Origin of the sequence: Acidovorax sp. sif0632 (genome assembly GCF_019218805.1) — a bacterium.
In the GTDB taxonomy this organism is placed as follows: domain Bacteria; phylum Pseudomonadota; class Gammaproteobacteria; order Burkholderiales; family Burkholderiaceae_C; genus Acidovorax; species Acidovorax facilis.
Map to the genome: position 1 here is coordinate 113,668 of NZ_JAHUWW010000009.1, position 56,488 is coordinate 170,155.

The window sequence follows — 56,488 nt, forward strand, 5'->3', positions numbered from 1 at the left end:
CGCCGGGTATTTGCTGGCGTCGCGCAGCCAGGTGGTGGCTTCGCCGCTCAGCCCCGCATGCAGCGTGCTCACGATGGCCTGCTGGGGGATGCCCAACAGCGCGGCCTTGCGCCGGTCCACGATGAGCAGCTTGCGGGGTGCATCGGCAATGCTGCTGTCGTCGGCGTCCACAATGCCGTTGGTGGCGGCCAGCGCGGCGCGTACAGCGCGTGCCACTTCGCGGCGGCCCTCCGCATCGGGGCCATACACCTCGGCCACGATGGGCGACAGCACAGGCGGGCCGGGCGGCACTTCCACCACCTTCACATTGGCGCCATGGCGCTTGCCGATCTCTTGCAAGGCGGGGCGCACCCGCATGGCAATGGCGTGGCTTTGGTCCTTGCGGTGTTGCTTGTCCACCAGATTGACCTGGATGTCACCGACTTCGCCCCCGGTGCGCAGGTAGTACTGCCGCACCAGTCCATTGAAGTTGATGGGGCCGGAGAGGCCTGCGTAGGCCTGGTAGTCGGTCACCTCGGGCACGGTGGCCAGGTGTGCGCCCAGCTCGTGCAGCACGGCGGCGGTGTGCTCAACTGGCGTACCCGCAGGCATGTCCACCACCACCTGGAACTCGGACTTGTTGTCGAACGGCAGCATCTTGAGCTGCACCCATCCGAGCACCGGCAAAGCGACCGACAAGGCAATGAGTGCCGCCACGCCCAGCCCCAGCCAGCGGCGATTGCGCCGGCCTTGGGTGTCATCCAGCAAGGGGCTGAACACCCGCTCGAAGGTGGGCGCGATGCGAGCGCTGAGCCCACTGTGCACCGGGCTGGAATGCCCTGGTGGATGGCCAGTGTGCTCCTTCATCCACAGTCGGGCCAGCCAGGGGGTGATCACGAACGCCACGGCCAGCGACAGCAGCATGCCCATGCTGGCGTTGATGGGGATGGGGCTCATGTACGGGCCCATGAGGCCGCTCACAAACGCCATGGGCAGCAGGGCGGCAATCACGGTGAATGTGGCCAGAATGGTGGGGCCACCCACCTCGTCCACCGCGTGGGGGATGATGTCCTTGAGGCTGCGTCCGGGGTGCAGCAGCTGGTGGCGGTGGATGTTCTCCACCACCACAATGGCGTCGTCCACCAAGATGCCGATCGAGAAAATCAGCGCAAACAGCGATACCCGGTTGAGGGTGAAGCCCCACGCCCAGGACGCAAACAACGTCACCGTGAGCGTCAGCACCACGGCCACGCCCACGATGGCGGCCTCGCGGCGGCCCAGGGCCAGGAAGACGAGTGCCACCACCGACGCTGTGGCGAACAGCAGCTTCTGGATGAGCTTTTGGGCCTTGTCGTTGGCGGTGGCGCCGTAGTTGCGGGTTTCCGTCACCTCCACGCCGTCGGGAATCACGGTGTTGTGCAGTTGTTCGACCCGCTGCATCACCGCATTGGCGACGTCGATGGCGTTCTCTCCCGCCTTCTTGGTCACCGTGAGGGTCACGGCCGGGTATTCGTCCACGGCGCTCTGCGGGGCTTCGCCGCTGGTACTGGCGGTGCTGGCGGTGCGCCTTGGAACCCCATGCCAGACGTAGCGGCTGGCGGGCAAGGCACCGTCCTGAACATCGGCCACATCTTTCAGGAACACCGGCTTGCCCGAGCGCACGCCCACCATGAGGTCGGCCACCTCATCGGCGCGTGCCAGAACGGGGCCGCTGTCCAGCTGAATGGTTCGGTCGCCGCCCAGCAGCTCGCCCACGGGTAGCCCCATGTTGGCCGACTGCAAGGCGCGGCGCAGGTCGTCCACTGTGGTGCCGGTGGCTGCCATGCGGTTGGTGTCCATGCGCACCAGCACGGCGCGGCCCGGGCCGCCCAGAGTCTGCACTTCGCGGGTGCCGGGCACGCGCTTGATCTCGGCCTCCAGGCTGTGGGCCACTCGCTCCAGCGCAAAGGCACCGGAGGTTTCGTCGCGGCTGTGCAGGGTGAGCGTCACCACGGGCACGTCGTCGATGCCCTTGGGCTTGATGATCGGGTCCATGGCCCCCAGCCCTTTGGGCAGCCAGTCGGCATTGCTGCGCAAGGTGTCGTGCAGGCGCACCAGCGCCTCGGTGCGTGGCACGCCCACCTTGAACTGCACCGTCATCACCGCCACGCCGGGCCGGGACACCGAGGTCACGTGCTCTGTGCCTTGCATCTGCGACAGCACCTGTTCGGCGGGCGTCGCAATCATTTGCTCCACATCTGCCACGGAGGCACCGGGGAACGGCACGATGACATTGGCCATGGTGACGTCGATTTGGGGCTCTTCCTCGCGGGGGGTGACCAGCACGGCAAACACGCCGAGCAAAAACGCCACCACAGCCAGCAAGGGTGTGATTTGCGCGCCCTGAAACAAGGCGGCGATGCGCCCGGAGATTCCGAGCGGAGAAGGATTTTTGGGGGTGCTCATGTCAGCGCACCTTGGCAGCAGCTTGGGGCTGGAGTGCAATGCGGTCGCCTGCGCGCACGCCGCTCAACACCTCCACCATGTCGCCAGCGGGCCGCCCCAGGCGCACCTGCCGCAGCAGCGGCCGGCCCTGGCCGTCCAGCACGTAGACGCCCGTCATTTCCGCGCGCCGCACCACCACACTGGCGGGTACCAGCAGCGGGCCCACGGCAGCGGCTGTCGGTGGGGTAGTGCCCTTGCCAGCGTCCAGCCACAAGCGGGCGAACATGCCGGGTGCCACGCCCACCACGCTGGTTGGCAGCTCTACGCGCACCTGCACCGTGTGGCTTTGTGCATCCACGGTGGGCAGCACCTGCACTTTGGATGCCGGGACCGCGATGCGCGAAGCGGAGACCCCCGGAATTTCGACCTGCAGCTCGCCAGTGCCTCCATCGCGCAGCGTGGCGGCCTGTTGCTGCCCCACATAGGCGGTAACGCGCATCAGCGAAGGGTCGTACACGGTCATCAGGGGTTTGCCCGGCATGGCCATGTCGCCCAGGGTGGCGGGCACATGGCCCACCACGCCCGCAAAAGGCGCCTTGATGACGTAGAAGCCCGATTGCGTGGTGGCCGCACCTGCCTGCGCCAGCAGGGCCTGCACCTGCGACTGGCTGGCGCGCCACTGGGCCTCTGCCCGGTCCAGCGCGGCCTGGCTGATGTACTGCTTCTGGAACAGCTGCTTTTGGCGCTCGTATTCCTTGGTCGCGACGTTTTGGGCGGCGCGCGCGGCGTCCACCTGGGCCGCGCTGGCAGCGGCGTTCTGTTGCGCTGCGCGCGCATCAATGCGTGCCAGCTCCTGGCCCGCCGTAACGCGGTCGCCCGCCTTGGCAGAGAGGCTGATCACCGCACCCTGTACCTGGGCGGAGAGGGTGGCGTCCCGCACGGCCTCGACCTGGGCGTCCACACTGCTCGCCAGCTGGGCGGCAGCGGGCTTGACGGTAAAGGTGGCGACCGGCTGCGCAGCGGTGTCGCCAGCCGCCCAGGCGCCGGACACGGCCAGGGAAAGCGCTGCGGTCAACAGGGTCAGGGACTTCATGGCGGCTCCAGGGAATCTTTGTGAGATTGATTATTTAACTAATCAGCTAATTAGTCAATAATGTATCATGTGTTCCCAATGCACGGAGATCCCGCGATGAAAGAAATGCCCCCCGAAGCCCTTGAGCAGGTCGCTGCCTACTTCCAGGTTCTTGCCGAACCCACGCGGCTGCGCATCCTCAATTTGCTGCGGGACGGAGAGAAAAACGTGGGAGACCTGGCGCAGCAATGTGGCTACACGGCGGCCAATGTCTCCAGGCATCTGTCGTTGATGACCAAACACGGCCTTGTGGCCCGGGAGGGGCGCGGGACCAGCGTGTACTACCGGCTGACCGATGAGTCGGTCGATGCCTTGTGTGATCTGGTCTGCGGCAATATTGCACGCCAGCTGGAGCGGGACTCGGCGGCGCGTGCTGCGTTTCAGGTGGTGCGCTGAGCCGTTTCAGTGGACTAACCCACCAGATTTCTGGGCGCAGTGGCCCGCCCTAAAAAACGCCCAGCGCCAAACCCTGCGCCATCGCTTCGCCCAAGGATCGGCAGCGTTCCAGTTCATCGCTGCAGATGCTCTTCCTGGCCAGAATCGCTTCTGGCGTCTGCGCGTGGGTGCAGACAATGAGGGGCTCTGCGATGGCCCGCAGGCGCCAGCCGGTCGCAATGCGTTCCATCTGCCGGGCCGCGTTGTGCCCATCGCTGCCCGCGCAGACCAGGCATGCATAGGGGCGGCCATTGACGTGGTCGAGCACGGCGTAGTAGCTGCGGTCAAAAAAATCCTTGAGTTGTCCGCTGATGGCTGCAAGGTTTTCCGGGGTGGCAAAAATGAACCCATCCGCGCCCAGCACGTCTGCGGCACCAGCCTGTGCGGCATGCAGCAGTCGCACTTGAACGGCCCCATCCTTGTCGGAGCAAGCGCCTGCCCGTGCTGCATCTGCCATCTGGCGCGTGCCATCCGTCATCGAGTGGTAAACGATCAACAAGGTCTTGCGGGGGCTCATGGGTAAAGCATAGCCCCTCGCCCTGTGACCCCTGAAGACCCGCTTGCCGCCATGCAGGGGCGGCCCCATTGACCCGCATTCGAGAAGCGCGTTCAATCCGCCAAGATGCCCGGTTGGTTGCAAATTGTCGCAATTGGTACGAAGCCCAGGGGGCAGTGCTAGAGCGCCGCCGCAACGCAGATTTCTTCCTTGCAGAGGTGACACCATGAGCATTGCCAGACGTCTTCATGCCATTTCCTTCCTGCTGATTGCAGGACTGGCCGGGATCGCCGTACTGGCCTGGATCTATCTGGGTGAGGTCAATCACCAGACCGAACTGGTGGCTCGGGAAGAGGTGCCGCGCCAGCTTCAGGCCAGTGCCATGGAGTTGAACGTCACCCGGGTTTCCTTGCAGGTTCGCCATGCCATCCTGGTCCGCACACCCGAAGACCTGGCCGCCACGCTCGCAGATATCGGCGAGAAAAGGCGCCTGATTGACAAAGACCTTGCGGGCTTCCAGCAAGCAGTAAATTCGGCATCGGAAAAGGCACTGAGTGCCGAATTGACCCAAGGACTGGAAGCTTTCTGGCGGGTTGCCGAACAGAACCTGCAGTTGATCAAGGAAGGAAAGAAGGAGCCAGCGTTTGACTTCCTGGTCGCGTCCACGATACCTACGCGCAATGTGGTGCTGGCAGTTCTTGCCAAGGAGAAGGAACACCAGTCCAAGCTGCTCGATGCCAGCCTTGCCGAGATTGGGCGGGACGTCAAGCTGACCTTGCGTGCGTTGGTAAGCTCCGTTGTGGTGGTGGCTATCGGGCTGCTGCTGTTTTCGTGGCACATCGGCGCTACCCTCCTGCGCCGGGTTGCCGAGTCACAAGCCGTGGCCGATCGCGTGCGCAATGGCGACCTCACCACGGCGGTGGTGGATGCGTCGCAGGATGAATTCAGCCCCCTGCTGGCAGCGCTGGCCGTGATGCAGGACTCGCTGACCCGCATCGTCAGCCAGGTGCGCAGTGGTTCGGAAACCGTGGCGGCGGCCAGCGCGCAGATATCCATCGGCAACAGCGACCTTTCCACCCGGACGGAGAACCAGGCCAGTGCGCTGGAGCAGACCGCTGCCGCCATGGAGGAACTCAATTCCACGGTGCAAAACAATGCGCAGAATGCACGCCAGGCCAATGCCCTCGCCCAGAGTGCATCCACGGTGGCCAAGCAGGGGGGCGATGTGGTGTCGAAAGTGGTGGACACCATGAGCGGCATCAACGAAAGCTCCAAGAAGATTTCCGAAATCATCGGTGTCATTGACGGGATCGCGTTCCAGACCAACATCCTGGCCCTGAATGCGGCCGTGGAGGCTGCCAGGGCGGGTGAGCAGGGACGGGGTTTTGCCGTGGTGGCCTCGGAGGTGCGCAGCCTCGCGGCACGCTCTGCCGAGGCCGCCAAGGAGATCAAAACGCTCATTGCCACGAGTGTCGAGCGGGTTGAGGCTGGCACCGTGCTGGTCGGCACCGCCGGGCAGACCATGAAAGAGGTGGTCTCGTCCATTGAGCGGGTGACGGAGACGGTGGCGCAAATCAGCGCGGCCGGAACCGAGCAAAGCGAAGGGGTGAACCAGGTTAATGTGGCGGTGAACCAGATGGACCAGGCCACCCAGCAAAACGCAGCACTGGTGGAGGAGATGGCCGCAGCCGCCTCCAGCCTGAGCACCCAGTCGAGGAAGTTGGTGGAAACGGTCGCAACGTTCAAGCTCTCCGGCGTTGCCCAGCCACTGGAATCGGGGCGGCATGCGGGCCAGCGCCTGATGCTGGCCTGAACGTCAGCGCTCTGACAACAAGCCCCGGGCGGAGTGCTGCACATCAGGGGCGGCGAGCCGCTCCTTGCGCAGGGCCAGCTTGCGGTACAGCGTCTGGCGGCTGATGCCCAGGGTGCGCGCTGCGTGGCTCATGTTGCCCCGGCAGCTCTCCAGCGCCTGCTGGATGGCCGATTGGGACAGCTCATCCAGGTTTTGCGGAGGGCGCTCCGTAGTGGAGGGCGTGGAAAAACGATCCGCGCTTCGCAGTTCTTCCAGAAAGTCATCCGACAGGTGGTGCCATTCCACCACCTCCTCGTGCGCGTCCAGCATGGCGCAGGCGGTGCGCAGCACGCTGGCGCACTGGCGCAGATTGCCCGGCCAACGGTATTTTTCCAGCGCTGCCATCAACGAAGGGTCCAGGCGCAGGTGTCGGGCAGGTTCAATGTCCTGGAGCATGCGCTGGCTCAGCGCTTCGAAGTCGGTGCGCTCGCGCAGGGGGGGCAGCTCAACCGCCAGACCGTTGATCCGGTAGTACAGGTCGGTGCGAAACCGCCCCTGCTCCGCCTCTTCGCGTAGCTTGCGGTTGGAGGCGCAGATGAGTGCAAAGTCCACGGCAACCGGCTGCGCGCTGCCCAGTGGAACCACCTGCCGCTCCTGCAGCACGCGCAGCAGCCGCGTCTGGAGGGTCAGCGGCATGTCGCCAATCTCATCCAGAAACAGCGTGCCGCCATGGGCTTCGCGCAGCAGGCCCAGGCGCCCCTCCCGACGGCCGCCGGTGAATGCGCCGGGGCTGTAGCCAAACAGCTCGGACTCGATGAGCGACTCGGGCATTGCGGCGCAGTTGATGGCGATAAAGGGGCCGTCGCGGCGCGGGCCACTTTGGTGTGCACTGCGCGCAAACCACTCCTTGCCAACCCCGGATTCGCCCTGGATGAGCAGGGCGATGGGCTTGCCCAGAATGCGCCGCGTTTTGGCGGCAGCCGTGCGCCAGCGGGCATCGCCGGTGTCCAGCTGGGCCAGCGCATCCTCTGGGGGGCGGGTAGGCGCAGATGGGGGCAGGGTCCGCACCGTGCGCTTGTCGGGCACTGGCAGCCCAAAAAGCGGGGCGCCATCGTGCCGCCGCAAGGACAACGGTGCGTCGGGCCGGCGGTGGTGGCGCGCCAGAAGCTCTTGCAGGTCCACGTTCAGGATCTGGTCCAGCGAGATGCTGCCCAGCTGCGCCACCGAAATGCGCAGCAGCGCCAGCGCACTGCGGTTGCCGCCCACCAGCCAGCCGTCTTCCGACACCAGCGCGATGCCTTCGGCCACGGTGCCAATGCCCTCGGGGTGCGTGTGCAGGTGCAGGCGGACATGGCGCTGGCTGCTCGACACCAGCAGCCGGTTTTCGATCATGTGGGCGGCGGTGCTGACCAGCCCCAGCGTGTGGGGGTTGCCCCGGCTGTGTTCGCTGGAGATGTCCAGAATGCCCAGTATCTGCCCGGTGGCAGACAGGATGGGTGCGGCGGCGCAGGTCAGAAAGCCGTTGCGCTCCAGAAAATGTTCTGCGCCGTGCACTTCCACGGGCGCCATTTCGGCCAGCGCGGTGCCGATGGCGTTGGTGCCGCGCTGCTTTTCGTGCCACGAGGCGCCGCTGGTCAGGGCCACCCGTTCGGCCTTGCCCAGAAAGTAGGCGTCACCACAGGTGTCCACCAGCGTGCCGCAGGGGCTGGCCAGCACCACCACGCTCTGGCTGTCGCGCACCTGCTCAAACAGGTACTCCATCACGGGGCGCGAATGCGCCAGCAACTCCTGGTGGTGGCCGCGCAACTGCCGCAAGGCCTGGTGTTCCAGGTTGTCGGGGTTGCCCAGTCGCCCGGTGGGCAGCAGGCCGCTGTCCAGGCTGCGCTGCCACGACCGTGCCAGGCGCTCGTCCACGAGGCCGATGGGGCATTGGCCTGATTCCAGCAGGTGCTGGCGGGCTTGCCGCAGTGCCACAGATGTGGAAGTGGATCGCATGGTGTTTGTCTCCTGCCCGGGCGTCATGAACGCGCCCTGTTTGAAAGCCAGTATGGCGGTGGCCAGAGGCCAGGGCAATAGCAAGCGCTGAGGGGCCGCTTCAACTGTTCCATTTCGTGACAGGTGTCGCGTTCTGGAGCGGACACCTTAGCGGCCGATGGGTTGTGCATTCTTGCGGACGCGCAAACAAAGCCATAAAAATCAAACACTTAGCAGGTGGGGCAGGTTGGCACGGGTTTTGAGTCATGTCCTCTATCTGGCGGCGCGGTATGCCGACCAGATGTCCACAAATCCACCGGAGACAGACAACATGACCGTTTACGCAGCCCCCGGCGCCGCTGGCGCCAAGATCGCCTACAAGCCCCAGTACAACAACTTCATCGGCGGCCAATTTGTGCCCCCGGTCAAGGGCCAATACTTCGATGTGATCTCGCCCGTCAACGGCAAGATCTACACCCAGGCCGCCCGCTCCACCGCCGAGGACATCGAGCTGGCGCTGGACGCCGCCCACGCCGCTGCCGACGCCTGGGGCAAGACCGACGCCGCCACGCGCAGCAATATCCTGCTGAAGATTGCCGACCGCATCGAGCAGAACCTGGAGCTGCTGGCCTATGCGGAAACCGTGGACAACGGCAAGGCCATCCGCGAAACGCTGAACGCCGACATCCCACTCACCGTGGACCACTTCCGCTACTTTGCGGGATGCGTGCGTGCGCAGGAAGGCGCCCTCTCCAACATCGACGAGAACACCGTGGCGTACCACATCCAGGAACCACTGGGCGTGGTGGGCCAGATCATTCCGTGGAACTTCCCCATCCTGATGGCGGCGTGGAAACTGGCACCTGCGCTGGGCGCGGGCAACTGCGTGGTGCTCAAGCCTGCAGAGTCCACCCCCATTTCCATACTCATCCTGGCCGAGCTGATTGCCGACCTGCTGCCGCCCGGCGTGCTCAACATCGTCAACGGCTATGGCCGTGAGGCGGGCATGCCGCTGGCCACCAGCAAGCGCATTGCCAAGATCGCCTTCACCGGTTCCACCAGCACCGGCCGCGTGATTGCGCAGGCCGCCGCCAACAACCTGATTCCCGCCACGCTGGAGCTGGGCGGCAAAAGCCCTAACGTGTTCTTCGCCGACATCATGGACAAGGACGATGCCTTCCTCGACAAGTGTGTGGAAGGCCTGGTGCTGTTCGCGTTCAACCAGGGCGAGGTCTGCACCTGCCCCAGCCGAGCGCTGATCCAGGAAAGCATCTACGACAAATTCATGGAGCGTGTCTTGAAGCGCGTGACGGCCATCAAACATGCCAACCCGCTGGACTCCGACAGCATGATGGGCGCGCAGGCCAGCAAAGAGCAGCTCACCAAGATCCTGTCGTACCTGGAACTGGGCAAGGCCGAAGGCGCCGAAGTCCTGGCCGGTGGTGGCCAAGCCCACCTGGGTGGCGACCTGGAAGGCGGCTACTACGTGCAGCCCACGCTGTTCAAGGGCCACAACAAGATGCGCATCTTCCAGGAAGAAATCTTCGGTCCCGTGCTGGCCGTGACCACCTTCAAGGACGAAGCCGAAGCGCTGGCCATTGCCAACGACACGCTGTACGGCCTGGGCGCCGGTGTGTGGAGCCGCAACGGCAATGTGGCCTACCGCATGGGCCGCGCCATCAAGGCCGGGCGGGTGTGGACCAACTGCTACCACGCCTACCCGGCGCACGCGGCGTTTGGCGGCTACAAGGAATCGGGCATTGGGCGCGAGACGCACAAGATGATGCTGGACCATTACCAGCAAACCAAGAATCTTTTGGTTTCGTACTCGGAAAACAAGCTCGGCTTCTTCTGATGGTGGTGGCGGTCCACAGACCGTCCCTGGCGTCGTTGCTCTCCCTTGCCGTAGCGTTGCTACTGTCTGCGGGAGAGACGCCTAGCCAGGAACGGCCTGTGAACCGCTGGTGACGCTGCGGCAGAGTCGTTCTGCGGCAGCTTTTTGCATTGGCGCACCAGGAGATCACCATGGTCGAGAGAGTCATTGCCACCGACGCAGCCCTTGCGCTGATTGCGCAGTTGCAGGCGCAGCATGGCAGCGTCATGTTCCACCAGTCGGGCGGGTGTTGCGACAACAGTGCCGCCAACTGTTACTTGCCCACCGACCTGACCATTGGGGCGGGGGATGTTTTGCTGGGGCATGTGGGCGGCGCGCCGTTCTACATCGGTAAATCGCAGTACGAGTACTGGAAGCACACGCAGCTCATTCTGGATGTGATTGACGGGCACGGCGGCACGTTTTCGCTGGAGGGCAGCACCGGCAAGGCTTTCCACACCCGCTCGCGCCTGTTCACGGACGAGGAGTGGGCTGGGATTGAACCGCTGGTCGCCCGCGATCTGGCGTGATGTGAGGCGGTGCTCTCTTCACGCGCCGTCGCCGGCGTTGCCCGTGATCGGCAGCACCGTGCCGGTGATGTAGCTGGAGCAGCACGGCGCTGCAAGAAACACGTAGGCGGGTGAAATCTCCTCGGGCTGCGCCGGGCGGCCCAGGTGGGTCTTTGCACCAAATTTTTCGATGTCGTCTGGCGCCTTGTCCGCTGGGTTGAGCGGGGTCCATACCGGCCCGGGGGCGACAGCGTTCACTCGGATGCCTTGGTCGGCAAGGTTGTGGGCCAGGGCCTTGGTGAACGCATGGATGGCCCCCTTGGTGGCCGAGTAGTCGATCAGTTCCTTGCTGCCGCGCAGCCCGGTGACGGAGCCGGTGTTGATGATCGAGTCACCCCGGTGCAGGTGGGGCAGGGCTGCCTTGGCCATGTGGAAGTAGCCGTAGATATTGGTCTGGAACGTTTCGTCAAAACGCTCGGCCGTCAGATCTTCCAGGGATGCCGCATGCTCCTGGAATGCCGCGTTGTTGACCAGCACATTGAGCTTGCCAAAAGTGGTGACCACCTGCCGCACGGCATCCGCGCAGTACGCAGCGTCTTTGACGTCGCCGGGGATCAGAATGCACCGGCCGCCTTCGGCCTCCACCAGCTGGCGAGTCTGCTCGGCATCTTCATGTTCCGCCAAGTACGCAATGGCAACGTCCGCGCCCTCGCGGGCAAACAGCACGGCCACCGCGCGGCCAATGCCCGAGTCACCGCCAGTGACCAGGGTAGAGAACCCTTTGAGTTTGTCGCTGCCCCGGTAGTGGGCTGCCTCGAACTGGGGCTTGAGTTCCATGTCCGCCTCCAGGCCCGGTTTGGTGAGGTGCTGGTCGGGCAGCGGAGGTGCCGGTTCCGCATGACCCGGCCCCGGTGCCGCTGGACTGCCTTTGCCCTGCGTGGGTCGTGCCTTGCTCTTTGGAGGCTGGTGTGTGTCGTGGCGGTCCTGCTCGGTCTGGATCCGCCTCTGCTTCTTGACCGTTGCATGGACCGCTGTGTCGGAAGGGGGCGTTTTGGATGTGTTCATGGCAGAGGGTGCTGGCTCAATGAATGAAAGAAAAACGAAGCGCAGGGGTGTGGCGCGCTGAATGAAGGCCGCAACAGGGGCAAAAAGTAAGGCCGCGCTGCTTCCGGGGTGGAGGCAGCGCGGCCCTAGGTCACAAGGCGGACGCCCCACCGCCGGCTTGCGGCCTGGCGTGCGCCCGTTTGGCCTGCATCAGTCTCACGGCAAGGCGCCGCTCGACGGATCAGCGCTGGTTCTGGGGTGTGCGGCGGGAAGAATCGCCATGTTGCTCACGGCTTCCCTGATTGCCGCTGGAGCCCGAAGGGTCGTTCTGCCCCTGCTGGCGGTTGCCGGATGGATCGTTGCTTTGCTCGGCCTGCCGGCTGCCCTGGTTCTTGCGCTGGGAGTCGTTGTTGTCGGTGTGCTGGTTCTGGCCTTGAGGGTTGTTGCTGGACATTGATATCTCCTGGTGAAAGAAAAGAAAAATTGCACACGGGGGGCCGTGTGTGAATTCATTCTCAAAATGCACCAGGGCAATTTCTGTAGTCCCTGTCCTATAGGCGGGTCGTCCTTTTTCCATCTGCCGTAAGCAAACGCGCACCAGTCCACTGAAACCGAGAAATCGGCTGTGCGTGAGGGTCTGGCAGGGCCGTCCTCTAGGCGGCGGGCGCAGGCGGGTTGCACACCCGGCGAGCACGGCAACGACGAGGGCGGCCCTGCCAGGCCCTCACACTTCGGGCCGGGGTGGCAGCAGGCGCATCGCGGCGTTGCGGGCTTTGCCAAGGCGGCCAGCCTTGGCCGCAGCCCGCGCCTTGCGCTGCACCCGCTACCACCTCGGCGCACAGCCGATTTCTCGATTTCAGTGGACTCGGTTTCTGCATCTTGCGAGGCGCGCAAAGGTGCGTGGGATTCTTCTGGATAGTGCAGCGTGGCGCTTTGGCTGTGCTGGCGGGAAGTGCGGGGCGCGGGCGCTAAAGTGCGCCGGTCATTTCTCGCCTGACTATGCGCAACTGCTGCGAGCGTGGTGGATGGCTTAAATGCTATAAAAATAATAGCTGTTTGCGATTATCCATCAAGCGCTAGGGCCCTATTGCACTCAAAATTTGATGCGCAATCCGACCAACCTGGAGGCGCACCACCACCAGCGCACTTCCCGTGCCGCCGGCCTACGGACCGGCGGCGATGCAGCTCAGTAGGTCTCCAGGTGCAACCGTCCTTCGCGCTGGAGTGCGGCGCCCACAGCGTCCCACTCCAGGCCGGCTTCGCTGGCGATGTCGCGCAGGGCCATCACCACGCCTTCTTCCATGCTCTTCAGGCCACAGACATAGAAGTGGCTGTTGCCGTCGCGCAGCAGCGCTGCCAGGTCAGCGGCGCGCTCGCGCATCAGGTCTTGCACATAGCGCTTGGGCTGCCCGGCGGTGCGGGAGAACGCCAGGTTGATGTCGATGAAATCCTTGGGGAGGTTTTGCAGCGGGCCAAAGTACGGCAGCTCCTGCTGCGTGCGTGCGCCGAAGAACAGCATGAGCTTGCCGCCTTCAAACTTGCCGCTGCTGCGCAGGCGCCGACGCCATTCGGTCATCGCGCGCATGGGGGCGCTGCCGGTGCCGGTGCAGATCATCACGATGTGCGAGCGCGGGTGGTTGGGCATCAGGAAGGAGCTTCCAAACGGCCCCACCACCTGGACCTTATCGCCCACTTTCAGGTCGCACACGAAGTTGGAAGCGATGCCGCGCACGGCGTTGCCGTCGTGGTCGGTGGTCACGCGCTTTACCGTGAGCGCCAGGTTGTTATAGCCGGGCCGCTCGCCATTGCGCGGGCTGGCGATGGAGTACTGGCGCGCGTGGTGCGCCTTGCCCAGCGCGTCGGTGCCGGGCGGGATGATGCCGATGGACTGCCCCTCCAGCACCGGGAACGGCATGCTGCCGAAGTCGAGCACCACGTGGTGCGTCTCGCTCTCAAAGCCCGCCTCGGTGCAGTTGAAGTTGCCAACCACGGTGGCGGTGGTGGGGCTCCTCGGGGGGAACAGGTTGGTGTAGGGGTGAGCGGCCGACCAGGGTGGCACCGTGGCGCCGTATTGCGCCGAGCGGAACGCCTGCGTACCCGGCTCCATGGGCGTGGTCGGTGCAGCCGGTGCGGACGGCAGCTTTGTATCGCAGGTCGACGTTGCCACACCCTCGGCAGCCAGTTCATCGGGCGTGAGTTCGGGCGGAAGTTCTTCCCAGGTGAGCTGTTCTTCGATGGTGTAGGCGCGCGCCAGCGGCATGGTGCGCCAGTTGTCGATGGAGCCGGTAGGGCAGGGCGAGATGCAGGCCATGCAACCGTTGCACACATCGGCGCGCACCACGTAGTTGTTGTCGTCGTGTGTGATGGCACCCACCGGGCAGGTGGCCTCGCAGGTGTTGCAGCGGATGCAGATCTCGGGGTCGATCAGGTGCTGCTTCAGGATGCCGTTGTCGATCAGCGTGGTGGTGGTCATGCCCATATTCTTCTTCCAACAGTTGTTCCGGTGCCATGTCCCTGCGCCATTGCGCGCAGCGGTAAGCAGTGGCGCGACCTGATGCCAGTGCCACCGCGGAACCGGCTTTGCCGGGCCGCTGGAGGCATACCCTTCAGGGGGAAGACGCGCAGCGGCTCAGGGGGATCAACCAAACCGCACGTATTCGAAATCGACGGGCTGGCGGTTGATGCCCATGACCGGCGGCGCGATCCAGCCCGCAAACTTGCCGGGCTCCACCACGCGCCCCATCAGCGAGGCAACGAAGGCAAAGTCCTCGGGCGTGGGCAGCCACTCTGCCTTGCGGGCTGTCCATTCGGTTTCGCTCACCACGCGGCCGTCGGGTGACATCTTGATGCCCGCCAGCGCCCCGATCTGGCGGTTGAAGGCCTTGTGTGGCACGGCCAGGCGCGTGGGGATGCCGGCCTTTTCCAGCACCTTGTTCCAGCGGCCTACGCCCGCCATCGAGTCCTTGATGAAGTCGTCGCGCAGCACCTCGTTCAAGGCGTTGAGCATGGGCACTTCCTTCTCCTGCAACTGGCCGTTGACAACTTCCAGCACCTTGTAGGTCTGGCCCTTGAGGATGTGGTCGTCACTCCGCTTGCCCTCTTCGTAGCGGCCCTTGAGGCCGGAGCTATAGAACGTGGCGGCGTTGCTGGACTGGTCGGCACCGAACAGGTCGATGGTCACGCTGTAGTGGAAGTTCAGGTAACGCTGGATGGTAGGCAGGTCGATGGCGCCGGCCGCGCGCACCCGGGCGGGGTCGTCGGTCTTGAGGTCGTTCATCACCTGCGCGGTGCGGCTGAGCACGCGCGAGATGCCGCTTTCGCCCACAAACATGTGGTGCGCCTCTTCGGTCAGCATGAACTTGGTGGTGCGCGCCAGCGGGTCGAAGGCACTCTCGGCCAGCGCTGCCAGCTGGAACTTGCCGTCACGGTCGGTGAAGTAGGTGAACATGAAGAACGCCAGCCAGTCGGGCGTCTTCTCGTTGAACGCGCCCAGAATGCGTGGGTTGTCCACGTCGCCCGAGGTGCGCTGCAGCAGTGCCTCGGCCTCTTCGCGGCCATCGCGGCCAAAGTGCTTGTGCAGCAGGTAGACCATGGCCCACAGGTGGCGGCCTTCTTCCACATTGATCTGGAACAGGTTGCGCAGGTCGTACATGCTGGGCGCCGTCAGGCCCAGGTGGCGCTGCTGCTCGACCGAGGCGGGCTCGGTGTCGCCCTGCGTCACGATGATGCGGCGCAGGTTGGCGCGGTGCTCGCCGGGCACGTCTTGCCAGGCCTTTTCACCCTTGTGGTCGCCAAAGTGGATTTCGCGGTTGGTGTCACCGGGGTTCAAAAAGATGCCCCAGCGGTAGTCGCGCATCTTCACGTGGCCGAACTGCGCCCAGCCGTTGGGGTCCACGCTCACGGCGGTGCGCAGGTACACCTCGTGGTTGGTGGAGCCCTCGGGGCCCACGTCGTCCCACCAGTTGATGAAGTTGGGCTGCCAGCCTTCGAGCGCGCGCTGCAGCGTGCGGTCTTCGCCGAGGTTGACGTTGTTGGGGATCTTCTCGCTGTAGTTGATGGTGCTCATGGATGTCTCCTCGTTGGATGGAAAACCGAACGGTCGGGGTTGGGGCTAGACGCGATTCAAGTCGAAACCGGCTTTCTGGCCCGTGCCATAGACCTTGAGCGCGCCTTTGTCGCCCACGGCGTTCGGGCGGTTGAAGATCCAGTTCTGCCAGGCGGTCAGGCGGCCGAAGATGCGGGTGTTCATGTTCTCCTTGCTGGCAAAGCGCAGATTGGCCTCCAGCCCGGTGAGCGAGTCGGGCGACATCGCCGCGCGTTCTTCGATGGCGATGCGGATCTCGTCGTCCCAGTCGATGTCATCCGGGGCGGAGGTGACCAGGCCCAGCGCAAGCGCGGCATCGGCGTCCAGTGGCTTGCCGGCGGCCGAGCGGGCTGCCTCCATGGGCGTGGCTTCTTCGTAAAAGCGGCGTTGCAGGCGGCTTTGGTCGTTCACCATCGGCAGCAGGCCGAAGTTGAATTCGTTGAGCGTGAGCTTGGGGGCACGCTCGGCGTCGTCAGGCAAGGCCAGCATGTAAGTGCGGTCGGCCGCAAACGCCAGTTCTGCCAAGGAGCCTGCAAAGGCCGAGCCGGATTCGACCAGCGCAAACAGGCTGCGCGACGACACATCCAGCCGCGCAAAGGTGCGGCGCAGTGCGCCAATGGTTTCGCGCACGAGCCAGTGGTCCTGGTGCGCGATCAGCGTGGCATCGCTGGCCAGCACGGCTTGGGCATCACCTTCGGTCTTGAGCAGCCAGGTGCCGATATCGAGCTCGTTGGTGCGCAGGTTCAGGATGGCGTCGTCCAGCTGGCGCGCCAGGGCCAGCGGCCACCAGGCGGCGCCTGCGGCTTCGATGCCAGCGATGTCCGTGGGTTGCGCGCCAGTGGGGGCCTTCAGCGTGAGCGTGGCGGTGCGGCGGGTGCGGTCGATGTCCACGCTGACGTGTGCGTAGCGCAGGCTGTCGGCGCTTTCTTCGCGCTCCACGCGGGTCAGGGCCACGCCCTGCGCGCTGGTGGGGCGGGGGCTGCCTTCGGCCAGGCGTGCGGCGGTTTCATCGACGGCGGCGGCAAATTGCGCGGGCTTGGCGATGCGATCCACCAGGCGCCAGTCCACCGCGCGTTGGCCGCGCACACCTTCCACGCTGGTGCAGAAGATGTCGGCCAGGTCGTGGCGCACATGGCGCTTGTCGGTCACGCGGGTCAGGCCGCCAGTGCCGGGCAGCACGCCGAGCAGCGGCACTTCAGGCAGCGACACGGCCGACGAGCGGTCGTCCACCAGCACGATCTCGTCGCAGGCCAGGGCCAGCTCGTAGCCACCGCCCGCGCATGCGCCATTCACGGCGGCGACGAACTTCAGGCCCGAGTGTTTGGACGAATCCTCGATGCCGTTGCGCGTCTCGTTCGTGAACTTGCAGAAGTTCACCTTCCAGGCGTGGCTGGAGACACCCAGCATGAAGATGTTGGCGCCCGAGCAAAAGATGCGGTCCTTGGCGCTGGTGACGATGACGGTGCGCACCGTAGGGTGCTCGAAGCGGATGCGGTTGAGTGCGTCGTGCAGCTCAATGTCCACACCCAGGTCATAGCTGTTGAGCTTGAGCTTGTAGCCGGGGCGGATGCCACCGTCTTCGGCGATGTCGAGCGACAGGCGCGCCACCGGGCCGTCTACGGCCAGCGTCCAGTGGCGGTATTGGGTCGGATCGGTGCGGTAGTCCACGCGGGTGGGGGCGGGTGTGGTCATGGGGTCTCCATCCATCTGCTGATAGGAACAATAGTGCATTAAATGCGTCGCTGATGTGCATCATTATGCATATAAGCAGGCAAGTCAATGCATGTCGCTGTTTTCTGCGGATTTTTCTGAAACCACGCGGCGGCAGCCCCAGAGAGCTTCGAGGCTGTGGGCTGGTGGTGGGGAGGAGGTCAGCCTGGCCGGGCGGTCATCAGCTTGCGCACTCCGGTGCGCAGTTGCTGCAGGCTGTCTTCCAGGCTGCTCCCGGAGGTGTCGATGGTGAGGTCGGCTTTGGAATAGAAGGCCGCGCGCCCTTCCAAGATGCGGCGCAGGTCGTCCATGGCCTCCTTGCTGGCGGCCATGGGGCGCATATCGCCCTGGGCCAGCACGCGGCCCATGTGTTCCTCGGGTGCGGCGCGCAGCCACACGGTGGTGCAGTGCGCGAGCAGCTCGTTGAAGGTGGCGGGGTCCGAGACGATGCCACCGGGCGTGGCGATAACCACTTCGCTGTGGATCTGCACGGTTTCTTCGAGGGCGCGGCGTTCGTAGCGGCGGTAGGCCGTGGTGCCGTACAGGTCGTGGATCTCCCGCACGCTGCAGCCCGCCAGGGTTTCGATCTCGCGGCTCAGCTCAATAAAGGGCACGTCCAGGTCGCGCGCCAGCAGGGGGCCCAGGGTGGATTTGCCCGCGCCCCGCAAGCCAATGAGTGCGATGCGCCTGTGGCGTGCCGTGTCGCTGCCACCGCCGCTCAACAGTTCGTTCAGCGCCAGCCGCGCACGGCGCAGCTCGGGCTCGCTGCGGTGCTCCAGCAGCTCCCGGATCAGCAGCCATTCCGGCGAGCGTGTGGTGAAGTCGCCCACCAGCTCGGCCAGCGAGCAGTGCAGGGCGCCTGCCACTTGCTGAAGCACCAGGATGGACGCGTTGCCGGTGCCGTATTCGAGGTTGGCCAGGTGCCGCTCGGACACGTCGGCCGCCACCGCCACGGCCTTGCGCGTGAGGCCGCGCTGTGCGCGCAGGTTGCGCACGCGCTCGCCCAGCGCGACCAGCAGGGGGTTCTTGGCCTCTTCCGCAGCCCCCGGCATGTTGTCGGCAGGCGTGGAGAGCGCGGTTTCTGCGTCTTCTTGTTCGGTCATGCCCATCTTTCTTGGAACAGGTTCTTACAGCCCATTGGCGGGTATTGGTGGGTAGTGGCAGGTCGAGCGCGCTCTGGGGTGCCTCACCACGGCGCATTTCCACCCCTTCGGTGAAAACAATTTATGCACTATAGTGCTTGACATTCAGCCATGCATTACCTATCGTTCATGTGCAAGCAAAATACTGCACATCTGAAAAATCCACAAGGATACAGATCAAAAAGGTGTGCGGGCCCCATTTTCCTAGCCCCCGAGAAGCCATGCCCCACAAAGCCGCATTTCATCAAGCCCTGGTGGATCTGACCGCGCAGATCGCCGGGCGACCTCTGGATTCCGAACTGCAGGACTGGCTCAACCAGACCCATGGGCCTGACAGCGCTGCCTATGCAGGGCTCAAAGCGGCCTGCCTGGTGGGCGTGGAAGAGGGGTGGCTGTGCGACCGCGAAGGTGGCGGCATCCGCTACGGCCGCGTTTTCAAGGCTGACGATGCGCTGCACCGCTTTTCCGTCGATGTGGTGGACATGCAGAACATTGCGGGCCCTCACCACAGCCACCCTCTGGGGGAAATCGATTTGATCCTGCCGCTCACGGCCGGTGCCACCTTCGACGGGCTCCCCGCTGGGTGGTGCGTCTATCCACCGGCCAGCGCCCACCGCCCCACGGTGGCCCAGGGGCGTGCGCTGGTGCTCTATCTGCTGCCGGAAGGGCAGATCCTGTTCACGCGTTAAAGCGGTCCCTCCTTTCTGGCGCTTCTCGCCATACCGATCCCTTTTTTTGAAAGACCTGCATGACTGAACTTCTGGCCAACTTTGCCGCTGGCCGCTGGCAAACCGGAAACGGCCCGGGCACCGTGCTCAGCGATCCGGTGCTGGGCCATGCGCTGGTGCGCGTCGATTGCACGGGGCTGGATCTGCCGGAAGCCTTTGCCTTTGCACGGGATCGCGGCGGCGCCGCCTTGCGCGCCATGACCTACCGTGAGCGGGCCGCGCTACTGGCGGCGGTGGTGAAGGTACTGCAGGCACACCGTGAGAGTTACTACGACATTGCAACCGCCAACTCTGGCACGGTGAAGAACGATTCGGCGGTGGACATCGACGGCGGCATCTTCACCCTGGGCCAGTACGCGCGGTGGGGCGATGCGCTGGGTGATGTGCGGGCGCTGCGCGATGGCGACGCGGTCAAGCTGGGCAAGGAGCCGGTCTTTTTATCGCAGCACCTGCAGGTGCCCACGCGGGGTGTGGCGCTGTTCATCAATGCCTTCAACTTTCCGGCCTGGGGGCTGTGGGAGAAGGCGGCGCCTGCGCTGCTGTCTGGCGTCCCGGTGATCGTCAAGCCCGCCACCGCCACGGCCTGGCTCACGCAGCGCATGGTCAAGGATGTGATCGATGCGGGCGTACTGCCTGCGGGGGCGCTGTCGGTCATCGCGGGCAGCTCTGCGGGTTTGATGGACCAGCTGCAGCCTTTCGATGTGGTCTCCTTCACGGGCTCGGCGGAAACTGCGGGCGTCATCCGGTCGCACCCGGCCGTGGCGCACCGCTCGGTGCGGGCCAATATCGAGGCCGACAGCCTGAACTCTGCCCTCCTGCTGCCCGATGCCACCGTGGGCAGCGATGCCTTCAACCTGCTGGTGCGTGAGGTGGTGCGCGAGATGACGGTCAAGTCCGGGCAGAAGTGCACGGCGATCCGCCGCATTTTGGTGCCCGCTGCGGTATACGACGCTGCGGCCGAGGCCATCGGTGCCAAGCTCGCAGGCATCAGCGTGGGCAACCCGCGCAACGAGAGCGTGCGCATGGGTTCCCTGGTCAGCGCCGCGCAATTGCACGCGGTGCGCGAAGGTCTGGCCGCTTTGAGCGCCCACACCGACCTGCTGCACGATGGCCGCGCACGCCCGCTGGTGGATGCCGACCCTGCCGTAGCGGCCTGCATGGGGCCGGTGCTGCTGGGTGCGCGCGATGCCGATGCGGCATCTGCGGTGCATGACATGGAAGTATTCGGCCCTGTCGCCACGTTACTGCCCTACCGTGACCTGGACCATGCCCTGGCGCTGGCGCACAGGGGCCAAGGATCGCTGGTGACCTCGCTGTTTGGTGCTGACGAGGCAGCCCTGGCCGCTGCGGCCGTGCAGCTGGCCGCGAGCCACGGGCGTGTGCATGTCGTCACACCCGATGTGGCGCAGGCTCACACAGGGCACGGCAATGTGATGCCCATGTCGCAGCACGGGGGGCCGGGGCGCGCGGGTGGTGGTGCAGAGCTGGGCGGCTTGCGTGCGCTCGACTTTTACCACCAGCGCAGTGCGGTGCAAGCCAGCCCAGGTGTGTTGGCATCGCTCGGTCTATGAGGCCTGCCAAGGCCTGTGAATTGCCCAGAACAATACGGAGACATCCCCATGACCAGCCTGCCAGAGCGATTCAATTTCGCCGAACATCTGTTCGACCTGAACCGGGCGCATGCCGAGCGCACGGCCTACATCGACGACCGGGGGCGCCTGAGCTATGGCGATCTGGAAGACCGCGCCCGGCGGCTGGCCAGCGTGCTGGCTGAGGCGGGGGTGCGGCGCGAAGAGCGGGTGCTGCTGCTGATGCACGACACCAGCGACTGGCCCGTGTGCTTTCTGGGCTGCCTGTATGCAGGGGTGGTGCCGGTGGCGGTCAACACCCTGCTGACCGCAGACGACTATGCCTACATGCTGGCGCACAGCCGGGCGCAGGCTGCTCTGGTTTCGGGGGCCTTGCTGCCTGTATTGTCCGAGGCCATGGCGCGCGGTCCTCATGAAGTGGGCACGCTGCTGGTATCGCTGCCGGTGGGCAAGCTGCATGCGGGCGCCCGCGATCTGGAGGCGGCGTTGAACAGTGCGTCTCCGTTGGCCGCACCAGCGCCTACCGGCGCGGACGACCCGGGCTTCTGGCTTTATTCGTCGGGCTCTACGGGCAAGCCCAAGGGCACGGTGCACACCCACGGCAACCTGTGGTGGACGGCCGAGCTGTATGGCAAGCCGGTGCTCGGCCTCACCCAGCAGGACGTCTGTTTCTCAGCCGCAAAGCTGTACTTCGCCTACGGCCTGGGCAATGCGCTCACCTTCCCGCTGTCCGTGGGCGCCACTGTGGTGCTGATGGCCGAGCGGCCCACGCCCGATGCCACCTTCAAGCGCTGGGTGGACCACCAGCCCACGGTGTTTTTTGGCGCGCCTACAGGCTTCGCGGGCATGCTCGCATCACCCCGGTTGCCAGCGCGTGCGGCGGTGGCGTTGCGCATGTGCTCCTCGGCAGGCGAGGCGCTGCCCGCAGAGATCGCGCAGCGCTTCAAGGCGCACTTTGGCTGCGACATCATCGATGGCATTGGCTCCACCGAGATGCTGCACATCTTTTTGTCCAACCGCCCGGGCGACATCCGTTATGGCACCACCGGCAAGCCCGTGCCGGGCTACGAGGTGGAACTGCGTGGCGAGGACGGCCAGAGCGTGCCCGACGGCGAGGTGGGCGACCTCTACATCCGGGGCCCCAGCGCTGCTTTGATGTACTGGAACAACCGCGAGAAGACGCGCGACACCTTCCAGGGCGGGTGGACCAAAAGCGGCGACAAGTATGTGCGCGACGCGGACGGCTATTACACCTACGCAGGCCGCAGCGACGACATGCTCAAGGTCAGCGGCATCTACGTCTCGCCGTTCGAGGTGGAGGCCACGCTGATGCAGCACACCGCCGTGCTGGAGGCCGCCGTGATCGGCAAGCAGGACGCAGACGGCCTTACCAAGACGAAGGCGTTTGTGGTGCTCAAGGATGGCAAGGCCGCGACGCATGACGAGCTCAAAGCCTTCGTGAAGGAGAAACTCGCGCCCTACAAGTACCCGCGTTTCATCGAGTTCGTACCGGAGCTGCCCAAGACCGCCACGGGCAAGATCCAGCGTTTCAGGCTGCGCGAGCTGGAGTCCCGGGCGTGAACGGGGGCATCAGCGGCGGTACCAGCAGTGCCTGCGAATTCGTCACGATCGACTGGCGCGGTCGGCCGGTGCAGGTGGAACACCAGTGGATCGCGCCCGAGCGCCGTTCCGCACCTTTGGTGGTGTTCTTGCACGAAGGGCTGGGTTCGGTGGCGATGTGGAAGGACTTCCCGCAGCAGCTTTGCGAGGCGGGAGGCTTTCGGGGTCTGGTGTTCTCGCGGCCGGGGTATGGGCGCTCCACACCACGAGCGCCCGACGAAGCCTGGGGTGTGGACTTCATGCACCGGCAGGCGCGGGAGGTATTGCCTGCTTTTTTGGAGGCTGTGGGCGTTAACGAGCCGCCTTGGTTTTTTGGCCACAGTGATGGCGCATCCATTGCCTTGCTGTATGCATCGATGTTCCCGCAGCGGGTCAGCGGTCTGGTGGTGTTGGCGCCCCACCTCTTTGTGGAGGATGTGACCATCCAGAACATCGAGCAGGCGCGGGATGCCTACGAGACCACCGACCTGCCCCGGAAGCTGGGCCGTTACCACGACGACCCGGACTCCGCTTTCTGGGGCTGGAACCGCATCTGGCTCGACCCGACATTTCGCGCGTGGAACATCGAAAAAGAGCTGGGCACCGTGTGTGTGCCCGTACTGGCCGTGCAGGGGCTCAATGACGAGTACGGCACGCTGGCCCAGATCCACGGCATTGCCGCCCGTGTGCCCGGAACGCAGCTGCTGGAACTGTCCGATTGCGCGCATTCACCCCACCGCGATCGTTCCGACGATGTGATCGCTGCGACCTTGGCGTTCGTGATGGCAGCAGGCCGAAATCCGTGAACACCCGATAGGCCTGCACCTGCGCCCATCGAACGCCGCGCCGGCCCTTACTCAACTCTGCGGCGCAGTTCTTCCAGGTTCACCACAGTGATACCGCCGTACTCGATCTGCAGCACACCCTCGGCCTCCAGGCGCTTGAGTGCAGCGTTGCAGCGCTGGCGCGAGACACCGGACAGATTGGCGATTTCCTCCTGCGATACCTGCAGGTGAGGGTCGCTGCCAGGGTGCAGCCAGGGGTGGAAAAGGCCTGCCAGCGCTCGCGCCACCTGGCTGTCCGTGTCCAGCAGGTGGTGGGCCGTGAAATTGCCCAGAAACCAGTGCATGCGCTCGTTGATCTGGCGCAGCAGAAAGTGGTCAAAACTGCGCTGGGTGGCGTGCAGCCATTCAAAGGTGTCCACGGGTAAAAGCGCAACCCGGCTGGGGCGCAGCGCAATGATGTCCGCCGTACGCGGCACGCCACGCAGCAGGGTTCCTTCACCAAACCAGCTGCCTGCAGAAAGACCGCCGAGGGTCACCGAGCGCCCGTTGTCCGAGGTCACCGTCCACTTGAGCAGTCCTTCAACGGCACCATACCAGTGCAGGGGAACGTCGCCGCGCCGGCACAGGGCGCTGCCTTGGGCCACTTCGACTTCACGCAGGTCGTCCAGGACGCGTCGCTGCGCGCTCTCGTCCAGCAAGGGAAACCAGGCTGAGTTTTTCAGGAGATCGGCGACCGTCGGCGGCGCCAGTTTGACCAGCATGGTGTGAGGCTCCAGAGTGAAGGAGAAAGGCGTCCTCGTATACCCTGAGTCCAAATGTCATCGCGATGACTGAGTATGCAGACGCTAAAAAAAATAATGGGTGCATTACCATTTTCCACCAGTCCATGTCATGACAAAGCGCAAAGTCATCGTCACCATCGCTCCCACCGGTGGCATGGCCCACAAGTCGCAGAACCCGCACCTGCCCACCCAGCCCGGTGAAATTGCCGACGATGTGCAGCGGTGCTGGAACGCAGGGGCCAGCGTGGTGGCCATCCATGCGCGGCGCCCGGATGACGGCGCCACTTGCAACGCAGATATCTACCGCGACATCAACACCCGCATCCGGGCCAAAGGCTGCGACATCGTCATCAACAACTCTACCGGCGGTGGTGTGCATGGCGACATGGTGCGGCCGCTGTCCGGTGACCGCTGGGAGATCGCCTGGGAAGAGCGCATCAAGGGCATGGATGCGGGGGCCGAGATGTGCACCCTGGATGCCACCACGCTCAATCTGAGCTTTGACGGCCGCGAGATCCTCATGGACACCCCGCTCAGCAAAGGGCGCGAACTGGCACTGGGCATGAAGGCACGCGGCATCAAGCCCGAGTGGGAGGTGTTCAGCCCCACACACATCCTGCAGGATGCCACCACCTTGATCGATGAGGGGCACGACGAGGGCCCGCATTTCATCAACCTCGTGATGAACGTGCACCGCAGCTTCCAGAACGCCATGCCGTATTCGCCGCGCTACCTGCAGATGATGGTGGACACCCTGCCGCGCAACAGCATCTTTTGCGTGAGTGGCATCGGCCCCTCGCAGCTCGAAGCCAATGTGGCGGCGCTGCTGCTGGGTGGGCATGCCCGCGTGGGGCTGGAGGACAACCTGTATTTCCGCCAGGGCGAACTGGCCACCAATGTGCAGCTGACGGAGCGCATCGTGCGCATCATTCGGGAGCTGGACATGGAGTCCGCTTCGCCGGCAGAGGCCCGCGCCCTCATGGGTCTGCCCCGCGCAGGCGGCGTTCGCCCCGCCTTTGCAATCGATTGAGTTGTTGCGATTTCACCCACCAAGAAAGAGGAGACAGATGATGCAGACACGCCGCCAATTCATGAACCACCTGGGCTATGCAACCGCGCTGGGGACACTGACTCCCTGGAGCGCGATGGCCCAGACGCTGGAGCAGGTGAAGATTTTCTACGGCTTCCCGGCGGGCAGCGCGGGTGACAGCGTGGCGCGCCGGGTGGGTGAGAAGCTGGCGGGTTCGTCGTATACCCGCAATGCCGCCGTGGTGGAGAACAAGCCTGGTGCAGGCGGGCGCATTGCGCTCGAGGCGCTCAAGGGCGCCCCCACTGATGGCAGCGTGCTCACGCTGTCGCCGTTTTCCTGCACGTCCATCTATCCGCACATCTACAGCAAACTCAGTTACGACCCCACGAAAGACTTCGTGGCGGTGTCCATCGCCGCCGTTATGCACCATGGGCTGGCCGTGGGGCCGCTGGTGCCAGCCTCGGTGAAGAACGTGAAGGACTTCCTGGCCTGGGCCAAGGCGAACCCGGGGCAGGCCAACTACGGCTCGCCAGCGGCGGGCTCTACCCCCCATTTCATCGGTGCGCTGCTGGGGCTGAACAACGGTGTGGACCTCAAGCATGTGCCCTACCGGGGCTCCATTCCCGGTGTGACCGATGTGGTGGGTGGGCAGATTGCCTCCATGGTGACGCCCAGCGGCGACTTCATTCCCAACCACAAGGCGGGCAAGCTGCGGTTGATCGCCACCTCTGGCCAGGCGCGTTCGCCGTTTTCGCCCGAGGTGCCCACCTTTGCGGAGCAGGGCTTCCCCGAGCTGACGACCGAGGAGTGGTTTGGCTTTTACGCACCCGCCAAGACACCGGCCAGCGTGGTTGCAGCCGCCAACGCTGCCATCAACATGGCGATCAAGGAAAAGTCGGTGATCGACAGCCTGGCTGTGGTGGGCCTGATTGCCAAGGGCTCCACCGCCGCAGAGATGGCCGCATCGCAACAGGCGGAGGCAGATCGATGGGGGCCTCTGGTCAAGAAGATCGGCTTCACGGCCGAGTCCTGAAGGGCACGGACATGGATGCTTCCGTGAACCGGGTGGCGGTGGTTGCCACTGGCGTCATTGGTGCAAGCTGGGCTGCGTACTTTCTCGCCCGGGGGCTGAACGTGGATGCCACCGATCCTTCTCCGGGGGCCGAGCAGCGCCTGCACGATGCCGTGGCACAGCACTGGCCGGTGCTCCAACGGCAAGGGCTTGCGCCGGGCGCCAGCACGGCAAGGCTGCACTTTCATGCTCAGCTGGAGGACGCCGTGGGGCAGGCGGACTTCGTGCAGGAAAACGGGCCGGAGCGGCTGGACTTCAAGGTGGATCTGCTGCGCCGCATAGACGAAGCCGCCCCGTCGCATGCCATCCTGGCTTCCAGCTCTTCAGGGCTGTCTGTTACGGCCATGCAGGCCCAGTGCAAACACCCGGAGCGCGTGGTGCTGGGCCATCCGTTCAACCCCCCGCACATGATCCCGCTGGTGGAGGTGGGCGGAGGCGAAAAGACATCGGCCCAGGCGATCACTACCGCGATGGATTTCTACACCGCCATCGGTAAGCGCCCCATCCATGTTCGGCGCGAAATCAAGGGGCACATTGCCAACCGCCTGCAGGCGGCGCTGTGGCGGGAGGCGTTTCATCTGGTCCACGAGGGGGTTGCCAGTGTGAGCGACATCGACACCGCCATTGCCCATGGCCCGGGGCTGCGCTGGGCGCTGATGGGGCCTTTCATGAACTTGCACCTCTCCGGCGGCGAAGGTGGAATCGCCCATTTGCTCGCGCACCTCGGCGGCCCCATCGAAGACTGGTGGCAGGACCTGGGGGCTCCGCAGATGACGCCAGCGCTGCAAAGCCGTGTCGCTGACGGCGTTACGCAGGCGCTTGGAGGGAGAACCAGTGCGGAGCTGGTGGCTGCACGCGACGCCTTGCTGGTAGACCTTCTGCGTGCCAAGCAAGATGCCCGCGTCCTAGACTGAGAGCGGCCAACAGAACCCTGCTGGCGTTGTTGCCGCGTCTTGCCGTACTACCCGTACTGCCTGCGACGCAGCGCCCGGCCAGAACCGCTTCGCTGGGTTTTGTTCGCCGGTCTGAATCCGCTATTGCACCGTGCGGTCCTGCCGCATGGGTTTATTCGACGGGTTCAACCAAGCGCTTCCAGCAGTGGTGCTGCGCACCGCCGCGCCGCTGGTTAGCGCTGTGTTGCCCATTTTTGTTGCTGCCCCAAGAACACGAGAGACCACCCACACCATGCACCCCGAATTTCTTGGCGATGAAAACCAAATCGCACCGCCCGCCACGGTGTTGGTCCATCAGGACGACGGCTCGTTCGTATTGCGTTCCCCCGTGGCGCTGGGCGCGTATGCGCGCTGCATCGGTGAATGGGTGGAGCAGTGGGCGCGCGAGACACCCCACGCGCTGGCCTTGGCGGAGCGTGACGAGACGGCCGAGCACTGGCGCATACTGACCTATGGCGAATTGCGCCAGGCTGTGGGCGCCGTTGCGCAGTCATTGCTGGACCTGAAGCTGCCGGCGGGCCGCCCTATCGCCATTCTTTCCGACAACGCGGTAGACCACGCGGTGCTCATGCTGGCGGCGATGCATGTGGGCATCACGCCCTGTTCCTTGTCGAGCGCCTATGCACGATCCCGAGACCCGGGCCGCCTGCACAGCATGCTTGCGGTGCTGGAGCCTTCGCTGGTTTATGCATCGGACGCCTCGGTCTACGCGCCCGCCCTGGCGGGGTACGCGTCCGATGCCGTCAAGGTCTTCAGCCGCCATGCCGAGGCCGTGCCTGGCGCCTTGCCTTTTGCTCAACTGCTGGCGGGCCTAGAAAGCCCGGCCGTGTCGCAGGCGTTTGAGGCCATCCAGCCCGACGACCCTGCCAAGTACCTGCTGACGTCGGGCTCCACGGGCCATCCCAAGGTGGTCATCAACACCCACCGCATGCTGTGCGCCAACCAGCAGATGATGGCCCAGACCTGGCGGTTCCTGGCCCACGAAAAGCCTGTGCTGGTGGACTGGCTGCCGTGGAGCCACACCTTTGGCGGCAACCACAACCTCAACATGGTGCTGTGCCATGGGGGCGCGCTCTACATCGATGAAGGGCGGCCCGTGCCAGGGCTTATCGAGAAGACGGTGCGCAACCTGCGCGATGTGAAGCCGACGATGCTCTTCAATGTTCCGCGTGGTTTCGACATGCTGTTGCCGTTTCTGGAGGCAGACGCCGCGCTGGCCGCTGAAATCCTCTCGCGCATGCGCCTGGCGTTCTATGCCGCGGCAGCGCTGGCCCCTTCCACCTGGCAGCGGCTGGAGGCCGTGGCAGTACGCGTGCGGCCCGCGTCGCCGCTGTGGCTGACCACGTCCTGGGGCTCCACGGAGACATCGCCCGCAGTGACCAGCGCCCACTGGCGCATGGAGGGCGCTGGCTGTATCGGTGCGCCGTTGCCCGGGCTTGAACTCAAGCTGGTGCCCAACGGCAGCAAGCTCGAAATGCGGGTCAAGGGTGTATCGGTGTTTCCGGGCTACCGCAATGCACCCTCCGAGACGGCCGCCGCGTTTGACAGCGATGGCTTCTACCGCATCGGTGACGCGGGCTACCTGGTGGACCCCGCGCGGCCGGAGTGTGGCGTGGTCTTCAACGGCCGGGTGGCCGAGGATTTCAAGCTCTCCAGCGGGAGCTGGGTGTCGGTGGGCACGCTGCGGGTGGAACTGGTGTCCGAGTTGGCCCCCCTGGTGCAGGACCTCGTGCTTACGGGCCACAACCGGGACGAAGTGGGCATGCTGGTGTTTCCCTCTGCCGCCGGTGCAGCGGACCGCGCGCGGCTGGACGACGCCCTGCGCGGTGCCATGCAGGCCCGCCGCACTGCTGGCGCGGGTTCATCGCAGTGCCCCGCGCGTGCACTGGTGATGGCGGCGCCGCCCGACCCCGATGCTGGAGAAATCACCGACAAGGGCTACATCAACCAGGGCGCTGTGCTCTCGCGCCGTGCTGCACAGGTCGAGCTGCTGCATGCCAGCCCTGCTGCCCCCAACGTGATCTCAATCTGACGGGGTGCCGTGGCAGCGCCTTCTGCGGTTTTTCGAATCCACCCGTAAAAAAGGACCCGCTGCCTTGGGCAACGGGTCCTTTTCTTGCGGAGAAGGAATGATGGGGCATCACCCCGTCACGCCCTTCGCAACGGCTGAGATCAGACCGTGGCGTCCTTGAGCTTCTTCAGCGCGCGGGTCTTGATCTTCACGGCTGCAGGCTTGGCGGGGAACCAGCGCTCTTCACCGGTGAAGGGGTCTTTGCCGAAGCGCTTCTTCTTGGCGGGGATTTGCTGCAGGCCGATTTTCATGAGGCCGGGCAGCGTGAATTCGCCGGAGCCCTTCTTGTGCACCGAACCCAGGATGGTGGCTTCGAGTGCGGCCAGCACGGCCTTGGTGGCCTTGGGTTCCACACCAGCCTGCTCGGCCAGGTGGGCGATCAGCGTGGTCTTGTTGAAGGCAGTCTTGATCGGCTTGATGCCTGCAGCAACAGGCTTGGCCACTGGTGCGGCGGCCTTCTTCGCTGCGGGGGCTGCAGCCTTCTTGGCGGCAGGTGCCGCCTTCTTTGCAGCAGCAGGTGCTGCCGCCTTGACGGCCTTCTTCGCGGGCGCTGGAGTCTTTTTTGCAGTTGCCATGATGGTGATTCTTCTTTGTTCAGAGTTGCAATATGCCTCCCCCCAATGAAGGGAAGGTGCGCAATTTTAGGTGCGACTGCGGCATACCGTGCAAAAACGAAGACCCGCCAGCATTAGAGGCTTCTGAGAAGGGCTGTAGAAAGACGCTGCGTGTGAGGGGCCGTGCGCAGTTGGCGTCTGCTGAAGGCCGTGTGTGCTGCGTGCGATCACGCGCTCGCATACATGCATGCACGCATGTGTCCGTCTTGCTGCTGCGTCAGCGGTGCGCAGGGGTCTCGTGGCGTTGGCGCCACTGGTGGTAGCGCTGGCGCTGCAGCGCCAGCAACTCCACCAGACCCCAGGCCAGCGCACAACCGAGGGTGCCGCACAGCAGGGCGATGCGGTGCACCTCAGTCCTGCGCTGCGGCTGCGTCTTCATAGTGGGTCCATCCGTCGGGGCTGGGCAAATCGAAGCTGGGCCAGCCCGGGGCATCAAAGAGTTCATCCAGCAGCCGCTGCAGTCCGAGCAATCTCCAGAGCATGATCGTGTGCCTCTTCGAAGGGTTGTGTCTGCGGGCAAGTTAACGCGCTTGTGTGACAGTTCCGAGTCGTTTCGCCGAATTCACACAGATGCGTCATGGCGCTGTTGGCGCGTGCGGGCCGGGGCTATGCTTGCTGCCTATCGCCTTGCTGCACGGCCCCACGCCGCCATCGCCATCCACCATGAACACGCTGCCCGAGTTGCTGGCGCTCGAAAAAATCATCGAGCTGGGGGCACCCCATCTGCAGGTGCAGGTGGTTCGGCAGGTGCAGCTGGCGTCGGGCCACAGCTTTCCGATCCATGCCATCGGCGTGGGCAACCCGTCGCTGGACGTGCCTGCCATCGGCTTTTTCGGAGGCGTGCATGGGCTGGAGCGCATCGGCGCCGAGGTGGTCATCGCCTACTTGCAGAACGTGGTCATGCGGCTGCAGTGGGACACCACGCTGCACCGCCAGCTGGAGCAGATGCGCCTGGTTTTCATGCCCGTGGTCAACCCGGGTGGCATGTGGGCCGCCACACGCGCCAATCCGCGCGGGGTGGACCTCATGCGCAATGCACCGGTCGATGCCACGGACCGCGTGCCGCCCTGGATCGGCGGGCAACGCATCAGCGCGGGGCTGCCTTGGTACCGGGGGCGCGCGGGCGATGCCATGGAGGCCGAAAGCCAGGCGCTGTGCGAGGTGGTGGCCCAGGAGTTGCTGGCGCGGCCGTTCAGCATGGCCATCGACTGCCATTCGGGGTTTGGCGTGCGTGACCGCCTGTGGTTTCCGTTTGCCCACACGCGCAAGCCCATTGCGCACCTGGCCGAGTTGCATGCGCTGCAGGAGATCTTTCTGCAGGCCCACAGCCACCACCAGTACGTCATCGAGCCGCAAAGCGCCCAGTACCTGGCGCACGGCGACCTTTGGGACCACCTGTACCTGCAGGTCTGCCGCGAGGCGCCCACACACACCTTCCTGCCGCTCACGCTGGAGATGGGGTCGTGGCTGTGGATCAAGAAGAACCCGCGCCAGCTGTTTTCGCGCAACGGCATCTTCAACCCGCTCATCAACCACCGCCAGCAGCGGGTGCTGCGGCGCCATCTGTCACTGCTCGATTTTCTGGCCCGCGCGGCCTGTAGCCACGAGCGCTGGGTGCCAGCCCCCGAAGCGCGGGCGCAGCGCAGGGCGGATGCCCTGGCCGCGTGGTACTGAAGAGGTGTTCCCCATGCACCATCCATGGATTCTGCTCAGAGGCCTCACGCGCGAGGCCGCGCACTGGGGCTCGTTTGTCGAAGCGTTCGAGCACGCCCTGCCGGGTGCCCGCGTTGTGGTGCAAGACTTGCCTGGCAATGGCCTGCTGCACCGGGCCGTGTCGCCCGCCACGGTGCGGGGCATGGTGGACGCCTGCCGTGCCCAGCTGGCCGCGCAAGGTGTGCGGCCACCTTTTCGGGTGCTGGCCATGTCGCTGGGCGCCATGGTGGCGACCGAGTGGGCGCGGGTGGCGCCTGAGGAACTGGTGGGCTGTGTGTTGATCAACACCAGTCTGCGGCCCTTCAGCCCCTTCTCCCAACGGCTTCGGCCAGCCAGATATCTGCAGGTGCTGCGCTGCGTCGCGCCCTGGAGCAGCCCGCTCACCATTGAAAAGACCGTGCTGCGAATGACCAGCAACCTTGCCCACGCCAAGGGGGCGGTGGTAGACGATTGGGTGGCCCTGCGCAGGCAGCGACCGGTGTCGGCATCCAACGCCCTGCGCCAGTTGGTGGCTGCAGCGCGCTACACGGCGCCTGTTGCAACGCCCCTGGTGCCGGTCTCAGACAGCCCCCGCATCCTGCTGTTGGCCAGCCAGAACGACAGGCTGGTGTCTTGCCAGTGTTCGCAGACCATCGCACGGGCGTGGGGGGTGCCGCTGCGCATGCATCCGTCGGCTGGACATGACCTTCCGCTGGATGACGCGCAGTGGGTTATTGGGCAGGTGCGGTCCTGGATGGAGGGCTCGCCGTGAGGTGGCGCAAACCCCGCGCTGGCGTTCACTCCCCCAGACCGGCAAGCCCGCCCTGGGCCACCAGTTCGCGGTACCACTCCTCGTAGCCAGCGCTGCTGGGGTGCAGGCCGTCGGCGGCGTTCAGTGCCTTGCTACGGGCCACGAACGGGTCTTCATGGCGTGGCTTGAGCAGGCGCACATAGCGCGCCTGGCGCGTGGCTGCGACGTCTTTGACGATGGCGTGCAGGTCCTCAGATCGGTGCGACATCACCCACGAAACCGGGGGGATGAAAAACGGCGCATGCCCCACGTTGCCACATGGCATCAGCACCACGTGCTGGCCCTTTTGTTGTGCAAGGGTTACCACCTGCTCGATCTGGGGGCGCAGGGTATCCAGCGCTGTCAACCGGATCACGTCGTTGCCACCCGCGAGTACCAGCACCAGGTCGTAGCCCGCAGACGCCCGATCCAGCTGGGCGGCCACGTCGGCGTAGCGTGCACCGTTGGCGGCCAGGTTATCGATGTGCCACTTCGGGTGGTCCTGGCCAATGCGCCCGGGCAGGCTGTCGAGCGGGGCATTGGCCCCCGTGCCCACGGCCGTGCTGTCGCCCACCACCAGAACCCGCCGCACGGGTTGATCCGGTTGCGCAGTGTAGGGCTGGGCCTCGCGGGCCAGGTCTGCAGCAGTCCAAATGCGCCAGGGCGCGCAGGCGGTGAGCAAGAGTGCGCCTGTGGCAATGGCCACCAGGGCCACCATGCGGCGCGAGGATGCGGGGCGGGTACGGACGGCGTGTTTCATGGGCTGGAGCAAGAGTAGGACCTTGCTGCAGCCTACCGACAGGCAGGGGCCGGATGCGTCGGTGGCGGGCAACGGAGCGAGTAGGACGGGCGCGCCGCTACGGTCGGCTACTGCTTGAAAACCACAGCTTCCAGCGCCATCGCCCGGATCGACGCGGCCGCGGCCTCTGCCTTCGCCCGGCTTTCATAGGGCCCCACGCGCACGCGGATGCGGCGGCCCTTGGCGTTGTTCAGCTCCTGGCGAAAGGCGGGTAGCCCTTCGTTGAGCAGGCGGGCCTGGGCCTTGCGGGCGTTGGCTTCGTCGGCAAACAGCCCCACGTTGATGTAGTAGCCCGCCGCCGTGCCCACGGTGGGGAGAGGGGCTGAGGATGCTGGCGCAGCGGCCGAAGCGGAGGCTTTGGGCGTTTTGGCCTTGGCTGCCGAGGCCGCGCGGCTGGCGGGCTCGGCGGGGGGCGTTGTCTTTGCAGAGGGCTTGGGGGCAGCCGTGGCGGGCGCTGAAGAGGGCGTTTTGGACACCGTGGAGGCTGCAGAGGCCGCAGCCGGAGCGGGGCGGGTGGCCTCCGAGGATCGCGCTGGCGTGCTGGCTGGTGCTGCGGCCTTTGGCGCTGGGTTTGCCGTGGCCGCAGGCTTGACGGTGGGCGGGGCCGCTGCCGGTTTCGCTGGGTCAGGAGCCGAGGCGGTGGTGGCGGGAAGGGCGGGGGTAGGGGGCTCTTGTGCAGGAACCGGAACAGGTACGGGTGCTGGTGCTGGTGCTGGTGCTGGTGCTGGTGCTGGTGCTGGTGCTGGTGCCGCCGTAATGGCAGCGGCTGGTGCAGAAGCCGCTGCGCTGGGCCGGGAAGCCGCCGCCGTGGCTTGCGCCACCGTTACGGCGGGCTCCAGGGCCAGCGGCTTGGTGTCCGAAGGGGCCCATACCAGGTATGCCAGCGCGGCTGCGGCCACCAGCACCAGGTTGGCCAGCACCAGTGCCTGCAGCCGCTTGCGTGAGCTGGCCTGCTTCTCCAGCAGCACACAGGCCTCGGGCAGCGTGCGTGAGGCCGCCAGCGCGCGGGCCACCCGCTTGCGGATGTCGGCATACAGGATGGCGTTGCCATACAGGCCCGGCACCGCAAAGGCCAGCATTGCAAAAGCGCCCAGCACGCCCAGTTCCACGCCCGGCGGCCATTGCAGGAAGGTCCGGCCGATGCCATACACGATGAGCGCCAGCCCTTCGGCCGCTGCCAGGTAGACCAGCGCGGGGGTCCACAACTGCCTGAACAGCATCCAGTTGAGCGTGGCAAGGCAGGCCGCCCAGTTCCAGGTGGTGGTCGTGCGGCCAGTGTTGTCAAAGCGCTCGAAAACGGCCATGTAGTAGGCCGTGTTCACGGGTCCCAGTGCCAGCCGGGACAGCGCCGTCATGGCGTTGTCGGACGGTGAGTCGAGCGACATGGCCGGGATGATGGAGGCGACAGGGTCCGTGTGGTCGAGCATGGGCCGATTCTGTCATGGGCCGATGTTTGCGCCACCTGGTTTGCGCGCGGGTCAGCGCGGGCGCAACGCTCTGGCCTGATTGCGTTTGGTCCACGCGGGCCTCGCCACTGGATTTTGATTAAAAATGGCCTCTGGCGCTTATCTGTTAAGCGCTGGTAGCTATTAATAATATAGCGTTTGCCGCAGTGGCTGTGGCGTGTCAGGCACCGCGCACCATCGCCATGATCTTCCCCGCGTCCAGCGTGGCGGCCTTTTGCTGGATCTGCGGTAGGTACTGCGACTGCATCTGCTTGGCGGGGCCCAGCAGGTTCTGGAAGGTATCGCGCAGCATGGCCGTGCTCATGACCCGGCCCCCGGCGTAGTAGCGCTTGGCCACCTGCCCCAGCGCGTAGGTGGTGGCAAACGAAAACGCCATGCCGGTGGCGGCGCTGCCCAGTCCGCCGATGGTCCGACCCGCCGCCTTGCCCAGCAGGCCGCCCAGCAGCTTGCGGCCAAACTGCTCCAGGTACTGGGACGTCATGCCCACGCCCGCAGCGGCGATGAACTCCTTGATGTGGCCCTGGTCCAGCTCTACGCCATGGGCCTTGCCAATGCCGTACACCATCTTCACCTGCATGGGGATGATGGCCATTGACGCCCAGGACTGCGGCAGCAGCTCCAGCGCACCGTTGAGCAGCGCGTAGTTGAGGATGGATTTGTCCAGCTCGGCATCCAAAGCACTGCTGGGGGCTGCGGCGGCGGCTGCCACTGGGATCGCGATGGGCGCGGACACAGGCACGGATAAAGGCACGGCCTTTTCGGCCACATCCACGATCGCATCGGCTTCCCGGTCAAACGCGTCGGTCTGCGGTGCGCCCAGCTGCAGCGCCGCCTTCAGGCCGTTCAGAAACTCGCGTTCTGCCGCCGTCTGGCGACCATCCACGTCGCACACACACACGGCCATTTCGTAGGCCAGCTGGCGGTGCATGGGGTCGCTTAGGGCCTGCACCGCCGCCTGCACGCTGGTGCGCCGGAGCAGCACTTCCTGGTAGATGCGTGGAAGGTCCGCCACGCCTGCGTCGCCCGCGAGCGACTGGGCGATGCGGCGGATCTCTTCGCGCTCGGCGTCGTCCTTGTTGCCGTCCGCAAACGCGGCCAGGAGGGCGATGGTGAGAATGGATTTTTGCTGGTCCAGGTTCATGGGGTGTTGCCTGCAAGGCGTTGGGTAAAAACGGTGGTGCGCTCGCCTGGGTGGGCTGGCCGCGCGCATGGGATCAGATGCAGTCTAGGCAACGGAGTTTCAACGCCACAGCCTGTGGGGATTTGGGCGCGCGTGGTAACTGGGTGTTTCGGGGGCGGGCCGGGTTATCCCTTGGGTATTTTGGCGACTGTGCGCCAGCGCCCGGCGTGCCTACAGTGCCTGCAGTGCCAACAGGTCTCCACGGCTGTGGAGGCGGCTGACCCTGAAAAATCCCCTTGTTGTGGAGTGCACACTATGAACATCGCCCACCTGCTGCGCCGCAGTGCTTTGCTGCATGCCCACCAGCCCGCTGTACTCCAGGGGAGTGACGTGCTGTGGTCCTACGGCGACCTGGGCGCACGCGCTGCCGCCTTGGCCGCCTATCTGCACACGCAATGCGGCGTGGCCCCCGGTGACCGAGTGGCCATCTACGCCGCCAATGCGCCCGAGTACTTGGAGGCCCTGCACGCCATCGTGTGGGCCGGGGCCGTGTCGGTGCCGGTCAACTACAAGCTGCATGCCAAAGAACTGGCCTACGTGCTGGCCGACTCCGGCGCGCGTGTGGTGCTGGCATCGCAGGCGTTGGCACCGGCCGCGCGCGAGGCCGGGGCGGCGGATGCCGGTCTGCTGGTGTTCGGCTCCGAAGCGTACCGCGCCGCCGTCACGCACGCGCCCATGGACGTTTGCGATCGCGCACCCGAGGATGTCGCCTCACTGTTCTACACCTCCGGCACCACTGGCCGCCCGAAGGGGGTGATGCAGACCCACCGCAATCTGCTGGCCATGACGGCCTGCTACTTCACCGACGTGGACGATGTGCTGCCCGGCGATGCCATGGTCTACGCCGCGCCCATGTCGCACGGAGCGGGCCTCTACAACTACGCCCAGGTGTTGCGCGGCGGGCGGCATGTGGTGCCGCTGTCGGGTGGCTTCGAGCCTGCGGAACTGGTGCAGCTTGCGGCCAGCGTGGGCCAGCTCACGTTGTTTGCGGCGCCCACCATGGTGCACCGCCTGGTGGACCATGTGCGCGCCACGGGTGCCGACGTGAGCGGCTTCAAGACCATCGTCTACGGTGGCGGTCCCATGTATGCCGACGACCTGCGCAACGCGCTGGCCGTGATCGGCAACCGCTTCGTGCAGATCTACGGCCAGGGCGAAAGCCCCATGACGATCACGGCCCTGTCGCGCGCCCAGCTGGCCGACCGCAACCACCCGCGCTGGGCCGAGCGCATGGTATCGGTCGGCGTGGCGCAGTCGCTGGTGGAGGTGCGTGTGGTCGATGCTGCAGGCCAGCCGATGCCCACAGGCGAGACCGGGGAGATGGTGGTGCGCGGCGACACCGTCATGCCCGGCTACTGGAACAACCCCGAAGCCACGGCGCAGACGCTGCGCGATGGCTGGCTCTACACCGGCGACATGGGCGCGCTGGATGCCGATGGTTTCCTCACCCTCAAGGACCGCTCCAAGGACGTGATCATCTCTGGCGGCTCCAACATCTACCCGCGCGAGGTGGAGGAGGTGCTTCTGCTGCACCCCCAGGTGCGCGAGGTGGCCGTGGTGGGGCAGCTCGATGCGGAATGGGGCGAGGTGCCTGTGGCCTTTGTGGTGGCGGAGGAGGGCGTGAGCCCGGATGCACTGGACGCGCTGTGCCTGGCCCATATAGCCCGTTTCAAGCGCCCTCGGCTGTACCGCTTTGTGCAGGCTTTGCCCAAGAACAGCTATGGCAAAGTGCCAAAGACAGCACTTCGAGAGATGCTCTCGGCGGATCGAACGGGTTAGCGCGGGTGTTCGGCGTCTTTGTCAGTTTGCGCAGCAGAGAACGCACGGGCGCTGCGTCAACGAAATTTTTCAGCGGTGCTAATCCGTGGCCAAGCTTCCCAGCACCATTCCGCCCCATTCCTGCAGCTGCTTTTGTTTCTCGTCATCCGTCAACTGGTTCGCATCCTGCTGCCGTTTCAATTGCTTCAGCAAGGGCAGCAAATCTGTCTGCTTTGACTGCACATGAGCTGGCTCTGCCGTGTTCTCGGTGATCTTGTTGTTTTCCACCTTGAGGACGTGCAGCGATTGCGAGGCGGCCTGCGTGATCAGTGCGCGCACAGGCTCATCCTTCTCGTAGCCTAGCTCTACCTGCGTGCTGCTGCTGTCTTCCACCTTTTCGTAGGAATAGTTCTGGGTTGCAGAGTCTGATGTCAACTTTGGTGCTGCTCTTGAGTGCAGCGATTGGTGATAGGCAGCAGAAAGCTTGGCGGACTGGGTCTGGGTGAAGCCGCGGTTGCTGGGGGATGAGCCGGAGATCTGAGTGGACTGTTTGAGTGTGTATTCGAAGGTGTCAACCTCTTTGGTGCGGCGCGGATTGGACGCACGGCGGGTTGCGGTAATCGATGCATCAAAGTCCGCCAGGCCGGTGAGCAGGCTCTTGTCGCCTTCACTGAAGGCGTTGGCGTCGCGCGTCAGATCGACCGGGTCGGCAATGCTGATACTGGCGCTGCCTGACCTGCCAGGGGAGTTTGCCGATTCATAGCTGCCGTTCAGGGCGGCGAAGCTGGACTTGAACAGGTCAACCAAGCCGCTGTCTGCATGCCCGCGCTCTGCTGCCTTGTCGATGCGGCTGAGGTACTGCCGCACGGCATAGGCCTTCTGGTCTGCGGTGCCCCATAGCGCGGGCTGCCGCACATCGGTCTTCATTTTTACGGTGCCTTCAGGGCTCTTGAGTTCAATCTCGCGGGTTTTGGCGTCTGCGCTGATGTTGGCACCGAGCTTCTGGATGCGGACGCCATCCTGGTCCACGCCATAGATATCGACCTTGAATTCCAGCTTGGTGAAGAGCTTGCTATCGAACTTCAGCAGACCGTCCAGCCGCAGCACAGGGGATTCAGCCGTCAGGCCCTCGATAGCTATATCGAAACCTTCTGCCAGGGATTGGAGTGCGTCCTTTTCCTGCTGCGTAAGGTTGCCATCCACCTCGATCTGCACCGCGATGCCAGAGCCTGTGGCGCGTTGCTCCCGCTGGTCGGCTATGGAGATCCGCACCGTGGCGCCAGATTGAGTGGTGATGGCAAATGTCGCACTGGCGCTGGGGCTGGATTGAATGCCCCACATAGCGCCAGTAGCCTTGCCTTGAATTTTGTCGGGCGAACTCACTGCACCGAGGTTCACCACAGTCTGACGGTAGCTCGAGCCGGTGCGGGCGGCCTGCTCTATCAGGGCGGACCCCAAACCGGCAAACCTTGCCTTTTCCGTCGTGGCGCTCGCGTTTCGGCCGATGATCTGATCCACAGCGGTCGTCGGTGTCTGCTCCCATACCTGCATTTGCCGGCTGCTGGTCTGCGATGGGGCGATTGCTTCGTAGGTGACGTCGATCGACTCCATCGCCAAGGGCCACTGGGTAACGTGCAGAAACCGGGTGTCACCCATCGTCGAAGGCACGGCTTCCGGGATGGCAGATGGAGTGAAGTTTGTGACGCTGTTGCGGGTCACGTCCGGCGATACGGCGCTCGCTATCGGCACGCGTGAAGAAGCCTGCGCAGAGGCCGTCACCGATGCTTGGGTGGAATTTCCTGACGGGCTCCAGCTTGTGGAAAGAGGGGAGAGGCTGATCGCACTCATTCAGGATATTTCATAGCTGTCTGACAGATATCGGCAGAAACGAGGAGGACTGAAGCCTGGCGTTCTGCGCTAGCGTGCAACGCCACACTAGAGAACACTGGGGCAGGAAGCGGGCGCTTCAGGGGCACAAAAGCGCCCTCCTGCGAAGGCCAATGCATTGGTCTACCATCCAGCTCTAATTTTTTTAGCTTGCCATGACTACCAAAACCCTCAAGATCGATTTCGTCTCCGATGTCTCCTGCCCCTGGTGCATCATCGGCCTCAAGGCGCTGGAGCAGGCGGCTGATCGCCTGAAGGGCGAAGTGGCCCTTGACATGCACTTTCAGCCTTTCGAGCTGAACCCGCAGATGGGCCCTGAGGGCCAGGACATCACTGAGCATCTGCAGGAAAAGTATGGCTCCACGCCCGAGCAGCTCGAACGCAACCGCGAGGCCATTGCCGCGCGTGGCGCGGACTTGGGGTTCACGTTTGGCAAAGGCAAACGCAGCCGCGTCTACAACACTTTTGACGCGCACCGCCTGCTGCACTGGGCCGAAGAGAAGGGCTTGCAGCCGCAGCTCAAGCATGCGCTGTTCAAAGCCTATTTCACCGATGGGCAAGACCCGAGCAACCACGAAGTGCTGGTGCGCGTGGCGGGTGAGGTCGGGCTGAATGTGGACGAGGCGCGTGAACTATTGGCGTCTGACCGTTTCGCTGAAGAGGTGCGCGAGCGTGAGCAGTTGTATTTGCAAAACGGCATCCACTCGGTGCCCGCCATCATCATCAATGAGCGCCACCTGATTCAAGGTGGTCAGCCAGTGGAGGTGTTTGAGCAGGCGCTGCGGCAGATTGCCAGCCAGGCTTGATGAATACTATTGTTTTGATAGCTGCTGACGCTTGATGGATAAGCGCTAGGGGCTGGTTTTATATAAAACAACACAAAGGGGCCGTGGCCCCTTTGTGTTTTCTGATTTCTGTGGTGTACGGCCTTGCCCGCTTATTTGCGCAGCGGGATGGCCATGGCCCGGTCCACCGGCACGGCGGTCACGCTGTTCTGCGGCGAGCCGTCGATGAGTTTTTCGGAGTAGGTGAGGTAGACCAGCGTGTTGCGGGCCGGGTCGACCATGCGCACGATGCGCAGGCGCTTGAACAGGATGGACATGCGTTCGCTGAACACCTCTTCCTGCTTCTTGAGCGGCTCGGGGAAGCTGATAGGCCCCACCTGGCGGCAGGCGATGGAGGCTTCAGCGCGGTCTTCGGCCAGGCCCAGGGTGCCCTTGATGCCGCCCGTGCGTGCGCGCGAGACGTAGCAGGTCACGCCCAAAACGCCGGGGTCGTCATAGGCTTCCACGAGGATGTCGTGGTCGCGGCCGATCCACTGGAAGGCGGTGTCCACCGTGCCGATTTTTTCGCCGGGCGCTGCCTGGGCAGTGTCAGCCACGCCCACCCAGGCAGTGGCTGCGGCCAGGGCCAGCAGCGCCGAGGTGGCCGTTTGCTTGAGGGCCATCACGCAGCGGCCCCGGCTTCGGTGCAGCGCTGGGACAGGTGGGCGAGGGCTTCTTCGACCTGGTCCACCAGCACCAGGCACAGGTCGCCCGGTTGCAGGCGCGCCAGGGCGGCGTCGATGGCGATGAACTCACCGCGAATCTCTTCGACGTGTGTGGTGCGCGATGCGCCTGCCAGTCCTTCGCGCAGCAGGGCCATCACCTCGCCATCGGCGCGGCCGCGCTGGGCAGCGTCCTGGTACAGGATCACGTCGTCAAATGCGGCGCCCAGGATCACGGTCTGGTCGCGGATATCTTCGTCGCGGCGGTCGCCCGCGCCGCTGATCACCACGCTGCGGCGCTTGGCGGGCAGGGCGTCCACGGCGCCCACCAGGGCGCGCATGGCGTCGGGGTTGTGGCCGTAGTCGGCAATCACGGTGGCGCCCCGGTAGTCCATGATGTTGAAGCGGCCGGGCGCGTTGTCGCTGTCGTTCACAAAGCCTGACAGGCCGCGGCGAATGGTCTGCCATGGCATGCCCACGCCCCATGCGGCGGCCACGGCCGCCATGACGTTCTCGACCTGAAAACCGATCTTGCCGTTGCGTGTGATGGGTACGTCGCGCAGGTGGATGGTCTCGCGCCACGAGCCTTCCGAAGCCACGATGGAGTCGCCATCCACATACACCGTGCGGTGGCCCTGAGCGCGGTGCGTGGCCATCACGGGATGGTGGCGGTCGCTCGCAAAGAAGATGATCTTGCCAGGGCAGGCGGGCGCCATGGCGGCCACGATGGGGTCGGCCGCATTGAGCACGCCGTAGCCTGTGGTGGCCACGTTCTGCACGATCACGCGCTTGAGCACGGCCAGATCTTCCACCGTGGTGATGTAGTTCAGGCCCAGGTGGTCTCCCGCACCGATGTTGGTGACCACGGCCACCTGGCAGCGGTCAAACCCCAGGCCTTCGCGCAGGATGCCGCCACGGGCGGTCTCGAACACGGCTGCATCCACCTCGGGGTGCAGCAGCACGTTGCGGGCGCTCTTGGGGCCGCTGCAGTCGCCACTGTCGATCTGGCGGCCGTTCACGTACACGCCGTCGGTGTTGGTCATGCCCACGCGCAGGCCCTGGGCGGTGAACAGGTGGGCGATGAGGCGGGCCGTGGTGGTCTTGCCGTTGGTGCCGGTGACGGCCACCACTGGGATGCGCCCATCGTCGCCATGGGCGTAGAGCTTGTCCACCATGGCCTGACCCACGTTGCGGGGCTTGCCGTAGCTGGGTGCCAGGTGCATGCGCAGGCCGGGGGCGGCGTTCACTTCCACAAAGCCGCCGCCTTGCTCTTCGAGCGGGCGCAGCACGGTCTCGGCAACCATATCCACGCCGCAGATGTGCAGGCCCACCATCTGGGCGGCGGCCACAGCGCGTGCGGCAACCTCGGGATGCACGTCATCGGTCACGTCGGTGGCGGTGCCACCCGTGGACAGGTTGGCGTTGTTGCGCAGGACGACGCGCTGGCCCTTGGCGGGCACCGAGTCGGGCGTCAGGTCTTGCATGGCCAGGCGGGCCACGGCAATGTCGTCGAGCCGGATCTTGGTGAGCGAGGTGGCATGGCCCTCGCCCCGGCGTGGGTCGAGGTTGACCTGGTTGACCAGCTCGCGCACCGTGTGCTGGCCGTCGCCCAGCACCTGGGGCGGCTCGCGGCGTGCAGCGGCCACCAGTTGGTCGCCGACCACCAGCAGGCGGAAGTCATGGCCCGGCAAAAAGCGCTCGACCATCACGGTGCCGTATTCGGCGGCGTTCTTGTAAGCTTCTTCGAGCTGGGCGCGGTCGGTGATGTTGACCGTTACACCCTTGCCCTGGTTGCCATCCTGCGGCTTGACCACCACGGGCAGGCCGACCTTGAGGGCCACTTCCCAGCCTTCGTCCACGCTCTCGACCGGTTTTCCCAGCGGCACGGGCACGCCAGCGGCATGCAGCAGGCGTTTGGTCAGGTCCTTGTCCTGGCCGATGGATTCGGCCACGGCGCTGGTCGAATCGACCTCGGCCGCCTGGATACGGCGCTGCTTGGAGCCCCAGCCAAACTGCACCAGGCTGCCACGCGTGAGGCGGCGGTAGGGGATGCCGCGCGCCACGGCGGCGTCCACGATGGACCCGGTGCTGGGGCCCAGGCGCTCGTCTTCGTCGAGCTCGCGCAGCTCGGCAATCACGGTGTCGGCATCAAAATTGCCTTCGCCTTGCGCCGCCTTGATGAGTTGCTGCGCGTACTCAAAGGCTTTGCGGCCCACGGCCTCTTCGCTGTATTCCACGACCACCTGGTACACACCCGCATCGGTGGTGGCGGTAGTGCGCGCAAAGGTGACAGGGCAACCTGCCTGCGCCTGCAATGCCAGGGCGGCAGTCTGCAGCACATGGGCCAGCGAGACATCGCCGCCCCCGGTTTCGGGGTGCAGCGCGCCGATGGCGGGAAACAGGGCCCGCAGGCGGGCTTCGAACCCGGCCATCTGGCCCACGGCGCGCTCGTTTTCGGCGCAGGTCACCACGGCCTCGATGGCCATGTGGCGGCTCCAGAGGTTGGGGCCACGCAGGGCCCGGGTGCGGGATACATCCATGGAAGTCTCTTTCAGTGGTCCATCAGGGCGCTGAGGCCCTGTTCAGGTCGTGGGATGCGAGGTCAAACAACAAACTAAAGCTAATGCGCGAGGTGCCATCACGACCGCAGTGCGGCGGTGGGGACCAGTTCGGGCTCAAAGGTCTTGATGCCAGCGCCGATGAGGTCGGGGGCAATGTTCAGCGCCCAGGCCGTGCCGATGGCAGCCAGCAGGGCGTCGGTGTCGGGCGCCACGGCATTGCGCCCAAAGGTCAGGTCTGCCAGCGAGCCTAGTACATGTTCTGCACTGCCCGTGGCCAGCACCACGCGGCCGTTCTTCACGACCACGGCGCGGCCGTTGTCCTTGGCGCGGTGTTCCACGATGACGGGCAGGGTGGCGTCCTGGGCATACAGCACCACGGCACCGTCCGACAGCGGCGCCAGGTCGGCCACTTGCGGGATGGCAGCGTTGAGCACCGCTGCTCCTTCCGACAGCACCACGTCCACCTGGGTGCGCATCACCTTGGTCATCTGGTCCTGTTCGTGCACGTCGAATTCGGCCAGCGTTTCCACGCCGTCCATGTCGGTGACCACACCCACCTGGCAGCGGTCGTAGGCCAGGCCGTCGCGCAGGATGGTGCGCGCGTCGCTTTCGATCACGGCGGCCTGCACGGTCTTGTTCATCAGCAGGCGGTGGGCGGCCTCCCAGTGCGCGCAATCGGTCGATTCGACGCAGCGGCGGTCCAGGAACAGCCCTTCGCGGCAGGCCAGGCCCGTGTGGTGGCCGCTCAGGTGCAGCAGCCAGGCCACGACCCGCGCGATGGTTGACGTGCCACGCGTGCCCGCCACGCCCACCAGCGGAATGCGGCCTGCCTGGCCCGCATCGTCTTCCGACGGGAACAGATGCTCTGCAATGGCCTGGCCCACAGGGCGCGGTGCACCCACGGCGGGCTTCAGGTGCATCAGCAGGCCAGGGCCTGCGTTCACTTCGACAATGGCACCGCCCTGGGCGTGCAGGGGTTTAGAGATGTCCTTGGCCACCAAGTCGATGCCGGCGATGTCCAACCCCACCACCTTAGCCGCCAACTGGGCGATGTAGGCCACCTCGGGGTGCACGTCGTCCGTGCAGTCCACGGCCACGTTGCCGTTGCGCTGCACCACCACCTGGCGGCCAGCGGCGGGCACCGAGTCGGCGCCCAGGTCCTGGCGCTTGAGTTCGAGTTGCACCTTGGTGTCAGTGGCCAGGTCGATGATTTCGAGCGGGTACTCTTCTTCGTAGCCACGGCGCGGGTCGGAGTTGAGCTGGGTGTCGATCAGCTCCTTGACGGTGGAGCGGCCGTTGCCGGTGATGGTGACCACTTCACCACGTGCCGCTGCGACCACTTTGCCGCCCACCACCAGCAGGCGGTGCTCGTCGCCGGGGATGAAGCTCTCGACCATGACGTCGCTGCCCTCGGGGTAGGCCACGTGGTAGGCGGCCTCGATGTCTGCCTGCTTGTGCAGATCCAGCGTCACACCCCGGCCGTGGTTGCCGTCAGAGGGCTTGACCACCACAGGCAGGCCGATGTCCTGGGCGGCTTCCCAGGCTTCCTCGGGGCTGTTGACCACCTGGCCCTCGGGGATGGGCACGCCGCAGGACTTGAGCAGGCTCTTGGTCAGGTCCTTGTCGCTGGCGATGCCTTCGGCGATGGCGCTGGTGAACTCGGTCTCAGCCGTCCAGATGCGGCGCTGGCTGGCGCCATAGCCCAGTTGCACCAGATTGCCGTCGTTCAGGCGGATGTGTGGGATGCCCCGGTCGGTGGCGGCGGTGACGATGCACGCGGTGCTGGGGCCAAGGTACTGGTCGTCCACCTCGGTGCGCACACGGGCCACGGCGGCAGCCACGTCAAACGGCTCATCGTTGATGGCGGCCATGATGAGCGCGTGGCCCTGGGCCAGCGCCACACGCGCCACGCTTTCGTCGCGCGCCCGGAACACCATGCGGTATACGCCGCGCTGGCTGGTGCTGCGGGTCTGGCCAAAACCGGTGGGCATGCCCGACAGGTTGAGCAACTCGATCACGATGTGCTCCAGCACATGGCCGCACCAGGTGCCTTCCTGCAGGCGCTGCAGGAACCCTCCGCGTTCGCCCACGCCGCAGTGGTGTTCGATCAGTGCGGGCAGCCAGGCGGTAAGTCGGTCGTTGAAACCGGGCAGCAGGTTGGAGGGGTAGTCCTCCAGCTCGCCCAGGTCCAGCCAGACTTCCAGTACAGGCCGGTAGGTCCAGATATTGGGGCCGCGCAGGTAGTTGATGCGAAGCAGTTGGATGTCGTTGAGTTTCGCCATGGATTGCAGCGGGTGAGTTGGTCCGGCCGGGTAAGGGCTATGGGCTATGCGGGAGAGGAAGAAACTGTGAAAGGAAACTTTTGTGGACGAGGATTGTGCTCCAGTCCTGGGGCTGTGCGCAGTGTCAGCCAAATGAGCGTCAGAGGCGTTAAATGAGGATGCCGTCGCACCGTGGCATGCAGTATCGGGGAGAATTCGCGCTTTCGCGAGATCGGTCACCGCAGGCAGCCGGGGGCGGAAAACCCAACCAAAAATGCAACATCACCATTCTGTGGACGCCTCGGGTGTCTTTTCTGGCCCTTTGGGGGCCGATTTGCGGGCCATGCTCGCTTCCAAGGAAAACGTACTGGCAGCGCTTCAGGTTGACCTGAGCACGGCGCTGCGCTTTGCGGCAGGCTGGGTGGTGGTGACGTCTGAACGGCTGCTGGCCTGTGATGCGGGCACCACGGCCTGGCGCAGCTGGCCCCTGGGCGATGGCCTGGCGCTCAAGCTGCAGGACCATGGCGGTGTGGGCTCGCTGGAGCTGCACAGCCCTCGCGAGCGCTTGGCGCTGTGGCGCTTTACCCTCGCGCACCACGCCCAGGCCCTGCGTCTGCTGCAGCGTTTTGAGCAGCAAAGCGCCCGGGGTGACAACGGCGCCGAGGATGAGGCCGACGAACCCGCCTGTCCCACCTGCCACACGCCCCTGCCGCCCGACACCGAAGAATGCCCGGCCTGCGCCCGCGCCCAGCCGCCCCAAACTTCCACCTGGGTGCTGCTGCGCCTGTGGCGCTTTGCCCGGCCCTACCGCAAGCAACTGGCCGCCGGTTTTGCGCTGACGCTGGCGTCCACCGCCGCCACCCTGGTGCCGCCGTATCTGACCATCCCGCTGATGGATGACATCCTGATCCCGTTCCAGAACGGCAAGCAGATCGAACCCGGCCTGGTGCTGCTGTACCTGAGCGGCCTGCTGCTGTCGGCGCTGGCGGCCTGGGGCCTCTCCTGGGCGCGTACTTACATATTGGCGCTGGTGTCCGAGCGCATCGGCGCCGACCTGCGCACCACCACCTACGAGCACCTGCTGCGCCTGTCACTGGACTACTTTGGCGGCAAGCGCACGGGAGATTTGATGGCGCGGATTGGCTCGGAGACGGACCGCATCAACGTCTTCCTGTCCCTCCACGCCCTGGATTTTGTGACCGACGTGCTCATGATCATGATGACGGCGGCCATTCTGTTCTCCATCAACCCATGGCTGGCGCTGGTCACGCTGGTGCCGCTGCCCTTCATCGGCTGGATGATCCACACCGTGCGCGATCGTCTGCGCACCGGGTTTGAAAAAATCGACCGCGTGTGGTCCGAAGTGACCAACGTGCTGGCCGACACCATCCCGGGCATCCGGGTCGTGAAAGCCTTTGCGCAAGAAAAGCGCGAAGCCCAGCGTTTTCGCGACGCCAACCAACACAACCTTGAAGTCAACGACAAGCTCAACAAGACCTGGAGCCTGTTCACGCCCACCGTGTCGCTGCTCACTGAAATTGGCTTGCTGGTGGTGTGGGGCTTCGGCATCTGGCTGGTGTCGCGCAACCAGATCACGGTGGGTGTGCTCACGGCCTTCATCGCCTACATCGGCCGTTTCTACGGGCGGCTGGATTCAATGAGCCGCATTGTCTCGGTCACGCAAAAGGCCGCCGCTGGCGCCAAGCGCATCTTCGACATCCTGGACCATGTGAGCAACGTGCCCGATCCGGCCCAACCCGTGAAGGTGGACAAGGTGCAGGGCGCGATCACCATGCAGGGCGTGGGCTTTCGCTACGGCAGCCGCGCAGTCATCAAGGGGCTGGATCTGGATATCCGCCCCGGCGAGATGATCGGCCTGGTGGGCCACAGCGGCTCAGGCAAGAGCACGCTGGTCAACCTGATCAGCCGTTTCTATGACGTGAGCGATGGCTCCATCCAGGTCGATGGCATCGATATCCGCCGTTTTGCCGTGGCCGACTACCGCCGCCACATCGGCCTGGTGCTGCAGGAGCCCTTCTTGTTCTTCGGCACCATTGCCGAGAACATCGCCTACGGCAAGCCCGAGGCCACGCGCGAGGAGATCGTGGCGGCGGCCCGTGCTGCGCACGCCCATGAATTCATCCTGCGCTTGCCCCATGGCTACGACTCACTCGTGGGTGAGCGCGGCCAGGGCCTCTCGGGCGGCGAGCGCCAGCGCATTTCCATTGCCCGCGCATTGCTGATCGACCCGCGCATCCTGATCCTGGACGAGGCCACCTCGGCCGTGGACACCGAGACCGAGAAGGAAATCCAGAAGGCGCTCGACAACCTGGTGCAGGGCCGTACCACGATTGCCATCGCCCACCGCCTGTCCACCCTGCGCAAAGCCGACCGCTTGGTAGTGATGGACCGGGGCGAAGTGGTGGAGGTCGGGCCGCACGACGAACTCATGGAGAAGCAGGGCGCCTACTGGCGGCTCTACGAAGCCCAGGCGCGCCGTGCCGAAGAAGACGCCCAGGCGGCCGGCGTCATCATCGACAGCAGCCTGCTGCACCCCGCCCACCCTGCGGGCAACCCGTGATGACTGCACTGCAGGAAAACGCCATGAACACCCCTTCCTTCCCGCAATCGCCGTCCACCGCCTCCGCCACGTTCACCTTGGCGCGCAATCCACACGGTCGGCTGGTTCTGACCCTGGCCGACGGCACGGCCCACGAGGGCGTCACGCCTGTGCGGGCCTTCCCCATCGCGGCACCCGCCGAAGGGCTCTCGCTGATTGGATCTGACGGCCACGAACTGCTGTGGATCGACCGGCTGGACCAACTGCCAGCCCCCGCCCGCCAGCTCATCGAAGAAGAGTTGGAAGTGCGAGAGTTTGTGCCCACTATCGAAAAAATCATTGCAGTATCGAGCTTCTCCACCCCCAGCACTTGGCAGGTGGAGACGGACCGGGGCCCTGCCAGCCTCGTCCTCAAGGCCGAGGAAGACATCCGCCGCTTGGGCGGACGCACCCGCCTGCTGATTGCCGGGGGCGACGGCCTGCAGTTCCGCGTCAAAGACACCACGGCGCTGGACCGGCATTCGCGCCGGTTGCTGGAACGCTTTCTCTGATCTGACCCTGTACGGGGTCATCCCTGTGTCTCCACCGGCAAGGCACAACGGCAGTGCCAAGCCCTGCCGTGCCCGCTCCCCCCACAAGCCAGTAGCTCCAGACCCGGTGCGGGAATGAGTGCAATCGGTCGGCTGTGAGCCGATCCGGCCCCCGCATGCTCCCAAAAGGGTGACAAAGATTAGGGAAAACCCTAAATTTGAGCCAATCGGTGAAAAAGACCTAAATTTCCCCTTCTTTTTGCCGTAATAGATTACGAAGACGGCGAAAAAGCCTCTGCACTTCGAGCATATCTATTCATCAACCATTGGGGCCACTGCCATGCAAATGCCACCTGTCGACCGATCGCCGAGTTGGCGTCCTCAGGGCGCTGATTTGTATTCCACTGGCGCCTCTGGCGCGCCGCCGGTGCGGCCCATCAATGCATCCAATCCCGTCGAATCCATGGACCGGCTGGGCGAGGGCGCCATCGTGCGCGAGCCCGACAAGCCCTCCGCGCCCGATGTAGCAAACCGGGACTGGACCGAGGTCAAGAAAAAAGACACCGTGGAAGAACCGCCCGAGCCCCCCAAGGAGCCGATCTACAAACAACTGCTGGAGCTGATCCAGTCGATGTGGCGGGCCAGTGGCAGTGCGGTGGAGGTGGCGCAGGACATCAACAAGATGACCCTGCAGGAGCGCATGGCCCAGCAGGTCAAGAACGAGCCGCTGACCTACTCGGACCCCAAGATCAAGCGCACTGGTGGCTTGTGAGGGTTTTGCTCCTAAAATTATAGCTAATTGCGCATAACTGATAAGCGCTGGAGCCTTATTTCATTCAATTTTTGCCCCATTCTGGCCTCAAGGCCGGGGCGATGAAGCGGGAGCCGCTGCCTGTGCCGCCCGCTGCTGATCCCGCTCCGCGCGGTACTTGGCGGCAAAGGCCCGCACTTCCTCGTACGACACATAGCCATCCTTGTCCGTGTCTGCATCGTCGAACGCGGCGGCCAGGCGGGGAAAGAGCTTGACCTCGGTGCGGCTGAGCTTGCCGTCCCCATTGAAGTCCAGCATCTTGAACTCGCGCATGGCCTTGATCTCGCCTTTGGTCAGGGCTGCCTGGGATTCCGCGGGGGTGCTGGCAGCGGGTGCAGGCGGTGCCGACGCAGTTGCAGGGGGCATGGCCAGCGCAGTGGTGCCCAAGGCTGTCGCCAGGGTGCTCATCACGCAGGCGGCCAGGGAAAATCTGATGCGCAAAACAGGCTCCTTCTGTGGACTGGCAACGATGTTGGCACAGCTGGGCGTGCGTGGGCTGAATGCAACCCAAGGCTTGCAGCTTTCACCGGGAGTTGCAGGGGATTGCAAAACTTTTCGAAGGAACGCGGGTCCGTGCCCGGCCCCGGGTTAATCGCCGGCAGGGCGCAGGGGGTTGGAGATACCGCTGTTCACATGGCCGGCTGGCACATGACGGGCGGCTGAGGTCACATGGCCTGTCTGGTCGTCGAAGAAAAAGTCGGGTTCGAATTCGCGCAGGAATTCGCCCTTGGGAAGGCCACCCAGGAACATGGCTTCGTCCACATCGATGTTCCAGTCCATCAGCGTGCGGATCGCGCGTTCGTGCGCCGGGGCGCTGCGCGCCGTGACCAGTGCGGTGCGGATGCGCATGCCGGTGGTGCCGCCGGCCTCTCCGGCGGATTGCAGTCGGTGCAGCGCCGCCAACAGGGGCTTGAACGGGCCATCGGGCAGGGGCAGGGCGGCCTTGTCGGTTTCGTGCTGCTGGAAGGCGGCCAGGCCTTCGGCCTGGTACACACGCTCGGCCTCATCGGAGAACAGCACGGCGTCGCCGTCAAAGGCAATGCGCACTTCCTGCGGGTTGGCGTCGCCTGCCTGTACCGATTCGGTGATCACCCGCGCGGCCGGGTAGCCCAGGTGCAGCGCCTCGCGCACATCGGCCTCGTTGGCAGACAGGAACAGGTGTGCGCCCAGCGGTCGCAGATAGCGAAAAGGGTCACGCCCCTGGGTGAACACGCCGCGCTGAATGGTGGGCAGGCCATGGGCGTTGCAGGAGCGGAAGACGCGCATCCCACTGACCGGGTCATTGCGCGAGAGCAGCACCACCTCCACCCGCTGGTGCTCCGAGGTGTTGAAGGCGAGCAGCTTGCGCACCAGAGAGAACGCCACGCCGGGTGCGGCGGGCACGTCCAGGCGCTGGCGCTGCAGGTCCACATAGGCGCGGTCATCCCTCTCGTGCTCGAAGACGCGGTTTTCCTCCTCGAAGTTGAACAGCGCCCGCGATGAGATCGCCACCACCAGCTTGTCGTCGAGGGTCACGGCCATAAAGTCACTTCACGAACTGGTTGAGTTGGATGATCGGCAGCAGCACGGCCAGCACGATGAGCATCACGATCAGGCCCATGCCGACGATGAGCAAAGGCTCCAGGATGGTTGCCAGCGCCATGGCGCGGCGCTGGACCTCGGTGGAAAGCTGCCTGGCGGCGCGCTGCAGCATCACCGGCAGTTGCCCCGTCTGCTCGCCCAGGCGCGCAAACATGGAAAGCAGGCCGGGGAAGCGCTTTTTCTGCGCCAGCGCCGAGGCCAGGGGCGCACCTTCGCGCACCAGCACCAGCGCTTCGAGTGCATCGGCGCGCAGGGCGCGGTTGTTCAGCGTTTCGGCGGCGGCCTGCAGCGCCTTGAGGATGGGTACGCCCGCACCCGCCAGCATGGCCAAGGTGCCCGCAAAACGCGCCGCGTTGTAGCCGCGCGCCAGCTTGCCCACCAGCGGCAGGTTGAGCCAGGCAGCATCGAATTTTTCGCGAATATGCCCGATGGTCAGCGCCCAGCGTGTGCCAAAAGCTATCAAAACAGAAGCAATCAGCATCATCCAGCCATAGCTGCGGACAAAAGCGCTGATGCCCAGCATGGCCACGGTCAGAAACGGCAGCGCCCGCTTGGTGCCCGCAAACACGCTGGCCACCTGGGGCACCACGTAGCCCACGAGGAAGAGCACGATCACGATGGCCACGATGGTCACGATGGCGGGGTACAGCGCAGCGCCCACCAGCTTGGCCTTGAGCGCCTGGCGTTCTTCCAGGTCGTCGGCCAGGCGTTCCAGCACCAGGCCCAGGTTGCCGCTGTGCTCGCCCGCGCCGATCACCGCGCAGTAGATATCGGAAAACTCGCGCGGGTGCTGCGACAGGGCGCGCGCAAACGTGGCCCCGGCATTGACCTCAGCGCGCAGTGCGGCCACCAGATGGCGCTGGCGTTCGTCGTCGGCTTCTTCAGACAGTGCCGTGAGGGCGCGCTCCAGCGGCAGGCCGGAAGACACCAGCCCGGCAATCTGCCGCGTCCAGATCGACAGGCCCGTGGCGCTGAACACGGGCCGCGTGAACAGGCGCTGGCTGAGGCTGGCCGAGCTGCCATCCAGCGACTGGCCGGTCTGCACCAGCTCTACCGCCAGGGGCACCAGGGCCTGGGCTCGCAGCAGGCTGCGCGCGGCCTTGGCGGTGTCGGCCTCCATGAGGCCCTTGCGGGTCTGGCCCTGGGCGTCCAGGGCTTCAAAGGAAAAAGCAGGCATGCGGGTGCGGGCGGTATGGCGGTGGCGTGGAAATCAGGCGGTCACACAACAGGCTGATGCGGGCGAAAACCTTGCAGCCCCTGATGGTAGCCGGTACCCAAGGCCCATGGCTGTGGGCCAGTACCCTTGCCAGCGGGATGACCCAGGTCAAGGCGCTGACGCATTGGGCGCGCAGAATGAAACGCGATCTGTGGCATCGGGTTGCAGGTGTTCTGAATGAACAAGGAGTCTTTCATGCTGAAGAACAAGGTTGCGTTGGTCACCGGGGCATCGTCGGGCATTGGGCGTGCCATTGCGCTGGTGTGGGCGCGCGAAGGCGCCAAGGTGGTGGTGTCGGATGTGAATGTGCAGGCGGGTGAGGAAACGGCGGCGCTGGTACGCGCAGCCGGGGGCGATGCCATTTTTGTGGCTGCCGATGTGGGCAGGCCCGAGGACTGCGAAGCGCTGGTGAACCGCACCGTGGCCCACTACGGCCGGCTGGACATCGCCTGCAACAACGCGGGCATCGGCGGCCCGCAGGCGGCCACGGTCGATTACCCCCTGGATGGCTGGGCCCAGGTCATCAACATCAACCTCTCCGGCGTGTTTTACGGCATGAAATACCAGATCGCAGCCATGCTCAAGAATGGCGGCGGCTCCATCATCAACATGGCATCCATCCTGGGGTCGGTGGGTTTTGCCACCGCCCCGGCCTACACCGCTGCCAAACATGGTGTGGTGGGGCTGACCAAGGCGGCTGCGATTGAATACAGCGCCCATGGCGTGCGCATCAATGCCGTCGGGCCTGCCTTTATCCATACGCCCATGATCAGCGGGCTGGAGCAGGATGCTGGCATCAACGCGATGCTGGTGGGCGCCCACCCCATCGGCCGCCTGGGGCAACCTGAAGAGGTGGCCGAGCTGGTGACCTGGCTGGCGTCCAGCAAGGCGTCGTTTGTGACCGGGGCGTATTACCCGGTGGATGGCGGCTACCTGGCGCGATAAAACACCGGCGCGGCGTTGGAGCCATGGAAACTGGATGGCTGGAAAGGGTGGCTGCCTCTGATGAAGTTCTCCTCGAACCCGATGTGGCGTGGGTGAGACGGCCCGCCACCGGATGCCATTTTGCCCTGTGCCGCTTGCGGTGCCTGCGCTTAAGATGCGGCAGTTGGGGCCGCGCCATGGCGCAGCCCCCCAGATTTGACTCACAAAGGAGAAGAAAGTGAATAAGACGACTGCCCTGGGAGGACTGGTTGCCGCTTTGGTGTTATCTGCTTGCGGCGGAGGCGGGGATGATGTGGCGCCACCTGCGCCAAAGCCTCCTGCGACCGTGGTCACCGGCGTGGAAGGCCTGTGGACCGGGGCGACCACCGACCCTCTGAATGTGCAGGGTGTGGTGCTGGAGAACGGCGAATCCTGGAGCATCCTGACCGATGCAGTGGGCGCCGTGGTGGGCATATCGCAAGGCGCCGTTCAGACGTCGGGCCCAGATGTTGTCTCTGGCACCGGGCGCTATCTCAATGTGGTGGATGAGGCAAACCTTGCCAGCCGGACGACGGTGGCGGTCAGCTATAGCGGCAAGTACGCGGTGCGGGATTCTGTGCAGGTCACGGATTCCAAGGGCGTGAAGTTCACCGGTACCTATGGCGTGCTCTACGAGCAGCCTGCTGTCGTGAGCGAGTTGCTGGGTACGTATTCCGGCACCGGCATTGGCAATCAGGTGCGGGAGCCCCTGGTGTCGGTTTCCATTTCCACCGGTGGATTGGTGTCGATTCCCTCCTACCCGGGCTGCTCCATTCGCGGCACCGTGGTGCCCCGCGCCAGCGGCCGGAACGTGTTTGATCTGCCGCTCACCTTCAGCGGGGCCGCCTGCCCTGTGGGCGATGGCGTGGTTGTTCAACACGTTGTTCTGTACAACGACACCACCCAAGCGATCGTGATCATGGGGCAGAGTGCGAGCAAGGCAGAAACTTTCGTCTACACCGGACAGAAGACCTAAGCTCTTTTATCAAGGCACTCAGCGGCTTTCCCACGCTTCGGCGTGGGCCTGTGCCGCAAAATCCAGCGAGCGCAGGCGCAGTGCTGGGTCGTAGACATCGCTCACCAGCATCAGCTCATTGGCCCCGGTGGCTTCGGTGAGCTGTGCAAGGCCCGCGCGCACCGTGTCCGGCCCGCCGATCACGGCAGCGGCCAGAAAGTCGCCAATCGCGGCGCGCTCCTGGGGCTGCAGCTGCGCGGCGTAGTTCTCAACGGGCGGCAGCAGGCGGCGCCGGTCGCCGGTCAGAATGCCCAGCACCCGCTGGTAGGTGCTGCTGGCCAGAAACTCCGCTTCTTCATCCGTGGGCGCTGCAATCAGCGGCACCCCGATCACCACATAGGGCTGGGGCCAGGCGGCGGACGGCCGGTACAGGTTGCGGTACAGGTCAATGGCCTGGTGCAGGAGGCGCGGGGCAAAGTGCGAGGCAAAGGCATATGGCAGCCCGCGCTCCGCCGCCAGTTGCGCCGAAAACAGGCTGGAGCCCAGCAGCCAGATCGGCACGTTGGTGCCCGCACCGGGCATGGCGATCAGGCGCTGGCCTGGTTCGGCCGGGGCCAGCAGGCGCTGCAACTCTGCGACGTCCTGCGGAAAATCATCGGCTGTCTCTACCCGGCTGCGGCGCAGTGCGCGCATGGTGGTGGGGTCCGTGCCCGGCGCGCGCCCCAGTCCCAGGTCGATGCGGCCCGGGTACAGCTCGGCCAGGGTGCCAAAGGCCTCGGCCACCACCAGAGGCGCGTGGTTGGGCAGCATCACGCCGCCAGAACCCACACGGATGCGCGAGGTACCGCCGGCAATGTGGCCCACCAGCACGGCGGTGGCTGAGCTGGCAATGCCCGCCATGTTGTGGTGCTCTGCCAGCCAGTAACGGGCAAAACCCAGCTTTTCAGCATGTTGCGCGGTGCGCAGGGCAATCTGCAGCGCATCGGCTACGGTGCCGCCCTCCCGGACGGCGACGAGGTCGAGCATGGACAGGGCGGGGCGTTGAGCAGTGGAAGTCATCCGTGCATTGTCTGGCCCTGGCCACATTGCTGCTGGCTACCGGGGCAGAGCTGGCAGGGCCAGAAGGGTTGACGCGCACGGTTTTTACCAAGAGGTCATTTTTTGGTAGCCAAAAGCGCGCGCGCCCCACAGAATGTTTCAAGGCATTTCCGGCAGGACCATTCCTGGTGCTGGCGGACGGGGTGCCTCCACAGGGACCAAGCATGGGTTTTTTCAGTCGTCTGTTCAAGATCCGGGAGCAAGATCCCACCAGCCCTGACACCACCTGGGCCATGGAAGACAACGGCAGCGAATTGGTGCTGGACGCCGAGTACGCCTCCATGCTCATGACCGAAATCGATATCGACGCGGCCATTGCCAGCCATGAGCGCTGGCGCCTGCAGCTGCAGGACATGGTCAATGGCCGCTCGCAGGAAGTGATGCGGCCCGAACGCATCTGCCAGGACGACCGCTGCGACCTGGGCCGATGGCTCTATGGCACGGGGCGCGTGCGGCTGGGGCATTACCCCGCGTTCGACATGCTGGTGGCCCGGCACAAATACTTTCACCAGCAGGCGGCCGATGTGGTGACTGCGTTCCAGGCGGGCGAGCAGCAAAAGGCCGTGCAACTGCTCAACAGCAGCTGCCGCCATGCGTCCAACCAGGTGCTGTTGCTGCTCAAGGAACTCAAGCGGGGCCTGGGGCGCTGATACCTTGGGGCGCGGTGTACACAGGCACGGCCAGGGCCAGTCGGCGCTGTGTGAATGGTTGCTCTGTTTTTGATAGCTTAAAACGCTTTATGCACAAGCGCTAAGGCCATTTTTTTCTGAATTCTGCGAAGATTTCCGGCGCCGCAACCTCGCCCAGTCCCCACCGTTTCGGCCCGCCCGCCAGCATCGGCACACAGTTCTTACATCTGAAGACACGGCCGCCAGCGAGAAACGCCGTTGGCGTGGCTATCCTTCGGCGCGCGCCAACCATTGCTTGCAGTTGGTTGCGCAAAAACACAATCGACCCATCGATTCAAGACCAATCAAGAAGCTGACCACGTCAGAGAGGGAACCCCATGGACCGCCGTAAATTGTTGACGCTCGTAACCCTGGCTTCCGGCGTGAGCGCCGTATCGCCCGTGTGGGC

General features: G+C 64.9%; 48 protein-coding genes (2 of these 48 running past the window's edge). 23 read left to right on the forward strand and 25 right to left on the reverse strand.

Features of this window, described 5'->3' with window-relative positions:
- Together KW832_RS23475 and KW832_RS23480 are read right to left on the reverse strand one after the other, a co-directional pair.
- Positions 1 to 2,424, reverse strand: partial view of an efflux RND transporter permease subunit gene (locus KW832_RS23475; protein WP_218301665.1) — the 5' portion only. 924 nt of this gene lie to the left of the window's left edge; only the first 2,424 of its 3,348 coding nucleotides appear in the window; it begins with the start codon at positions 2,422 to 2,424; its stop codon lies off the left edge, out of view.
- Between the two features lies 1 nt (position 2,425).
- The gene (locus KW832_RS23480; protein ID WP_218301666.1) at positions 2,426 to 3,496 is read right to left on the reverse strand and encodes an efflux RND transporter periplasmic adaptor subunit; all 1,071 of its coding nucleotides are present in this window, start codon (positions 3,494 to 3,496) and stop codon (positions 2,426 to 2,428) included.
- 96 nt (positions 3,497 to 3,592) lie between these two features.
- Between KW832_RS23480 and KW832_RS23485 the strand changes: the two genes are divergently transcribed.
- On the forward strand, positions 3,593 to 3,931 hold the full coding sequence (locus tag KW832_RS23485; RefSeq protein ID WP_055395322.1) for a helix-turn-helix transcriptional regulator: 339 nt from the start codon (positions 3,593 to 3,595) through the stop codon (positions 3,929 to 3,931).
- A 49-nt stretch (positions 3,932 to 3,980) separates the two neighbouring features.
- On the opposite strand, the gene KW832_RS23490 is transcribed toward KW832_RS23485, so the two are convergent.
- On the reverse strand, positions 3,981 to 4,487 hold the full coding sequence (locus tag KW832_RS23490; RefSeq protein ID WP_218301667.1) for a flavodoxin family protein: 507 nt from the start codon (positions 4,485 to 4,487) through the stop codon (positions 3,981 to 3,983).
- Between the two features lie 205 nt (positions 4,488 to 4,692).
- Between KW832_RS23490 and KW832_RS23495 the strand changes: the two genes are divergently transcribed.
- Positions 4,693 to 6,279 carry a methyl-accepting chemotaxis protein gene (locus KW832_RS23495; protein WP_218301668.1) on the forward strand — a complete coding sequence of 529 codons (1,587 nt, stop codon included), beginning with the start codon at positions 4,693 to 4,695 and terminating at the stop codon, positions 6,277 to 6,279.
- A gap of 3 nt (positions 6,280 to 6,282) precedes the next feature.
- Here KW832_RS23495 and KW832_RS23500 read toward each other — a convergent pair whose 3' ends face one another.
- Entirely contained in the window at positions 6,283 to 8,253 is a 1,971-nt protein-coding gene (locus tag KW832_RS23500; RefSeq protein ID WP_218301669.1) for a sigma-54-dependent Fis family transcriptional regulator, read from the reverse strand.
- A 310-nt stretch (positions 8,254 to 8,563) separates the two neighbouring features.
- Between KW832_RS23500 and KW832_RS23505 the strand changes: the two genes are divergently transcribed.
- Both KW832_RS23505 and KW832_RS23510 read left to right on the forward strand, forming a co-directional pair.
- Positions 8,564 to 10,087 (forward strand): aldehyde dehydrogenase family protein, encoded by a 1,524-nt coding sequence (locus tag KW832_RS23505; RefSeq protein ID WP_218301670.1) that lies wholly within the window; start codon positions 8,564 to 8,566, stop codon positions 10,085 to 10,087.
- 170 nt (positions 10,088 to 10,257) lie between these two features.
- Positions 10,258 to 10,635 (forward strand): DUF779 domain-containing protein, encoded by a 378-nt coding sequence (locus tag KW832_RS23510; protein ID WP_055395315.1) that lies wholly within the window; start codon positions 10,258 to 10,260, stop codon positions 10,633 to 10,635.
- A gap of 18 nt (positions 10,636 to 10,653) precedes the next feature.
- On the opposite strand, the gene KW832_RS23515 is transcribed toward KW832_RS23510, so the two are convergent.
- The 6 genes from KW832_RS23515 to KW832_RS23540 form a co-directional block, all read right to left on the reverse strand.
- On the reverse strand, positions 10,654 to 11,679 hold the full coding sequence (locus KW832_RS23515; RefSeq protein WP_218301671.1) for an SDR family oxidoreductase: 1,026 nt from the start codon (positions 11,677 to 11,679) through the stop codon (positions 10,654 to 10,656).
- A gap of 220 nt (positions 11,680 to 11,899) precedes the next feature.
- Positions 11,900 to 12,112 carry a hypothetical protein gene (locus KW832_RS23520; protein WP_055395311.1) on the reverse strand — a complete coding sequence of 71 codons (213 nt, stop codon included), beginning with the start codon at positions 12,110 to 12,112 and terminating at the stop codon, positions 11,900 to 11,902.
- 732 nt (positions 12,113 to 12,844) lie between these two features.
- On the reverse strand, positions 12,845 to 14,131 hold the full coding sequence (boxA, locus tag KW832_RS23525; protein WP_218301672.1) for a benzoyl-CoA 2,3-epoxidase subunit BoxA: 1,287 nt from the start codon (positions 14,129 to 14,131) through the stop codon (positions 12,845 to 12,847).
- 165 nt (positions 14,132 to 14,296) lie between these two features.
- A complete protein-coding gene (boxB, locus tag KW832_RS23530; protein WP_121421163.1) occupies positions 14,297 to 15,724 on the reverse strand; it encodes a benzoyl-CoA 2,3-epoxidase subunit BoxB in 1,428 nt (475 codons plus the stop codon).
- A 45-nt stretch (positions 15,725 to 15,769) separates the two neighbouring features.
- Positions 15,770 to 17,434, reverse strand: coding sequence for a 2,3-epoxybenzoyl-CoA dihydrolase (boxC, locus tag KW832_RS23535; protein ID WP_218301673.1), 1,665 nt, complete (start codon positions 17,432 to 17,434; stop codon positions 15,770 to 15,772).
- Positions 17,435 to 17,613: 179 nt separating this feature from the next.
- Positions 17,614 to 18,555: a helix-turn-helix transcriptional regulator gene (locus tag KW832_RS23540; protein ID WP_218301674.1), complete on the reverse strand. Its 942-nt coding sequence runs from the start codon at positions 18,553 to 18,555 to the stop codon at positions 17,614 to 17,616.
- A 260-nt stretch (positions 18,556 to 18,815) separates the two neighbouring features.
- Here KW832_RS23540 and KW832_RS23545 point away from each other — a divergent pair, with 260 nt between their 5' ends.
- Genes KW832_RS23545 through KW832_RS23560 form a run of 4 tightly spaced genes read left to right on the forward strand, consistent with a single transcriptional unit; the run spans position 18,816 to position 23,316 of the window.
- Positions 18,816 to 19,283 (forward strand): DUF4863 family protein, encoded by a 468-nt coding sequence (locus KW832_RS23545; RefSeq protein WP_218301675.1) that lies wholly within the window; start codon positions 18,816 to 18,818, stop codon positions 19,281 to 19,283.
- Between the two features lie 59 nt (positions 19,284 to 19,342).
- Positions 19,343 to 20,893 (forward strand): 3,4-dehydroadipyl-CoA semialdehyde dehydrogenase, encoded by a 1,551-nt coding sequence (locus tag KW832_RS23550; RefSeq protein ID WP_218301676.1) that lies wholly within the window; start codon positions 19,343 to 19,345, stop codon positions 20,891 to 20,893.
- Positions 20,894 to 20,941: 48 nt separating this feature from the next.
- A complete protein-coding gene (locus tag KW832_RS23555; RefSeq protein ID WP_218301677.1) occupies positions 20,942 to 22,492 on the forward strand; it encodes a benzoate-CoA ligase family protein in 1,551 nt (516 codons plus the stop codon).
- Complete coding sequence (locus tag KW832_RS23560) at positions 22,489 to 23,316, forward strand: alpha/beta fold hydrolase (RefSeq protein ID WP_218301678.1); 828 nt, start codon at positions 22,489 to 22,491, stop codon at positions 23,314 to 23,316. Before KW832_RS23555 ends, KW832_RS23560 begins: the two co-directional genes overlap by 4 nt.
- A gap of 47 nt (positions 23,317 to 23,363) precedes the next feature.
- Here KW832_RS23560 and KW832_RS23565 read toward each other — a convergent pair whose 3' ends face one another.
- Entirely contained in the window at positions 23,364 to 24,056 is a 693-nt protein-coding gene (locus KW832_RS23565) for a Crp/Fnr family transcriptional regulator (protein WP_055393318.1), read from the reverse strand.
- Positions 24,057 to 24,186: 130 nt separating this feature from the next.
- Here KW832_RS23565 and KW832_RS23570 point away from each other — a divergent pair, with 130 nt between their 5' ends.
- From KW832_RS23570 to KW832_RS23585, 4 genes are all read left to right on the forward strand, one after another.
- Positions 24,187 to 25,107, forward strand: a complete 921-nt coding sequence (locus KW832_RS23570) for a 3-keto-5-aminohexanoate cleavage protein (protein WP_218301679.1) — start codon at positions 24,187 to 24,189, stop codon at positions 25,105 to 25,107.
- Between the two features lie 40 nt (positions 25,108 to 25,147).
- Positions 25,148 to 26,140: a Bug family tripartite tricarboxylate transporter substrate binding protein gene (locus KW832_RS23575; protein ID WP_218301680.1), complete on the forward strand. Its 993-nt coding sequence runs from the start codon at positions 25,148 to 25,150 to the stop codon at positions 26,138 to 26,140.
- 11 nt (positions 26,141 to 26,151) lie between these two features.
- Entirely contained in the window at positions 26,152 to 27,093 is a 942-nt protein-coding gene (locus tag KW832_RS23580; RefSeq protein WP_218301681.1) for a 3-hydroxyacyl-CoA dehydrogenase NAD-binding domain-containing protein, read from the forward strand.
- Between the two features lie 271 nt (positions 27,094 to 27,364).
- On the forward strand, positions 27,365 to 29,164 hold the full coding sequence (locus KW832_RS23585; protein ID WP_218301682.1) for a feruloyl-CoA synthase: 1,800 nt from the start codon (positions 27,365 to 27,367) through the stop codon (positions 29,162 to 29,164).
- Positions 29,165 to 29,304: 140 nt separating this feature from the next.
- Here the strand turns inward: KW832_RS23585 and KW832_RS23590 are convergent, their stop codons facing one another.
- From KW832_RS23590 to KW832_RS25785, 3 genes are all read right to left on the reverse strand, one after another.
- Positions 29,305 to 29,778 carry an HU family DNA-binding protein gene (locus KW832_RS23590; protein WP_121421155.1) on the reverse strand — a complete coding sequence of 158 codons (474 nt, stop codon included), beginning with the start codon at positions 29,776 to 29,778 and terminating at the stop codon, positions 29,305 to 29,307.
- Positions 29,779 to 30,034: 256 nt separating this feature from the next.
- Positions 30,035 to 30,196, reverse strand: coding sequence for a hypothetical protein (locus KW832_RS23595; RefSeq protein WP_176887027.1), 162 nt, complete (start codon positions 30,194 to 30,196; stop codon positions 30,035 to 30,037).
- A complete protein-coding gene (locus KW832_RS25785) occupies positions 30,168 to 30,299 on the reverse strand; it encodes a hypothetical protein (protein WP_255354175.1) in 132 nt (43 codons plus the stop codon). Before KW832_RS25785 ends, KW832_RS23595 begins: the two co-directional genes overlap by 29 nt.
- Before the next feature lie 181 nt (positions 30,300 to 30,480).
- Here KW832_RS25785 and KW832_RS23600 point away from each other — a divergent pair, with 181 nt between their 5' ends.
- Both KW832_RS23600 and KW832_RS23605 read left to right on the forward strand, forming a co-directional pair.
- Complete coding sequence (locus KW832_RS23600) at positions 30,481 to 31,491, forward strand: M14 family zinc carboxypeptidase (protein WP_218301683.1); 1,011 nt, start codon at positions 30,481 to 30,483, stop codon at positions 31,489 to 31,491.
- Positions 31,492 to 31,504: 13 nt separating this feature from the next.
- Complete coding sequence (locus KW832_RS23605) at positions 31,505 to 32,281, forward strand: alpha/beta fold hydrolase (protein WP_255577926.1); 777 nt, start codon at positions 31,505 to 31,507, stop codon at positions 32,279 to 32,281.
- A 25-nt stretch (positions 32,282 to 32,306) separates the two neighbouring features.
- Here KW832_RS23605 and KW832_RS23610 read toward each other — a convergent pair whose 3' ends face one another.
- The 3 genes from KW832_RS23610 to KW832_RS23620 form a co-directional block, all read right to left on the reverse strand.
- Positions 32,307 to 33,059 (reverse strand): GDSL-type esterase/lipase family protein, encoded by a 753-nt coding sequence (locus KW832_RS23610; RefSeq protein WP_218301685.1) that lies wholly within the window; start codon positions 33,057 to 33,059, stop codon positions 32,307 to 32,309.
- Between the two features lie 107 nt (positions 33,060 to 33,166).
- Positions 33,167 to 34,525, reverse strand: a complete 1,359-nt coding sequence (locus KW832_RS23615) for an SPOR domain-containing protein (protein ID WP_218301686.1) — start codon at positions 34,523 to 34,525, stop codon at positions 33,167 to 33,169.
- A gap of 199 nt (positions 34,526 to 34,724) precedes the next feature.
- Positions 34,725 to 35,705: a YcjF family protein gene (locus KW832_RS23620; protein WP_218301687.1), complete on the reverse strand. Its 981-nt coding sequence runs from the start codon at positions 35,703 to 35,705 to the stop codon at positions 34,725 to 34,727.
- Positions 35,706 to 35,999: 294 nt separating this feature from the next.
- Here KW832_RS23620 and KW832_RS23625 point away from each other — a divergent pair, with 294 nt between their 5' ends.
- Positions 36,000 to 37,523: an AMP-binding protein gene (locus tag KW832_RS23625; RefSeq protein WP_218301688.1), complete on the forward strand. Its 1,524-nt coding sequence runs from the start codon at positions 36,000 to 36,002 to the stop codon at positions 37,521 to 37,523.
- Between the two features lie 78 nt (positions 37,524 to 37,601).
- Here KW832_RS23625 and KW832_RS23630 read toward each other — a convergent pair whose 3' ends face one another.
- Entirely contained in the window at positions 37,602 to 39,350 is a 1,749-nt protein-coding gene (locus tag KW832_RS23630) for a hypothetical protein (RefSeq protein WP_218301689.1), read from the reverse strand.
- Positions 39,351 to 39,544: 194 nt separating this feature from the next.
- Between KW832_RS23630 and KW832_RS23635 the strand changes: the two genes are divergently transcribed.
- Positions 39,545 to 40,195 (forward strand): DsbA family oxidoreductase, encoded by a 651-nt coding sequence (locus KW832_RS23635; RefSeq protein ID WP_218301690.1) that lies wholly within the window; start codon positions 39,545 to 39,547, stop codon positions 40,193 to 40,195.
- Positions 40,196 to 40,326: 131 nt separating this feature from the next.
- Here the strand turns inward: KW832_RS23635 and KW832_RS23640 are convergent, their stop codons facing one another.
- The 3 genes from KW832_RS23640 to cphA (KW832_RS23650) all read right to left on the reverse strand — a co-directional run bounded on the left by KW832_RS23640 (position 40,327) and on the right by cphA (KW832_RS23650) (position 45,718).
- Positions 40,327 to 40,836, reverse strand: coding sequence for a CreA family protein (locus KW832_RS23640; protein ID WP_218301691.1), 510 nt, complete (start codon positions 40,834 to 40,836; stop codon positions 40,327 to 40,329).
- Positions 40,836 to 43,415 carry a cyanophycin synthetase gene (gene cphA, locus KW832_RS23645; RefSeq protein WP_218301692.1) on the reverse strand — a complete coding sequence of 860 codons (2,580 nt, stop codon included), beginning with the start codon at positions 43,413 to 43,415 and terminating at the stop codon, positions 40,836 to 40,838. The genes KW832_RS23640 and cphA (KW832_RS23645) overlap by 1 nt, the downstream gene beginning before the upstream one ends.
- 98 nt (positions 43,416 to 43,513) lie before the next feature.
- On the reverse strand, positions 43,514 to 45,718 hold the full coding sequence (gene cphA, locus KW832_RS23650; protein WP_121508576.1) for a cyanophycin synthetase: 2,205 nt from the start codon (positions 45,716 to 45,718) through the stop codon (positions 43,514 to 43,516).
- A 253-nt stretch (positions 45,719 to 45,971) separates the two neighbouring features.
- On the opposite strand from cphA (KW832_RS23650), the gene KW832_RS23655 reads away from it, so the two are divergent.
- The 3 genes from KW832_RS23655 (at position 45,972) to KW832_RS23665 (ending at position 49,559) form a co-directional block, all read left to right on the forward strand.
- On the forward strand, positions 45,972 to 48,278 hold the full coding sequence (locus KW832_RS23655) for an ABC transporter ATP-binding protein (RefSeq protein ID WP_218301693.1): 2,307 nt from the start codon (positions 45,972 to 45,974) through the stop codon (positions 48,276 to 48,278).
- 23 nt (positions 48,279 to 48,301) lie between these two features.
- Positions 48,302 to 48,808: a DUF1854 domain-containing protein gene (locus KW832_RS23660; protein WP_218301694.1), complete on the forward strand. Its 507-nt coding sequence runs from the start codon at positions 48,302 to 48,304 to the stop codon at positions 48,806 to 48,808.
- A 319-nt stretch (positions 48,809 to 49,127) separates the two neighbouring features.
- The gene (locus tag KW832_RS23665) at positions 49,128 to 49,559 is read left to right on the forward strand and encodes a hypothetical protein (RefSeq protein WP_029414343.1); all 432 of its coding nucleotides are present in this window, start codon (positions 49,128 to 49,130) and stop codon (positions 49,557 to 49,559) included.
- Positions 49,560 to 49,646: 87 nt separating this feature from the next.
- On the opposite strand, the gene KW832_RS23670 is transcribed toward KW832_RS23665, so the two are convergent.
- The 3 genes from KW832_RS23670 to gspF all read right to left on the reverse strand — a co-directional run bounded on the left by KW832_RS23670 (position 49,647) and on the right by gspF (position 52,356).
- Positions 49,647 to 50,039 carry an EF-hand domain-containing protein gene (locus KW832_RS23670; protein ID WP_370460251.1) on the reverse strand — a complete coding sequence of 131 codons (393 nt, stop codon included), beginning with the start codon at positions 50,037 to 50,039 and terminating at the stop codon, positions 49,647 to 49,649.
- Between the two features lie 147 nt (positions 50,040 to 50,186).
- Entirely contained in the window at positions 50,187 to 51,119 is a 933-nt protein-coding gene (locus KW832_RS23675; RefSeq protein ID WP_121421141.1) for a 5'-nucleotidase, read from the reverse strand.
- Between the two features lie 4 nt (positions 51,120 to 51,123).
- Positions 51,124 to 52,356: a type II secretion system inner membrane protein GspF gene (gene gspF / locus KW832_RS23680; RefSeq protein ID WP_055395957.1), complete on the reverse strand. Its 1,233-nt coding sequence runs from the start codon at positions 52,354 to 52,356 to the stop codon at positions 51,124 to 51,126.
- A gap of 234 nt (positions 52,357 to 52,590) precedes the next feature.
- On the opposite strand from gspF, the gene KW832_RS23685 reads away from it, so the two are divergent.
- Together KW832_RS23685 and KW832_RS23690 are read left to right on the forward strand one after the other, a co-directional pair.
- Positions 52,591 to 53,340: an SDR family NAD(P)-dependent oxidoreductase gene (locus KW832_RS23685; protein ID WP_218301695.1), complete on the forward strand. Its 750-nt coding sequence runs from the start codon at positions 52,591 to 52,593 to the stop codon at positions 53,338 to 53,340.
- 217 nt (positions 53,341 to 53,557) lie between these two features.
- On the forward strand, positions 53,558 to 54,334 hold the full coding sequence (locus KW832_RS23690; RefSeq protein ID WP_218301696.1) for a hypothetical protein: 777 nt from the start codon (positions 53,558 to 53,560) through the stop codon (positions 54,332 to 54,334).
- 18 nt (positions 54,335 to 54,352) lie between these two features.
- Here KW832_RS23690 and KW832_RS23695 read toward each other — a convergent pair whose 3' ends face one another.
- Positions 54,353 to 55,372 carry an LLM class flavin-dependent oxidoreductase gene (locus KW832_RS23695; protein WP_218301697.1) on the reverse strand — a complete coding sequence of 340 codons (1,020 nt, stop codon included), beginning with the start codon at positions 55,370 to 55,372 and terminating at the stop codon, positions 54,353 to 54,355.
- A gap of 203 nt (positions 55,373 to 55,575) precedes the next feature.
- On the opposite strand from KW832_RS23695, the gene KW832_RS23700 reads away from it, so the two are divergent.
- A complete protein-coding gene (locus KW832_RS23700) occupies positions 55,576 to 56,061 on the forward strand; it encodes a CZB domain-containing protein (RefSeq protein WP_055395973.1) in 486 nt (161 codons plus the stop codon).
- A gap of 356 nt (positions 56,062 to 56,417) precedes the next feature.
- Positions 56,418 to 56,488, forward strand: partial view of a M48 family metallopeptidase gene (locus KW832_RS23705; protein WP_176887008.1) — the beginning only. The gene runs 682 nt beyond the window's last position; the window shows 71 of its 753 coding nt (coding positions 1-71); it begins with the start codon at positions 56,418 to 56,420; its stop codon lies beyond the right edge, outside the window.

Coding starts and splice junctions, on each gene's coding strand:
- KW832_RS23510 (WP_055395315.1), top strand. CDS start 10,258: ATGGTCGAGAGAGTCATTGCCACCGACGCAGCCCTTGCGCTGATTGCG.
- KW832_RS23485 (WP_055395322.1), top strand. CDS start 3,593: ATGAAAGAAATGCCCCCCGAAGCCCTTGAGCAGGTCGCTGCCTACTTC.
- KW832_RS23590 (WP_121421155.1), bottom strand. CDS start 29,778: ATGGCAACTGCAAAAAAGACTCCAGCGCCCGCGAAGAAGGCCGTCAAG.
- KW832_RS23605 (WP_255577926.1), top strand. CDS start 31,505: ATGCACCATCCATGGATTCTGCTCAGAGGCCTCACGCGCGAGGCCGCG.
- cphA (WP_121508576.1), bottom strand. CDS start 45,718: ATGGCGAAACTCAACGACATCCAACTGCTTCGCATCAACTACCTGCGC.
- KW832_RS23575 (WP_218301680.1), top strand. CDS start 25,148: ATGCAGACACGCCGCCAATTCATGAACCACCTGGGCTATGCAACCGCG.
- KW832_RS23490 (WP_218301667.1), bottom strand. CDS start 4,487: ATGAGCCCCCGCAAGACCTTGTTGATCGTTTACCACTCGATGACGGAT.
- KW832_RS23545 (WP_218301675.1), top strand. CDS start 18,816: ATGCCCCACAAAGCCGCATTTCATCAAGCCCTGGTGGATCTGACCGCG.
- KW832_RS23585 (WP_218301682.1), top strand. CDS start 27,365: ATGCACCCCGAATTTCTTGGCGATGAAAACCAAATCGCACCGCCCGCC.
- gspF (WP_055395957.1), bottom strand. CDS start 52,356: ATGCCTGCTTTTTCCTTTGAAGCCCTGGACGCCCAGGGCCAGACCCGC.
- KW832_RS23505 (WP_218301670.1), top strand. CDS start 8,564: ATGACCGTTTACGCAGCCCCCGGCGCCGCTGGCGCCAAGATCGCCTAC.
- KW832_RS23520 (WP_055395311.1), bottom strand. CDS start 12,112: ATGTCCAGCAACAACCCTCAAGGCCAGAACCAGCACACCGACAACAAC.
- KW832_RS23685 (WP_218301695.1), top strand. CDS start 52,591: ATGCTGAAGAACAAGGTTGCGTTGGTCACCGGGGCATCGTCGGGCATT.
- KW832_RS23700 (WP_055395973.1), top strand. CDS start 55,576: ATGGGTTTTTTCAGTCGTCTGTTCAAGATCCGGGAGCAAGATCCCACC.
- KW832_RS23660 (WP_218301694.1), top strand. CDS start 48,302: ATGAACACCCCTTCCTTCCCGCAATCGCCGTCCACCGCCTCCGCCACG.
- KW832_RS23640 (WP_218301691.1), bottom strand. CDS start 40,836: ATGGCCCTCAAGCAAACGGCCACCTCGGCGCTGCTGGCCCTGGCCGCA.
- KW832_RS23565 (WP_055393318.1), bottom strand. CDS start 24,056: ATGCTGGTCAAACTGGCGCCGCCGACGGTCGCCGATCTCCTGAAAAAC.
- KW832_RS23500 (WP_218301669.1), bottom strand. CDS start 8,253: ATGCGATCCACTTCCACATCTGTGGCACTGCGGCAAGCCCGCCAGCAC.
- KW832_RS23495 (WP_218301668.1), top strand. CDS start 4,693: ATGAGCATTGCCAGACGTCTTCATGCCATTTCCTTCCTGCTGATTGCA.
- KW832_RS23595 (WP_176887027.1), bottom strand. CDS start 30,196: ATGAAGACGCAGCCGCAGCGCAGGACTGAGGTGCACCGCATCGCCCTG.
- KW832_RS23550 (WP_218301676.1), top strand. CDS start 19,343: ATGACTGAACTTCTGGCCAACTTTGCCGCTGGCCGCTGGCAAACCGGA.
- KW832_RS23515 (WP_218301671.1), bottom strand. CDS start 11,679: ATGAACACATCCAAAACGCCCCCTTCCGACACAGCGGTCCATGCAACG.
- KW832_RS23675 (WP_121421141.1), bottom strand. CDS start 51,119: ATGGCCGTGACCCTCGACGACAAGCTGGTGGTGGCGATCTCATCGCGG.
- boxB (WP_121421163.1), bottom strand. CDS start 15,724: ATGAGCACCATCAACTACAGCGAGAAGATCCCCAACAACGTCAACCTC.
- KW832_RS23610 (WP_218301685.1), bottom strand. CDS start 33,059: ATGAAACACGCCGTCCGTACCCGCCCCGCATCCTCGCGCCGCATGGTG.
- cphA (WP_218301692.1), bottom strand. CDS start 43,415: ATGGATGTATCCCGCACCCGGGCCCTGCGTGGCCCCAACCTCTGGAGC.
- KW832_RS23600 (WP_218301683.1), top strand. CDS start 30,481: ATGAACACGCTGCCCGAGTTGCTGGCGCTCGAAAAAATCATCGAGCTG.
- KW832_RS23580 (WP_218301681.1), top strand. CDS start 26,152: ATGGATGCTTCCGTGAACCGGGTGGCGGTGGTTGCCACTGGCGTCATT.
- KW832_RS23665 (WP_029414343.1), top strand. CDS start 49,128: ATGCAAATGCCACCTGTCGACCGATCGCCGAGTTGGCGTCCTCAGGGC.
- KW832_RS23695 (WP_218301697.1), bottom strand. CDS start 55,372: ATGACTTCCACTGCTCAACGCCCCGCCCTGTCCATGCTCGACCTCGTC.
- boxA (WP_218301672.1), bottom strand. CDS start 14,131: ATGACCACCACCACGCTGATCGACAACGGCATCCTGAAGCAGCACCTG.
- KW832_RS23615 (WP_218301686.1), bottom strand. CDS start 34,525: ATGCTCGACCACACGGACCCTGTCGCCTCCATCATCCCGGCCATGTCG.
- KW832_RS23635 (WP_218301690.1), top strand. CDS start 39,545: ATGACTACCAAAACCCTCAAGATCGATTTCGTCTCCGATGTCTCCTGC.
- KW832_RS25785 (WP_255354175.1), bottom strand. CDS start 30,299: ATGCTCTGGAGATTGCTCGGACTGCAGCGGCTGCTGGATGAACTCTTT.
- KW832_RS23570 (WP_218301679.1), top strand. CDS start 24,187: ATGACAAAGCGCAAAGTCATCGTCACCATCGCTCCCACCGGTGGCATG.
- KW832_RS23655 (WP_218301693.1), top strand. CDS start 45,972: ATGCAACATCACCATTCTGTGGACGCCTCGGGTGTCTTTTCTGGCCCT.
- KW832_RS23620 (WP_218301687.1), bottom strand. CDS start 35,705: ATGAACCTGGACCAGCAAAAATCCATTCTCACCATCGCCCTCCTGGCC.
- KW832_RS23540 (WP_218301674.1), bottom strand. CDS start 18,555: ATGACCGAACAAGAAGACGCAGAAACCGCGCTCTCCACGCCTGCCGAC.
- KW832_RS23625 (WP_218301688.1), top strand. CDS start 36,000: ATGAACATCGCCCACCTGCTGCGCCGCAGTGCTTTGCTGCATGCCCAC.
- boxC (WP_218301673.1), bottom strand. CDS start 17,434: ATGACCACACCCGCCCCCACCCGCGTGGACTACCGCACCGATCCGACC.
- KW832_RS23630 (WP_218301689.1), bottom strand. CDS start 39,350: ATGAGTGCGATCAGCCTCTCCCCTCTTTCCACAAGCTGGAGCCCGTCA.
- KW832_RS23480 (WP_218301666.1), bottom strand. CDS start 3,496: ATGAAGTCCCTGACCCTGTTGACCGCAGCGCTTTCCCTGGCCGTGTCC.
- KW832_RS23555 (WP_218301677.1), top strand. CDS start 20,942: ATGACCAGCCTGCCAGAGCGATTCAATTTCGCCGAACATCTGTTCGAC.